The following is a 57,671-nucleotide window of genomic DNA, read 5'->3' on the forward strand; positions in this document are numbered from 1 at the left end:
AACCTCGTTAATGGCAATTTGGAGGTCTCCAACAAAGTTGAACCCACACTCAACAGATTAAAAGAATATCCAAGATTTGAACATTTTGAAAAATATAAAGAGGATGGAGGCTACCTCAATACTTATTTATCAGAATGGGAAAGCTTAAAATCAAAACCTCTTATTGTCAATTTGATCAAAAAAACACATGTAAGAGAAATAAGTTCGGGACAATTTTTAAAAGAAAGTGTCTTATTATCAGATAATATCCCGGGTTTTACATCAGATTTTCATCAAGGTTGGCTAATTTCGGGAGAAAGTCTGAACATAGAATGCATTTTGAAAATGTACTCTAAGTCTTCATCAACAATTGAAATGAAGTTTCTGATCAATGAAAGATTCAGGATGCTTCATCCTCAAAAAATTGAGCTAATCCTTAATGGAAAAGTGATGGAAACTTTTTCAGAAAAGGATTTGATTCAATCAGGGAATACAATGTTATTGAAGAAAAAACTAAAAGTAAATAACAAACAAAAACTAGAGGTTAGAATTTATAAAAACTCGGCATCTAACAGAGCTTTAATCGCCTGTGATGAGGTACTTTTATACTAACCTTTAATTAACCCATTATATTAAATTAATTATTTGCCTCGTGAAATATCCAGAGTCTACTAAATTAGAAGCAGTTGTTTCTATAGTTTCCGGTGAATTATACCTGGAAGAAGCAATGTCAAAGTATAATATAAAAGATAAAAGAACAGTGATCATGTGGATGAAAAAATTACTTCCACAAGCACGTAGTTCTATTTCTTCGTTAAAATCATAGTTATATATTTAACTTAAGTTCCATTATTACCTTTTTGCAACCTCTTTGGTCATCGACCGATTATACTGCCAGACTATTCACCTAACCCCCTTATAATTCATATTAACCGCCTTTAACTTAATAAAAACTTAACCCCACATTAATTTTAAAAATATCAAATTTACTATAGTTTTTACCCCCTATGAATTATAAACTAAAATCTGATATTGAGATATGGCAAGCCTGCAAGCAGGATGATGTGAATGCGTATAATGAATTGTTTGATAGATACGCCAAGATTCTTTATCGGCAGGCTGTATCCTATGTGAAAAGTGAAACCGCAGCTGAAACCCTGGTCATGAGTCTTTTGTTGCAAATTTGGGAAAACAGAAATAACTCAGATCTTGGTATAGGTAAAAATGTTAGAGCTTACCTGATGCTGTCAATGAGAAATCAAATAATTGATTATATCCAAAATCATATTTCCGGTTTTAAAGTAATAGACTTCAGCGAAGAAAATATCAAGATTGAATCAAATAGAACTGATTATAGGGTTAATGAGGTAGGAATGGAAAATTTTTATAAGTGGTTGTATAGTTAGTTTTTAAATGGAAACTCAAAAAAGACATCTTTTAAAGCGGTTTTTAGATGGACAATGTTCCAGTTTGGAGGAACTTCAGGTCGATAGATTGCTTGGAACAGAAGAAGGAAGATCTTTTTTCAGAGGATATATGTTAGAGCTTGATTTGGAAGCAGGCTTATACAAGATGAAAGGCATTAACGAAAAAGATCTTGACAGTAGAGTACTTCAGTGGAAATCAAAACTCAATGAAGCTATAAATCCCAAAAAAGACCAAATCGTCAGAACCCAATTAATTGGTTTCCTGAAAAAAATAAGGCGTTGGACCCAATCCCTTCTGAGGAAATTCGCTGCAAGGTAGTGGACTTAATTTTATTTTTTTGCTGAATTCTTAAGCAATTTTGGTAAATTAACTTCGTAACCTAAAACAGCCATTATAAATGAAAAGAAAAGAATTCTTGAAGAGTGCTGCAGTTCTAGCGGGCTCATCCATATTATTTCGTGCGGAAGCATTTGCAAATCAAAATTCACCATTGAAAATTGGCTTGATTGGTGCCAACGGAATGGGTTGGTCAAATCTGAATGCTATTTTGAAATTAGATAATGTGACCTGTACAGCACTTTGTGATGTTGATGAAAATGTACTCAACAAAAGAACTGCTGAACTGGAACAAAAAAATATCAAAACGAAAAAATATATAGATTACAAGGATCTTCTAAAAGATAAAAATGTCGATGCGGTTATCATAGGGACGCCAGATCATTGGCATTGTATGATAATGGTTGATGCTGTCAAGGCCGGAAAGCACGTATATGTAGAGAAGCCGTTGGGTAATTCCATCAAAGAATGTGAGATTATGTTGGCGGCAGACAAAAAATATAACAAAGTTGTACAGGTTGGACAATGGCAACGCAGTCAACAGCATTTTAGAGATGCAATGGACTTTGTACACAGTGGGAAATTAGGAAAAATCAGATCAGTTAAAGCTTGGGCGTACCAAGGATGGATGAAAAGCATTCCTGTAAAACCAGATTCAGCAGCTCCGGCAGGTGTTCATTACGATAAATGGTTGGGACCTGCAACAACAAGACCATTTAACCCCAATCGTTTCCATTTTGATTTCAGATGGTTCTGGGATTATGCTGGCGGATTAATGACTGACTGGGGCGTCCATATGTTAGATTTCGCGCTGATAGGTATGAAGGTGTCTGACCCGGTTTCTATTATGGCAACAGGAGGAAAATTCGCTTATCCCGAGGATGCTGCCGAAACTCCAGATTCATTGACAACTGTTTTTGCATTTGATGATTTTTATCTCCAATGGGAACAAGCTACTGGAATTGATCTAGGACCTTATGGCAAAGATCACGGTGTGTCATTCATCGGAAATAATGGAACGTTGGTAGTCAATAGAGGTGGATGGGAAGTAATACCTGAAAAGGGAAGGATGGAAGCAGTAGCACATCAACCCTCAAAAGACGATGGCTTATTCAAACATATGGAAAACTTTGTGTCTGCTATCAGAACCAATGACAAAAGTAAATTAAATGCCCCAGTTGAAGCTGGAGCACATATCGCTATCCTCTCGCAAATGGGGAACATTGCATACCGAACTGGAAAGAAAATTTATTGGGACAAGAATAAAAAGCAATTTACAGATGAAGAAGCTAATACTTATCTGGCCGCCAAATACAATAATGGTTATAAATTGCCAACCGTTTAATCAAGAAAATAAGAAGCCCCAAAAATCATTTGGGGCTTCTTATTTTTATTCTTCTCTTAATTTTTCTATTGGATTAAAACGCGTTGTTCTGACTAAAATCAGAAACATCAAAACACTTAATAGGAAAGTCAATAATATAACCGGACCTAGAAATGTAAATACGGAGAGGTCTACTCTAAACTCATAATTCTCTAGCCATATTTTCATTAACAAATAACTTATTGGAACAGCGATTATAATTGAACAGATAAAAATTATATAGTATTCTTTGGAGAATAAAACCAAAAGATCATAAAGGGAAGCTCCCAATATTTTCCTCATTCCTACCTCCTTGTTGCGAGATTTTATTGCCAAAGAAACTAAGCCAGAAATCCCCAGACAAACAATCAACAATGAAATAAAAGTTGCTGAAATTGAAGCCTTCTGTAACTTGAGTTCCGTTTCATACATCTTCCTGATGCTATCGTCGATGAATTGATATTGAAATGGTGAATCAGGCATCAACTCTTTCCAACGTTTCTCCAATTTATCAACTGAATTAGCAATAGAACCAGCTTCTAGTCGGATATTAAAGTATCTAAAGATAGTATTATGGGAAACATTCGTCCAGATAATAGGAGTATTGGCTGAATGCATAGAATTAGCTATAAAATTTTCTGTAACTCCAGTAACTATCGCCGGTTCATCGTTGTCTAGAAATATATTTTTCCCAATTATTTCATCTGCAGATTTGAAACCTAAACTCTGAACTGCCTGTTTATTCAAAACTATTTCTTTCACCCTATTGCTGTCTACAATATTAGTGCTGAAAAACTTGCCAGCTACCATTGGAATTTCATAAGTTATTCCATATTGCGAATCTGAAGTAATCATTTGCGATGCAATTGGATTTTGATTGCCACTGGTTGAAGAAATAGTAGTTCTTCCTACAATATTATTAGGAGTTTCATAAGAAAGACTAATATTTTTGATCTCATTAAGCTCTGACAATTCCTTCTGAATGGTCTGCATTTTTTGAACACCTTCAACAGACCAATCTCTAGGTACTTGCACGGTTAGTAAATAGTCTTTTTTGTATCCCATATCTCCATTGATAAATAAATTGATCTGCTTGGAGATAATAAGAGTAGAAGTTAAGATGATGATAGCAACGCTAAACTGTATAAATAAAAGTACTTTCCTAACCTCATTTTTCTTGTTGACTCTGTTCAGTTGTAACTTTACTGAATTTAGAATTCCATTTTTTGATAATATCAGTGCAGGATAAATTCCAGATAGTATACCAATCAACAAAGTCAAAATAAATAGGGCACCATAGAAATATATAGGCAATTCATTTAAATTAGGTAGGTTCCGCATGAAAATATTGTCAAATACTGGTTTGACCAACATATAAACCGGAGGACAAAATAAAATGACTACAAACACCAATACGATATATTCAATCAATAACTGTTTGGCAATTTGTGAAGACTGTGCACCCATGATTTTCCGGACTCCAATTTCTTTGAGTCGACTTATATTCTGACCAATACTGAAATTTATAAAATTGATAATTGCCATCAAGAGGATAAATCCCGATATATAAATCAATATCTTGATCATTTTCTTAACAGCAGCATTATTGTCATCCAGATAATAGGAAGATAAAGGATTGATTTGCGGACCATAGTTTTTTGAAAACTCAGGATCCATATTTTTATTTACCAGATCTTTAATGGGATTAATTAATTGATCAGGTTTTACACCTTCTCTTAATTCCAAAAACCCAGCAATATAGATATTCTCCCAACTATCGATGTTTCTTCCGAAATATTTTTCAGAAGCAATGGGTAAAAATATATCACTTTGCATAGCAGGAGTAAGTTCAAGAACTGAATTCTGCAACTGAGGCTTGATGACCCCAGTAACAACAAAATCATGTCTATCGCCCCTGAAATTGCTGATCTTAATATTTTTTCCCAGTACATGTGTATTCCCAAAATACTTAAGGGCAGCCTTTTCAGTTAATACCACACTGAAAGGATCTTCTAGAGCAGTTTTAGGATTTCCTTCATAAAGATCAAATCCAAACATAGATAATAGGGTAGGGTCTCCTAAGGATACACCTTCCTCAAAATTATCTGAACCATTTGAAATAATGCATGTAAGGCCATCTAGACGGTAATAATTGGCTACTAATTGTGGATATTCTTCATGCAAAGCTTTTGGCAAGGCCCCAATAGTGGTCAATGGTATACCAATGCCATCTGTTTTATAGGTGCTTTGTAGGATGAATTGCTGGTCCTTATTTCTTAATTCTGTGTTTACTTGATAGGCATCCCAAATGAAAGCTCCTACCAACATAATAAACGTCACTCCACAGATCAACCCAATGAGGTTAATGGTGTTCTGAAGCTTTCTCTTAGAAATGTTTCTCCATGCAATTTTGAAATAATGCCAGTTCATTGAATGTTTAGTAAATGTATCTAATAATTTGAATAAAAATTAGCATGCAATTTATTAGCCGAATACTCAATATCTTGATATTTAACAAGATATGATATTTTGAATTCTCGGTTTGTCCATTAACGAACATTTGTTGTCCGAAAATGGACATAAAGAAGCCGGCTACTGCCGGCTTTTTTATTCTTTTTTTTACAACTTTTTATTTTCAACATCCCACCATAATCTGGTTCCACCATTATCAGGGCCACCTAACATCTTAACAGCTTCATTGACTGCTGTGCTATTGCTGTTATATTCTCTTTCTGGGTATGGCATTCTCCTGATTCCAGGAACCGTTGGAATCGTATTATTACTGTAATTCACTACCACAGGGAATACCAATGGATAACCTGACCTACGATATTCTGCCCAAGCTTCATCACCATCAGGAAACATAGAAATCCATTTTTGTGTAATTATCCTTTCCAGTTTACGATCCTTGCTGTCAGCCTCATTCCACTGGATAGTAATCGTGCTCAATAATGGCGATCCTTCCTTAATATCATTTTGACCTGCTTTTACAGCTTTGGGATCAATATAAGGTTTCGGTTTTCTAGTAGAATTGCTCTTGTAAGCACTTGACTGAGCCCCTAAACCGTACATCTCAAAAGAACGGTCGATTCCATTCTCATAATTTGTTTTTGCATCACCGGCATTGGTCCAACCCCGAAGTGCAGCCTCCGCTTTTAAGAACCAAGCTTCTGATGAAACCATTAACTGCATCTTATTTGGTAATGGAAGTAATTTGGAATAATTGTCATACCTGCTCTTGGCATCAATCTCAATTCCTGAACGTATACCTTTAAATTGTCCTTGCACTGCTTCATCTGTTGCTTTAGCAAACAGTTTTCCAAGCCGTGGATCTTCATATCCACCTAAGATAGATTCAATATTAGCATGCATTCTTGTATCGCTCCATGTCGTGGTTATGATGTTCAAAGGATGGTCTGTGCTTAATTTAATAAAACAATTATCACCCACTGTTTCCATTAAACCTCCATTTGCAGGATTTAAAGCTTTTTCTCCCTCTGCTTTTGCCAAAGTGGGATCTTTATAAACAATTCGCAATGCTAATCTTAATCGCAAGGTATTGGCAAATTTCAACCATTGATCATAATTGTTCGATGCATATGCCAGATCAGATTTTTTCATTGCAGCAGAAACTTCCTTGCCCTTTAAAGATTTGAATACAGTTGTTGCACTGTCAAGGTCTTTAAAGAAATTTTTATAAGCATCTTCTTGAGAATCATACAGAATTTGATCATTCTCATCTGGAGCATTGTATTTACTATAGATAATTGGACCTACCTTATCAGAGGTTCTGTGCATGGCCGAAACTTTCAGAACTTTGGCAAAGGCAAAAATATCCTGCATTTTTTCATCAGATCTAGTCAGTGTTTCAACTCTATATAATGGGTTCATCGCGCGGATATAACGATCCACCCATAATGAAGAATACCACCCCGGAACTAAGGCATACGTTAGGTTGTTCGCATTTCCAACAAAAGGTGCTTCCGCTGCCAAATATCCACCATATGCATCACTAGTCAAGTTTATAGATGCTTGGTATTCACCAACATTTTCAGGAAGAATAGCGCGTTGTGCCTGTGCCAAAAATGAGGCAACTAGAGCAAAATCTCCCATTGCCTCTTCGTCAGTTACTCCTGCTGGATTCGTATTTAATTCTGTGAAATCTTTTGTACAACTTGTGGTCAAGAAAAATGCACTTAACAAGATTCCCGACAAGGTATAATAGGTTTTAAATTTTTTCATCTTCATTCTCAATTAAAAGGATACTTTTAGGTTTAAGCCATAACTTCGGGTTGCTGGTAAAGCAAAACTATCATAACCTTGCGCACCAACTCCGGTTGTCGTATTCAACTCCGGGTCATAGGGAGCATCATTTCGGAAGAAAAATAGATTTCTTCCCGTTAATGAAATAGATGCACTCTTAACACCTTTCCATTGGATTGGCAGCCCATAGGTTAATGAAATTTCTCGCATACGGATATTGGTCGCATCATAAACCTGACCTTCGATTATACCATCCCGATTACCTACAGCACTGTAATATGCCTGTGCAGGAATCTTCCCTTCCCAAGGTGTTCCATCCATCTTTACAGCTGGTATATCCAATCCGCCAGCATCTCTCGCAGCAGCACTTTCTTCACTAACTCCAAAAGAATTTAAATATCCGTCCGTCACACTGATAACCTGTCCACCAAACCTTGCATCAATAGTAAAACTTAAACCGAATTTTCCGTAGTTAAACGTATTATTCCACCCGATAATGGATTTCGGATTGTTATTACCAACATAGCCTTCAGGTCCAATCTGAGGCCTACCCGTATCATCTACCACCATTACACCATTCTCATCACGTAAAAATGTCCTCGCCCAAAAATCCCCAAACGATCCATTTAATCTCAACACATTAAAGTTTCCACCAATAGAATATCGCTCGCCTAATTTTGGCGCCAATTCTAAAATCTTATTTCTGTTAGCAGTGAAATTCACCGAAGTATTCCAACTGAAATTTTCTTTCTTTATGGCGTCAATCCCTAATGCTGCCTCGATACCTTTATTCTCAACATTTCCAGCATTTAAGAAAACCGTGGTGAAAACTTGTCCAACAGGGGCTTGATACGAGAAATATTGATCCTTGGTATTAGTTTTATACAATGCCAGGTCAAAATTAATCCGGTCATTCCAAAACCTACCTTCATAGCCCACTTCAAAACTTCTACTGATCTCTGGTCGTAGTGGCAAACCTTGGTAAGGGCCCGAAACATTAGCATTCAATATACCGGTAGCCAAAGTATTCGTTGGGATGGTACTATAGATCCCGACATCATTTCCAACTTCTGCCATAGTCAACCTCAACTTACTGTATGTAATAAATGCAGGCATCTTTACCATATCTGATAGCACCGCTGATAGTCCTGCTGACCAATAGAAATATCCCTTTTTCATCTCGGGGGTATTAGCCAAAGTCGATGACCAGTCATTACGAGCAGTCAAGTCCAAGAAGATTTTGTCCTTAAATCCTAAGTTTGCAGATGCAAACAAGGATTGCAATTGCCTTCTGCTAATCGATTCATTCAGTACATTTATCGGAGCCTCTCTATAGATATTGCTCATTAAAAATTTATTGGCAACAGCCAATTTCAATTGGTCAAGATTCCATCCATTGGATTTGGTGTCATTAATGGATGTTCCCGCTGTAAAATTTAAATCCCAATCCTCAGCAAAGGTTTTATTACCGATCAATAATAAGTCGCCATATAAGGCTGTACTTTCGGTCTCATCTCGGATGAATCGTCCGTTATCCTGTAAAACGCCTTCGATAACTTCTCCTGATAAAACACCTTGAGTTCCGGCGTAAACATGCCGCTCAAATTTATCCCAACGCTTGTTCAAAGTTCCCCTAGCACTAACAGATAGCCAATCATTAATCGTGTATTTTAATTGCCCCTGTGCAATGATATTGTCTCGAAGCTGAAACGTAGGATTACGGTTTAAAACCCAAAACGGATTTTGGGAATGATGAGTTCCAGTTAACCCAGCATCTGCATTGATATTCCACCAATCCTGAAGGTAAAGATTTCGACTAGTGGATAAATATTCAAAATTCTTGTATTTGTCAAAATCCAGACCTCTCGGAAAAAGATATAATCCGGCAATAGGGCTGAAATATAAGCCTGAAGTTGGACGATTATGAATATCCTGCCTAGAATACATCATGCTCCCATCGAAACTTAGTTTGTTGTCAAAAAAATTAGTAGAATTCCTGAAAGTTGCTGAATGTTGATTGAATGAATTAGTAGGCAAAATCCCTTTATTGCTGGTATTGCCATAAGAGAAATAGTTTTGCATTTTTTCTGTACCACCGCTCAAAGAAACCGTATTGATTAATGTGGTACCTGTATTATAAAAATCCTTGACAGGATCATTGAATGACCCTTTCTCGCCCCAGCTTTCCTCACTTCCTTCTGTTGTTTGAGCATATCTGTATTGTAGCTTCGGTAAATAGAAAGCCTGATCTGCTGTGATGCTTGAAGAAACATCAATTTTGAGGTTTCCTTCAGCTCCTTTTTTTGTCGTAATCATAATAGCTCCATTTGCTCCTTGGCTGCCATAAAGGGCTGAAGCAGATGCTCCTTTCAATACATTGATACTTAAAATATCGTCTGCATTTAAGGTGCTTAAGATATCTCCTCGATCAGGCGCACCGCCAAATGCTCCTTCAGATCCACTACCACCTGTGTTTGTAATAGGGAGTCCATCGATTACATAAAGTGGCTGATTGTTGCGGTTTGATTTAAACCCGCGAAGGATAATGTTGACTGATCCTCCAATTCCGGATGAACTACGGTTGATTTGCATCCCTGAAACTTTACCAGTCAGGTTATTCATCGGATTGGCATCCTTTACCTTCGTCAATTCCTCGCCTTTCACGGTTTGTGTAGAATAAGAGAGACTTTTTGCCTTTCGCTGAACACCCATAGCCGTCACCACAACATCATCAATTTTATTGGCTTGTGCCGCTGCCAAACTGATGGTTATTGATGTGTCAGCAGGAGTGATACTCTGATTGACTTGGTTATAACCCATAATACTGACATTGACTCCTATGGTACCTGCAGGAACTTCTATCGTAAAATTTCCGGAATCGTCAGTCGCTGTAGCTTTATTGTTTGGAATCAGTTTTACTGTCGCTCCAGCAATGGGAGCCTTTGATTGTTCATCAACAACGGTACCTTTCAATATCCGCTCTTGAGCATAAATTAATTGAATGGCTGTGAGCCATAGCATTAGGAAGGTTAGTGTTTTCCGCATAATGTTAGTTCAAAATAATAATCCATTAGTTATTGTAACGGTAATGATACAATTGATAAGAAAACGAACTTATTTTGATTATATTTTATATTAAATCCTGATTTGAGGTCATTTTGTGATTAGATAGATTTTGATAAAGCGTGTATTTTATTGATTAATAAATCTTTATATAACTGTTTTTTTATGCGTTTTTATTTTAAAAAAATGTGATAAACATTAGCTTTAAGAAAAAATCCTCATCTTAAAACTTTGAATTATAACAGTTGTTTTAAGCTATAAAACCCTTAATATGTTAACAGCAGTATGCCCAAAACTCCCAATGCGAGTTAAGACCATCACTAGAGAATTTTATGTCAATCAATTAGGTTTTCAAGAAGACGGATTTGAAACCTATGAAAGCTATATGATCTTAAAAAAGGATAATCTAGAACTTCATTTCTTTATCTTTTTGGATTTGGTCCCTGAAGAAAATTATGGTCAAGTATATTTCCGAACAGATAACATAGACTTACTTTATCAAAATCTGATCAATGATGGCGTTACAATACATCCTAACGGAAGCTTAGCTGTCAAGCCATGGGGAATGAAAGAGTTTTCTATATTAGATCCAGACAACAATTTGATCACTTTCGGACAATACGGTAATTAATATTAATTATTTACCATTTGGTAATTGAGAAATCTTTGTTGTTCAGGTACTTTGTGATGTACAAATTATCAAAGGCTATGAACAACAAAGAAGTATTACTAACTGGAATCACTGGATTTTTAGGTTCTCATACAGCAATTGAGCTATTGAACAGAGGGTATAAAGTTACAGGTACACTCAGGGATTTAAATAGAATAGATTCAATACGATCCATAATCTCAAATCATACCGATAACATCGATAATCTTAGTTTTTTTCAAGCTGAGCTATTAGATAAAGAGGTTTGGAAAAAAGCTACTGCTAATAAGGATTATGTAATCCATGCCGCATCTCCATTTCCTAGGGAATTGCCAAAAGATGAAAATGAATTAATTATTCCTGCCAAAGAAGGTACATTAAATGTTTTGACTGCTGCTAAGTCAAATAAGGTCAAAAGGGTGGTCATTGTTTCATCCATATCAACAGTAGTTTATGGTAAAAAGAAAGATGAGCTGGAGAACGTTTTTACCGAGGAAACTTGGACGGATACGGCGAATAGAGTAGATACAAAACCCTATATAAGGAGTAAAACCATAGCGGAAAAAGCTGCCTGGGATTTTATTAAGAAGGATAGTGATGGCATGGAGATGGTGAGCGTATTGCCCGGAGCAATGCTCGGTCCAGTATTAGAAGAAGATTTTGGTACTTCGGCGAATATCGTGATCAAAGCTTTAGATGGAAAGATGCCGGCAATGCCTAAAATTGCATTTGAAATAGTGGATGTCCGTTCTGTTGCTCAATTGCTGGTAGATGTCATGGAAAAACCTCAAGCAGCCGGAAATAGATTTATGGCCTCTGCTGGTCATATGACAATGAAGCAGTTAGCAAATGTTCTTAAGTCCAATTTCCCAGATAAAAAAATCAGTACCTCAGAATTACCTAATTTTATGTCGAGATTTATAGCTCTATTTGAACCCTCCTTGAAACCAATCTTGTTGGATTTAGGAATTACAAGAAAAATAGATGCTACTAAGGCAAAGCGAGTATTGGGCTGGAAACCAATCTCAAAGGAAGATGCAATATTGGCTTGTGCCAAAAGTGTTTTGAAAATTGGAATCGTCAAATAAATGGAAAAACTAAAATCAATTCTAAGATTTGGGGCTATCTTATCAGAATCAGATATCGAAGAGATAGCCTCAAATTTTAAAGCTAAAAGTCTAAATGCAACCGAGCATGTTTTAGAAGTTGGTCAGATTGCTCATGAAATCGCTTTTATAGAATCTGGAATTGTCAGAATCTATAAACCTGATGATGACGGCAATGAAGTCACAAAATACTTCTTTAAGGAAAATCAATTTTTCGTTGATCTCGAAAGCTATTACTCAGGAACGGCAGCAAGTGAAGCATTCCAAGCAGTTGTAGATTCTCAACTCTATACTATCCATAAATTGAAAATCGACAAGCTCTGTGAAAATATTCCAAACTTCTTTATTTTTTTGAAGTCCATTACTGAGGCCACACTTTTAAATAAAATTAAAGACAATGATTTTCTCAACTTTGGTAGCTCTAAAACCAAATATCTGGAATTTATAAAGCGTTACCCGAAGTTAGCTTTGCAAGTCCCACAACAATACATTGCTTCTTATCTAAAGGTAACGCCACAGTCTTTGAGCCGAATCCGAAGAGAATTGACTAAATAATGTTTGAAATCTATTTCTTAATCACTGACCAAATTATATTTGCAGCGTCATCTGTCACCAACATATAGTTCTTGGTAAAGGCTACAGAAACAGGTCTTCCATACACCTCATTATTTTCTTTATTTGCTATAAAGCCTGTCAGAAAATCTGTTGGTTCACCAGAAGGTTTCCCACTGGAGAAAGGAACAAAAATAACCTTATATCCTGAGAATTCTGATCTGTTCCAGGAACCATGTTGCCCTACAAATGCACCTTCAGGGAAACCCGGAGCCTTATTGAAAGCCAATCCTAAAGAAGCAGTATGAGATCCAACAGCGTAATCAGGTCGGATGGCATCTGGAATATTATTAGGGATGCTGTCTTTCCACCGGGGATCAACATTGTTCCCCCAATAATAGTATGGCCAACCATAAAATCCACCTAATTTCACTTCTGTGATATAATCTGGAACAATTTCATCGCCCAATTCATCGCGTTCATTTACAGCAGTCCATAAGATTCCGGTTTGAGGATTTAAGTCCATGCCCACAGGATTACGAAGACCTGAAGCATAAATTCGCTCGCCAGAACCATCAGGATTGACCTCTAAAATCACCGCACGGCGTTCCTCATATTCCATCCCGTTTTCACCAACATTACTCCCTGACCCTACTGAAATAAAAATTTTATCACCCGCCTTATTGCTGATCAAGTTTCTAGTCCAGTGGTTATTATATCCGCCAGCAGGAAGTGTCAGGATTTGCTCCCCCTGTGGTGAAACCAAAGTGCCATCTTCGGGATTGTATCCATAACGAATAAGACCATCTGTATTCGCTACATAAAAGAATTTACCTAAAACTAGCATCCCAAACGGTTGCTTTAAATCCTTCAAGATTACCTGTTGGCTATCATGTTTGCCATCATTGTCGGTATCTTTAAATAAAATAATTTCATTAGGACTTTTATCCCTGAACGCGTTTCTGCTATCAATTTTTTCTGCATCTTCACCTTCTTTTTCTGTTCTAGCCTGAGCCACAAATATATCTCCATTGGGAGCTACATAAACATGCCTAGGGCTGTTTAAACTGTCAGCAAATCTCACTACTTCAAATCCATCGGGAGCAGTAGGTGCCTGGTCAGGACCCCAACCCAAGATTTTAGAAAATTTATTCTTTGGTTCCGTGCTGAATGGCTCAGCTAAACGTTCCAAACTCCCATATTCACCGTAATGACTGGAATCAGTTGAAGTCGTATCGCTAGAATTATTCTGTTTGTTCGATGAGTTACAAGAAATAAAAGTCATCGATAAGATAGTAAAAGAGGTAAAGAGTAAGTGATTTCTTTTCATAATTCTATTTTTTAATAGAACCATTAACCAGTTAAATGGTTTAGATAAATTGTAAACTATAAAGTCAAGGAAATACGATATAGTTAATTTGTTACAAATAATACTTCACAAATACAGCTCATAAACTTCATTCGACTAATTGAAAAACAATAAATATCTACTGTTTGGGTAGTGATTAAATAAATTTTATATTTATATAAGTAAACCTGGAAAACCAAATTCAATTCTTATGAAAACTCCCTTCTACCTCCATTGCTTTGCCTTACTTTTTTTGTATTTGCCTTTAAATTTATTTTCTCAATCCAAGCCGAATATTGTAGTTGTTCTGGTGGATGATATGGGATATTCGGATTTAGGTTGTTACGGTGGTGAAATACCAACTCCTAATATTGATCAACTCGCAAAAGATGGATTAAGATTTACTAATTTTTATAATGCTGCTAGATGTTGTCCATCCCGTGCTGCTTTACTTACGGGTGTATACCCTCACCAAGCAGGTATAGGTCATATGATGGAAGACAAAGGCGAAGAGCACCCAGCTTATAGAGGGCATCTGAATAAACAGACTGTCACCATTGCTGAGCTGTTGAAGTCAGCTGGTTATTTTACTATCATGACCGGGAAATGGCATGTTGGCCAACCAAAAGGTGTAACACCTGCTAACAGAGGCTTTGACAGATCATTGAATGCTCCTGCGGGAGGATTCTATTATGGTGACCATCAGAACGCACGATTATTTCTAAACGGACAAAGAATTCAAAATGATTCCCCAATACTTCCCAAGAATTGGTACTCCACGGATTTATGGACAGCGTTTGGACTTAAGTTCATTGACCAAGCTGTTGAGGAGAAAAAACCCTTCTTACTATATCTAGCACACAATGCTCCGCATTTTCCTTTGCAGGCACCATTGGAAGAAATTGAAAAATTCAGAGGTAAATACAGAGATGGCTGGGAAAAGTTCAGGGAAAGAAGATATCAAAAACAAATTGGATTAGGGTTAATTGATCCTTCATGGAAATTGCCGCCATTTAATCCCAATGTTCCTAAATGGGATAGTCTTTCTGAACAAGAAAAGGATAAATACGACCATTTGATGGCAATATATGCCGCGGTGGTTTCTCGCCTGGATAAAAGCATTGGTGATTTAGTCAAAGGCCTTAAAGAAAAAGGAGTCTATGATAATACGGTTATCCTTTTTGTGTCTGATAATGGAGGCAACCCTGAACCAAGTGCAGAAGGCAGATACCAAGGTGAAAATCCAGGAGATTCTAAATCTAGTATTTTCTTGGGACAAGGATGGGCAGAGGTAGGTTGTACTCCGTTTTGGTCGTATAAACATCATACCCATGAAGGCGGAATTTCTACAGCGGGAATCGTGTCATGGCCGAATGGAATAAAACCCGACAAGAAGGGAACTTTTATTAAGGAAACCGCACATATTACAGATATACTCGCTACCGTCGCCGACTTTGCCGGAGCATCATATCCAGAGACTTACAATGAAAATAAAATTACGCCAACTGTAGGTGTCAGCTTAAAACCATTAATCGAAGGTAAAAAACTAAACCGAACAAAACCTGTTTATTGGGAGCACGAAGGAAACAAGGCCATTCTACTCGATGAATGGAAATTGGTTGCTGAGAACGAAGAAAATTGGCAATTATATAACTTGAAAAATGACCGTACTGAACTGAAAAATGTAATTGAAGATAATCCTAAAATAGCCAATAAATTAAAAGACCTTTACCAAGATTGGTATAATAAAATAAATGCTGAACCTTGGGATGGAAACCCAGTTTGGTTTTATGACTATGAAAAAGCAAAGGAGGAAAATGCTCGGAACTAAAAAATCAAAATTGTTTTCAGGATGGTTGATCATCCAAGTATTGACAATGCAATTCGTAATTGCTCAACAACATGCCAATTCGGAAAAGCCAAATATCCTCATTATTATGGCAGATGATTTAGACAGTCACCAGCTGAGTTGTTATGGCGGAGAGAATATTCAGACAACACATATTGATGGTTTGGCAAAAGAAGGATTGAAATTCAACAATATGATTGCTTCTGAAGCGATGTGTGTGCCAACAAGAGCTTCACTTTTTACCGGTTTATATCCTGCTAGGCATGGAGCTTATCAAAACCATAAACCTGTTAAACCTAATTTGAAAAGCGTAGCACATTACCTCAAAGATGCTGGATATAGAGTCGGACTTACAGGGAAAAACCATGTTACTAAACCTACCAGCATTTTTCCTTTTCAAATTATTCCGGGATTCGAAGAAGATTGTGTAGCTTCTCATGATGAATATTCTCTGGATAGCATTTCCAAATTTGTGGACAACAAAGCGGACCCTTTTTGTTTATTTGTGATGAGCATCAATCCGCATATTCCTTGGAATGTTGGAGATCCGACTGAATTCAATGCCAATGAACTCAAACTCCCTGCTCATTGGGTAGATACCAAACAAACTAGAGAAGACTTCAGGAATTATTTGGCAGAAATCAGAAGATTGGACAACCAAGTAGGCGATGTAATGAAGATGCTCAAAGAGAAAAATCTATTAGAAAATACCATTGTTATTTTCTTAGGAGAACAGGGACCGCAATTCCCGGGCGGTAAATGGACGCTTTATGATAATGGTCAGAAAAGTTCTATGATTATTCGATGGCCAAAAGAAATTAAAGGAAATTCTCAAACAGATGCCATCGTACAATATGAAGATATAATACCCACGTTGATCGAAATTGCAGGAGGAAAAAAAGTGGACTCATTGGATGGGAAAAGCTTCCATCAGGTATTGCATAACCATAAAAAACAACATCGGGATTTTGCCTTCGGAATTCATAATAATATCCCAGAAGGACCTGCTTATCCAATTCGAAGCATTAGAGACAAGAAATATAAATTAATCCTGAATCTTACTCCTGAAAATGATTATTACATCAAGTATATGATGAATCTGAACGACAAAAATCTTGCTTACACAACTTGGATGGAGAAAGCCAAAACGGATAAAAATGCCAAATTTTTGACGGATAGAATATACAGGCATCCTGCCGTGGAATTATATGATATTCAGTCTGATCCTGATGAATTGACTAACTTGGCTGAGAAACCAAAATACAAAGCTAAAGTAAGTGAGATGAAATCAACTTTGGAAGAATGGATGCTTCAGCAAGGAGATACCGGAATAAGTATGGATGTGCCAATTAAAAAATAAATTAATCCTTCAAAAAACATGAATACTAATTTATATATAAAATTAATTTTATCGTTATTGTTTTCTTTTGCCTTGTCATTTGTTTCTGCTCAAGATTCTAAGAAACCCAACATTATCCTGATTCTATCAGATGATTTAGGAATCGGTGACTTGAGTGCCTATTTTAATAAATATGAAACACCAAATCTAGATAAGATAGGTCAAGAAGGTATTAGATTTACAAATTATTACAGCGCTTCTCCAATTTGTTCACCTTCCAGAGCCGGTCTGTTGACAGGTCAGCAGCCAGCCAAACTTCATTTTACGACATTCTTAAACACGCGAGCAGATAATAGGAAGAAAAATCAAGTAGATTATTTAGATCCAAATGTCCAAACGATGGCCAAAGTTTTAAAAAACAACGGTTATAAAACTGCACATTTTGGGAAATGGCATTTAGGTGGGGGAAGAGACGTTCAGGACGCACCGAATTTTGATAAATATGGGTTTGATGCTTGGTCGGGAACTTATGAAAGTCCAGACCCCGATCCTGCATTAACAGCTACTGATTGGATATGGTCTGATCAGGATAGCGTCAAACGTTGGAATAGAACTAAGTATTTTGTTGATAAAACCTTGAACTTTCTAAAGGAACACAAAGGTGAGCCTTGTTTTATCAATGTTTGGACGGATGATGTCCATACTCCATGGGTAGCTGGAGATGATGAAAACGGAAAATATCCCGGTAAACCCAATGAAGAAAAAAGCTTCCAAAATGTCTTGAAGGAATATGATAAACAAATCGGTCGTTTAATGGACGGACTGAAAGAACTCGGGGTCGATGATAATACTATTGTGATATTTATAAGCGATAACGGTCCATTACCAAACTTTAGACAAGATCGATCAGCTGGATATAGAGGTAGCAAATTATCCTTGTATGAAGGCGGAATCAGATTGCCATTATTAATCCGTTGGCCGGCAAAAATAAAACCTGGACAGGTAGATTCTACAACGATTGTATCTGCTTTGGACTTCTTGCCTAGTTTTGCAAAAATTACAGATTCTAAAATTCCACAAAGAAAGGTCTTGGATGGTCAGGACATCAGCAAAGCTTGGCTGGGCTCTGCGGTCAAAAGAAACAAACCTGTAATCTGGGAATATGGACGTAATGACACGACTGCCTTTAGCTTCCCAAAAAAGATCAATAAAAGCCCAGCACTAGCGGTTCGGGATGGCGACTGGAAGTTCATGATGAACAGCGACCAAACAGCATTGGAACTTTATAACTTAAAAACTGACCCTAAAGAACAAAACAATCTGATTAAAGATCAACCCACGCTGGTGAAAAAATATTCAAAAATCCTTAGTGACTGGTGGGCAAAACTCCCTGAGTTTCCAAAAGGATAAGGTCATTTATTTTGCTAATCTTGCAATTAGAGATGACATGCCTGTCGTTGCAAAGCGGGCGAATTTTGGGGAAATTTAGTTGTGGCTCGCCGCAACTAAATTTCCCCAAAATTCGCCCATTTTATAAAAAAAGAACTTGTCATTCTCGAGCTTTAGCTCGGGAAACTATTTAGTCGCTTTATATGCGTTGGATTGTTACGAAGGGGAGGTAGTGATTTTTATCAAATAGCAATTTATAGTTACACCCTTACAGGGTTGCATAGCGTCTTGTAATCCTTTCTATAATAGTTGCACCCTTACAGGGTTGCATACCTTGCTGTATGTATCCTTTCTATAATAATTACACCCCTACAAGCAATGTCATTAAGTTAAGAAAATAAAAAGGCCATTGGCATTTTTTCATTGGCAGGTGGGGACACCTGCCACGGCTAGAAAACCCCATCGGGGTTAAATGCAGGAGGCATGAAATATCTCTTAAATGCCGTCGGCATGCAATATCTATAGAAATGAAAATCGCCTCAAACACCAACGCCGTAGGTGTGGCATGTTTTAACAAACAAATGCACGTAAAGCGACAAAATAGTTTCTTGAGCTAAAGCTCAAGAATGACACGTTCTTTTATTTAAATGGGCGATTTTTGGGGAAATGGAGTTGCGGCGAGCCGCAACTCCATTTCCCCAAAAATCGCCCCCTTTCCAACGACATGCCTGTCAATCCTAATCGCAAGATTAGGAAACTATTTCTATGATTTAAAAACAATAGTGGTCGGTGCTTTCACCAACCACGGCGAACCACCCCAAACACCAACGCCGTAGGTGTGGCATGTTTGTTAAATTATTATGTCGTTATCCCAATTCTAATGTCTTATGTCTTATGTCTAATGTCTACTTTTCCGTTACAAGCCAATCCCTCACTAAACTTATTTTGTCTTAATAATCCTTTGTTTTTAAGTTTTTTGAAATTTAAAAAACTTAAATAAGTTTAAATTAATCTATTGGTTAATAATAGTCAAAGGAACATTTTTTGTTTAAAATTTCATTTTGTTAATAAAATTCTATCCATTATTTTCAGCCTTGAATTAATCAATACATAATAACTAAATGCCTGCTTATGAAAATAAAATAGAACTCATTTTGCCTAAAAAACACACCTAAAAAACACTTAAAACAGACTAAACCTTAACTCATGTCTATTAAATAGACAAATCTATTTACTATCAATTATTACGATTATGACTCAAAAAAATCGAGTTTTTTTTGGGGCAAAGTCCTGGTCATTGCTTGCGGTATGCTTATTGAGCACCTCCCCGGAAGTATTTGCAGAAAAAGGGAACTTTGCCTACGCTATTGTTGATGTTCAGCAACAAACAATTACAGGTTCTGTAAAAGATGATGCCGGCAATCCTATTGTAGGAGCAACAATATTAGTTAAGGGAACCACCAGAGCAACAAGTACCGATGCGAAAGGTGAATTTTCAATCAACGCCAATAATGGTGAAACAATTATTATTCGAAATTTAGGCTATCTTACGCAAGAAATCAATGTCTCAGGTGCCACAGTAAATGTCACGATGCTGGCAGACAATGCCAATATCGACGAAGTCGTTGTCGTGGGTTATGGTACTCAAAAGCGTGCAAACATTACCTCAGCAATTTCTACTGTAAACGGCGATGCCTTAAAGAATGTTTCGCCATCCAATCTTTCCAATGCTATTGCTGGTCGTGCCCCAGGTGTAAAAGTAACCGGTACTTCTGGCTTGGCAGGTGCAAGTTCTAAAATTAGATTCAGAGGAAGTTTTGCAGAACCTTTATTCGTTATCGATGGGGTAGTTCGCGACAAAGCAGCGTTCGATGCACTCGAAGCCAATGAGGTAGACCAAATGTCCTTCTTGAAAGATGCTGGTGCTGCTGCGGTTTATGGTACCCGTGCAGGTAATGGGGTTGTTATTGTGACAACCAAAAAAGGAACCGTAAAAACTCCAGAATTTAACTTCCAAAGCAATATCGCTGTCAGTAATCCAACCATGACTCCATTGGCAGATTTAACAACAGCAACCGATGAGCTTATTTACCAAAATAGAGTTGCCGAATTTCAAGGTCTCCCTCAACCGAATGGACAAGAGGAATTTGACTATTTTAAAGATAAAAGCTACAGCGTGAATGATGTAATCTGGAGAAATCCAGTGAGCCATCGACAATCTATCTCTGTTTCCGGAGGTAGTGAAAAAATCACGTACTATAACTTGTTAAGCTTTAGAAATGAAAATGGTTCTTATAAATCCGTTGATCATCAAAAGTTTAACCTAAGGTCTAATGTGTCTGCTAATATTACAGATGCATTCTCTGTTGACTTGAACATGTCGGCAAACCAACAAAATTCCAATAGATTCTACTGGCCATTCAGCACATCGGCAAACGATGATGATTTCGATGTTTCGGACTTCTATAGGGTTACTTTCAACTGGCCAAAAATGTATCCATTCTATTTAACGCAAGATGGAACCCCGAGCAATACGCCTACTGAATTCCCAGTTCAAACGCCTATGGGTAGCTGGCAAGCGTGGAACGTAATCGACCAAGTTATAGGCGACCGTTATATTGACCGTAAAGTTAGACAAGTAAATCCTATTTTGTCTCTGAACCTTAAGCTTGATAAATTAATCCCAGGGTTATCAACGAAATTTGTAGGAAGTTATATTGCTCAAGATTATATGAGAAAAAGGTACATGAGTTTCCAAAAGAACTATACTTTTACCTCATTGAATCCTGATGGTAATCCATTTATCCCAGCTCCTCCTTCTGAAGACCGTATTAATATTTTCACCTTCAGTCAGCAAAACCCTTTCATGGATTATTATACCATGCGCAGATGGGAATATCAAATGAACTTTTTCTTAAACTATGCGCAAACATTTGGAAAACATGATGTTGGTGCAACTTTAGTTTTTGAACAAGGTGAAAAAGGGAACACGGAAATCAATTCAATGGCTCAAAGCCCGATTACACCACTTGACCAAATGCACGTCTACCCAACAGATAGAAACTTTAGGTCTACGAATGCTTTCGAATGGATTGATGCCAGACAGTCTGTGATTGGTCGTTTTAACTATGCTTATGGAAGCAAGTATCTAGCGGAAGCATCATTCAGATACGACGGCGCCGCTTTATTCCCTGAACAACAACGCTTTGGTTTCTTCCCTTCCGTATCTGCAGCGTGGAGAATTTCAGAAGAGGAATTCTTCGCAGGTATCAAAGATAAAATGTCAGATCTAAAACTTCGTTTCGCCTACGGTGCTACAGGTAACTATCTTGACGTAAATGGTCTTGAAATCACTCCGTTTTCTTTCTCCGAAAAATACACAACAACTACGGGATCTATCTTTGGTGATCGTTATTACAATGGCTTAGCATATGGATCCACTCCTAATCCTAACATTACTTGGACGAGATCTGAGAGTTATAACCTTGGGTTAGACTACGGATTCTTTAACAACAAATTGAATGGATCGATTGAGGTCTTCAAACGTGCTGAATCAAAAATTTTAGGACCAAGAACTGTATTGTTACCAGATTCCTACGGTAGATCTTTAGCTCCAGAAAACTACGCAGCTAGAAGCTATAAAGGGGGTGAGATATCAGCGAATTGGAATGATCGAATTGGCGAAGTAGCTTATGGTATTTCAGGTAACCTAGGATACGCAGTTGACCAATGGGATATTTTTGATGAGCCAGCAGCGTATGCAGCGGGAGGTTTAGAGCATTTTAGATCCAGGATTGGTCAGCCAGCGAATATGTTGTTTGGATTTAATTCATTGGGAATTGTCCGCACTCAAGAGCAATTAGATGAATTGCTTGCTGCTGGTTTCAAAACCTATGGTAGAGATCCTTACTTAGGTATGATTCTATACGAAGATGTACGTGGTCAAGGCTATTCAGATACACCTGATGGCAAAGTAGACGCAAATGATGTGGTTCTTTTATCTACCAACAATTCTCCGAGATGGGATTATGGTTTGGGATTGAATGGATCATGGAAAGGAATTTCAATTAATGCTTTGTTCCAAGGGGTATTCAAATATGACCGTATGATATCCAACCAAGAGGGTGGAGGTATGCGTCAACATGGTGGTACATTTCGTCCTTATTACCCAATTTGGGCAGATGATGTATGGACACCAGAGAATCCAAATGCTCAATACCCTAGACCTGTCGGTTATAACTGGGCTGAATCTGGTACCGATCCGTCTTCATTCTGGATGCGTAGCGGTGCTTTCTTCAGGTTGAAAGATCTGAATGTGGCTTACCAATTGCCGACCAGCTTCACTGAAAAAATCAAGATGAACAGTATCAATCTTTTCTTCAATGGTACAAACCTATTTGTCTTTTCACCAATGACGGAGTTTCATGACCCTGAACAGTTGAACTATGACTCTTACCCATTAATGAAGACGTTTACATTTGGATTGGACATTAAATTTTAACCGGAATTAATCATGAAAAAGATATTTATTATAGCATTGGGACTTGCAACAATTTTTAATTCTTGTAAAAATACATTGGATATTGAAGATTTAAGATCCCTTGACGAAGAAAAAGTATGGCAGGATCCAAATTTGGTGAATGCTTATATGGCAAATTTATATACGATATTTGGAAACTGGAATTCTGGTTTAGATCAAAACAGTGAACAACTAGTAGGAATTCCGTTTCAGTTGAATACCATTTCACCAACAGGAGGGGGATACAAACCTTGGGATTATGTCAGTATCAGAAAAATTAATACCGCAATTCAAAAGGTTCAGGAAAGCACTGGATTAGCTGAAGATGTCAAAAATAGAACATTGGGTGAGTCTTATTTCTTGAGAGCATTTGTATATTTCAATATGGTGAAACACTATGGTGGTATTCCTTATATTACCGTTCCTCAAAATGCTGAAACTGACGACCTAAATACACCTAGGAATTCAACAAAAGAAACTTTTGAACTATTGGTGAAAGATTTGGATGAAGCCATAAAATTGTTGCCAGAAACCATTGAAAAATCATCTTCCAATTATGGAAGAATAGATGGTAATTTTGCTGCAGCTTTTAAAGCTAAAGTATTGTTGTATAAGGCTTCTCCTCAGTTCAATCCATCAAACCCGTATAACAATTCGTATTGGCAAGAAGCTCATGCAGCAAATAAATTGGCCTACGATCAATTAAAGAAAAATAATTATGCACTTACTGCTGATTATTCCAATATTACTTTAATTGAAAAAGGACCTGAAGTAGTATTTGCTGTTATTAACTCCTACCCAAACAAAGTAGGCAACTGGGACAATGGTGTTAGACCTGGTTTTGAGAGTCGTGGTCCTGCGAGTTCAGTACCAACATGGGATTTTGTAAAAGAATTCCCAATGAAAGATGGAAAAGTGTATTCAGATGCAACCGGAAAATACCATAAATCGGATGAAGAATTTTTGCAATCTTATTGGTTGAACAGAGATCCTCGATTTGACAAGTCCATTGTATGGAACGGAAAAATATATGAAGTTTCGGGTAAAGCAGGAAAGCGCCAGTACACGTCTTTGGGAATTGCTGACGCCTTGGATAACTTTGGTGTCAATCCAGCTGCTGGAATCAACTCGACTAACCAAGATCGTTACAGCGGTTTCTTTATCCTTAAAAACAGCAAACTTTCCCTGAAACAAACAGAAGTTGAAACTCAATACGATGTTGATTTCGTCTTGATGCGCTTAGCGGAGGTAATGTTGAATTATGCCGAAACTGCTAATGAAACCGGTGATTTTGCCACGGCTCTAGATATGCTTGTACAACTTAGGAAACGTGCCGGTATCGAAGCAGGGACTGATGGTAGGTATGGTATCACAGCAACATCCCGCGATCAAATGCGGGAAGCAATCCTTGCTGAGAGAAACATTGAACTATGCTTTGAAGGTCATCGCTTTTGGGATCTTAGAAGAAGCCTAAAGTTGAATGTTTTAGATAAATCAACAAAGCATGGTGTGGAAGCGATAGCAATCAATGCCAACGGAACCGAAATGGATATCAAACAAGCAGCGGAATTAGCAAAAACATACCAATTAAAAGAAGCTAACTTCAAGTACACGGTCCTTCAAGTTCCTAAAAATGGTGTGAAAGTTATGGAAGTTCCAAACACTTATTACTTCTTCCCAATTGGTCAATCTATTATTGACAGAAATCCAAAAATTCTGCAAAATAAAGATTGGGGTGGTGAATTCAACCCAACAATGGAATAGTATATAATCCTATTTTACAGAAAGCTCCCAATTGGGAGCTTTTTTTTGTCAATTTTTTCAACTTCCTGTATCAATCCCTGCCATTCTGAAACCGCTCTTGTTATACTCTCTTTCGTCTCTTGTTCGCACCTCCTTCGGACCTTGTTCGGAGCTTGTTCGGAAAACATCCGAACGAGGTCCGAACAAGGTCCGAACGAAAGAGGACGGAGAGTGGAACAAGGTACCTATCAGACCTAAGTCAATCGACAATAGAAAGATGAATATTAAATGGAAAATAATATTTAAGTCTTGGTGTGTTAGTTAATAATTTATACGAAGTGTCTTGAAAATGCTTAATCCATTCATTTCTAGTGAATTTATTTTGCACTTGGATTAATTCTTAGTAGATTTAGTCATGCCCATAGAATTAAAACACCTTTGGCAATTTTATAAGCCTATACTGTTCATTAATCTAGTGTTGTCAATTGCGCTAAGTATGGGTTATTTTGAATATTATCCATTTGTGTTTATGACTGTCGGCTATCTCTGTTCTGCTGGCATTGTCCGTTTTTTCGAGGGAAATACTAATTTTCTTTTTTACAATCTTGGTTTAAGCAGAAAGGATCTGTTGGTCTATACTTTTCTTGCCAATCTAGTTATATCGATAATTTTAATCTTGATTGTGCATTATGGAATTAAAAGATAAAGAGTTATTTGTGGACTCTGTTCAATTCAGTTATACCAGCGACAAACAATTGCTGACTGGAGGGTATTTGGTACTAAAAGTCGGAGATGTAATAGGACTTTTGGGACGTAATGGAACTGGGAAAACAACATTGATGAAAATAATTTTTGGAGCCCTTAAAGCTCAAAATGCTTATATCCGTGTGAATGGCAAAAAAGTAAGGACCGCATTCTCAACCCGTGAGGTATGCTATTTGCCCCAAGACAGTTTTCTTCCTACTGCTTTTACCGTTAAAAAATCCATTGAATTTATGCTTTCTAACAAAGAAAGAATAAGGAAAGTGGAAGAAGATGAAATCATCAAAACTATTCTTAATACCAAAATAGCTGATATTTCTGGCGGTGAACTACGTTATCTCGAAATTATACTACTGATCGAGCAAGAGGCAACTTTTATCTTATTGGATGAGCCCTTTTCTGGACTATCACCTCTGTTGAAAGAGAAAATTCAGGAGGTAATTGTCTCCAAATCAAAAGAAAAAGGATTTCTGATTTCTGACCATGATTATATGAATGTTTTGGATATTTCAAATCAATTGATGTTGTTGGAAAATGGAGGGTGCCGGAAAATTAACAGAAGAGAAGAGTTGGAACAGTTCTATGTCCCTATTGGTACTTTTGATAATGACAGAAACGATTGATATCACTGTTTTCCCATCTAAAAACACCCTTGTAATCAGGGAATGCCCCTTCAATTTTAGTATATTTGCTAACCGTAACCATAAAAGATAAATTACATGTCTACAATATTGATAAAGAATGCCCAGGTTGTTAATGAAGGAACAATTCAGGTGCAGGATCTTTTTATTAAAAATGGTCGTATCGAGAAGATCTCCACATCTTTGGATATGGACGCTGACCAAGTAATCAACGCAGAGGGCCTGCATCTATTTCCAGGATTAATTGATGATCAAGTTCATTTCCGTGAGCCTGGTTTAACCCACAAAGCAAATATTTTCACCGAAAGCAGGGCTGCTGTAGCCGGAGGTACCACCTCTTTTATGGAAATGCCCAATACCGTTCCCAATACGCTCACTCAAAAATTATTGCAGGACAAATATGATATAGCTCAAGATAGTTCATTGGCAAACTACTCCTTTTTTATGGGGGCTGCAAACGACAACTTGGATGAGGTTTTAAAAACAAATCCTCGTGATGTCTGTGGGATCAAGGTTTTTATGGGGTCATCAACTGGAAATATGCTTGTTGATAACGAGGCTGCCTTAGAAGCTATTTTTAGCCAAGCGCCAACATTGATAGCTACTCATTGCGAAGATGAACTGACCATTCAAGAGAATCTTGCTATTTATAAGGAAAAATATGGCGATGAGGTCACCATTGAAATGCATCCATTGATTAGATCAGCAGAAGCATGTTATCTGTCGTCGTCTAAAGCAGTGGAGTTGGCAAAAAAGAATAATACCAGATTACATATTTTACATATTTCAACTGCTAAAGAGACAGGTTTATTTGAGAATGATGTTCCATTGGAACAAAAGAGAATTACAGCAGAGGCATGTATTCATCATCTTTGGTTCTCAGATGCAGATTATAAAACTAAAGGGAATTTCATAAAATGGAATCCAGCAGTTAAGACTGCGAACGACCGAGATGCAATCCTTAAGGCAGTGTTGGATGGTCACATCGATGTGATAGCAACAGACCATGCTCCGCATACCTTAGAAGAAAAGTCCCAACCTTACCTTCAAGCTCCATCAGGGGGACCGTTGGTTCAACATGCGTTACAAGCTCTATTGGATATGGTAAAACAAGGTAAATTGACCTTAGAGCAGATGGTTCAAAAGACTGCGCATAATACTGCCACATTATTTCAAATAGAGCAAAGAGGTTTTATTCGTGAAGGTTATTGGGCAGATTTGGTATTAGTTGATTTGAATAAACCCTATACAGTGACCAAGGAGAATATACTATCCAAATGTGGATGGTCTCCTTTTGAAAATCATACATTTACATCTACTATTGAACATACCCTAGTTTCTGGATTATTGGCATATACCAATGGTCAGATTCAGGAGGTAGGTTCAGGACATCGTTTACTTTTCAATCGTTAACAATGAATAAACGTTCATTTATTAAATCTTTGGGAGTAGGATTGGCTGCTATCCCTATGTTTGGAAAATCTGAAGCATTGGCTATGGCCAATCAAATCCAACCCCTATTAAAAGGGAATGTCTTGAAAGCTGGTGATACCATTGGTATCATTGCTCCGGCAAGTGCAGTAACTGGAGAAGACTCCATTACCTTGACGAAGGAAGTTTTGGAATACTTTGGATTTAAGGTTAAGGAAGGTAAATATATTCGCGAACGTTATGGAAATCTTGCTGGAACTGATGATCAACGATTGGAGGATTTGCATGCTATGTTTTCCGACAAATCCGTTGCTGGCATATTATGCGTCCGCGGAGGAGCTGGAGCATCTAGGTTATTGCAGCGCATCGATTATGATATGATTGCCAAAAATCCAAAAGCTTTGATCGGATACAGTGATATCACTGCTTTGATAATGGCATTTCAGGCTAAGATTGGCTTGGTAACTTTCCATGGGCCAGTAGGCACGAGTACTTGGAGCAATTATGTTGCGAAGACCTTTACGGATCAATTTATGGAAAATAAATTGGCAACCTATAGCAACCCAGATAAAAAAGGTGATGATATCGTGCAATATAAGGATAGAATTACGACCATCAATCCAGGTGTTGCTGAAGGGAAATTGTTGGGTGGTAACTTGACATTGATTTCAGGTCTTTGTGGTTCGCCATTCTTGCCGGATTTTACAGGCAGCATTTTGTTTTTGGAGGAAATCAACGAGTCCCCAGAAAAAGTAGACCGTATGTTCTGTCAACTCAAGAACGCCGGCATACTTTCCAAAATCAAAGGTTTTGTTTTTGGTAAATGTACAGATTGTTCACCTTCAGGTGGTTATGGTTCCTTGAATTTGGACCAGATTCTGAATGATTTTATTAAACCTTTGAACATTCCTTCTTACTCTGGTGCGGTTATTGGTCATATTAATAATCAATTTTTGTTGCCAGTAGGGGTAAAAGCGAAAATTGATGCCAATAAGGGTACAATAGAAATTTTAGAGAAAGCGTTGGTATAATATGAAGTTATTTGTCCTTTCCTTAGGTCTTCTGGCCGCAACAACTTGTAGTAATCCATTTTCAGGGTCTTCCTCTGCCGACATTCCAGGCTATAAACTGGACACTGCACAGATGAATAAAATTTATGCAACATACAAAGAACCTGCTTTAGTTTCTAGAAGGTTTAAACATAAAGACATTGATTCTTTATTGCAGCTGCATAAAAAAACTGATGTGTTCAAGATTACTCAAATTGGCAAATCCGTCGAAGGCCGTTCTATCAATGAGCTGGAATACGGAAATGGCGAAAAGAAGGTCATGCTATGGTCTCAGATGCATGGGGATGAACCCACTGCAACGATGGCCTTATTTGATCTGTTCAATTTTCTGGAAGGAAAGGATGATGGATTTGATAGCGTAAGGAATATCCTGAAGGACAATTTGAACATTCATTTTATTCCGATGTTAAATCCGGATGGCGCAGAGCGTTTTTTGAGGCGCAATGCTCAAAGTATTGATTTGAATCGAGATGCTCGAGCTAATCAGACGGTTGAAGGTGCTTTGTTGAAATCTAGGGCTAAAGAGATTAAGCCACGTTATGGTTTCAATCTGCATGATCAAAATATATATTATAATGTTCCTGGAACAAAGAATCCAGTTACGATTTCCTTATTGGCACCGGCTTATAATACAGAACGGGAGATCAATGATGTAAGGGAAGGCGCCATGCAGATCATTGTTGGAATGAACAATATCTTGCAGCAATATGTTCCTGATGCTGTCGCTAAATATGATGATACCTATACACCAAGAGGATTTGGAGATAATTTTCAGTCCTGGGGGGCAAGTACTGTTCTTATTGAATCTGGTGGATTAAAAGGAGATCCGGAGAAACAGCAGATTAGAAAATTGAATTTTATCATAATTCTAAATGCCTTAATGGAAATCGCTCAAGGAACGTATGAAAATTACGATGCCCAAGGATATGAAGATATTCCATTTAATGCGAGCAATATGCATGATGTTGTAATTCGTGGATTGGAATTTGGGTCTGATTCAATTCCTTTGAAAAGCGATATTGCATTGAGACGAGGGGAAGTGACGGATGGCAGAGATTTTTATGTGCGTGGCAGGGTAGAGGATATTGGTGATTTACCGGAATCGTTTGGCTATGATGAGGTACAAAGCGAAGGGCTGAAGTTTATCCAGGGAAAAATCGCAGAAAAACCTGTTCCAACCTTTGAATCGGTTACTCCTGAAATCGCCTATGATCTGTTGAAAAAAGGATATATGGGTGTTCAAGTACAAACTTTAAAACCTGAGCAAGCCAACATGTTCCATAATCTGCCTATCCAAGTATTTACCGGAACATCCTTTGCAACAACCCCAATGATAGACCTTGGCGGTACTGCAAACTTCTATATCGGCGACTCCAACGGCAACCTCAAATACGCCATCCTCAATGGCTATTTAATTGACCTCAGCAAACCGCTGAGCGAAGTAGGACTGTTGAAGAATAGGGTATTGTAGGATAGACATTAGACAATAGACAAAAGACATTAGAATTGATATAGTTGAGAATTTTAAAGTATTTATCTAAATATTAAACCCATTTAAAAAAAATTAGTTTTACTAATAAAGCCCTCATTTATGAGGGCTTTTGATTTTATAAGTAACACAAAATTCTAATTATACCGATTCCAATAGAATAGTTTCAACAGTCTAATGTATACATTCGAGTGTCTAATGTCTAGTGTCTAATGTCTAATGTCTTTTGCCTACTGTCTTGTCACGGCTTATCCCACCATAATTCTGTGCTTAATGGCACTTCAGCTGGTACATTGGATCCGTTTTCTGTGATTTCTTCTGCTGGGTATGCTACGCGGCGGATAAATTTATCGCCGAGTACAGCTCCGACTGGCAGTTTGAAGTCTTTGTATTTATAGTCAAATCTGCGGACATCGTTCCATGCTTCGGAGTTGAGATAAGTAACAACATATTTTTCGCGGAATATATCCAAAAGAGTAAGGTTTGCTTGTCCTTTTGAAACGGCCGTGATATATTTGGTAGCGTCTGCTGCAGGCACTCCTAATTTATCCATACTGGCTTTTATTCCGGCTTGGTACGCAGTATATGCCAAAGCCTTGTTATTGTCTCTGAATGCTGCTTCTGCCTCGATGAATTTTACTTCAGCATAGGTCAAGATCGTTAAAGGAGCTGCATCATTTGACAATGGAGAATTATAGCTGATATAGCACTCATCACGGACTGTGTTTGCAGCACCGGTGTTACCTTCGCCATTTCGGGTTCCTTTATAAACACCATGAACGGTTTTCTCGGTGATCTTAGATACCCTAGGATCTTCTATGCCGTAGGTCGTTCCATTTAATTGATCAATAAAGTTACTGGACAACCAGCCATCCAAAACATTTTGAAGGTTACTTCTCGAAATGGATGCCCAAGGATTCACCCCGTCAAATGTGGCCATACCAACATCTTCGGCATTAGATTCTAAGGATGCTTGAGCCGCGGCGATCACTTCTTTTGCATTGTATGTTGATTTTTTGCTCACTTTGTTGAGCGCTCTTGCTTTCAGTCCATTTGTAAAACGGATCCATTTATCGACATCTCCACCATTCAACAAATCGTCTTTTTCTGTCAATGTTTGGGAACCATCAGTTTTCTTAAAGTTTTCCAAAGCTTTGTTTAACAAAGCGATTTGTTCTTTATATAGATCTTCTTCACTATCATAAGGAACGGTTAAGATGGGTTCCTTTCCAAAAGCTTTGCTGTATGGTACCGATCCCCAAGTATCAGATACCAATGCTAATTGATACGCTGTAAGAGCCTGTGCAACCCCGAGATGGTGATAGGCTGCAGCCTCTTCAGATTTTACCATATAGTCATATAAATCGGCCAAGGCATAGAATAAGTTATTCCATGTGGTAGAGTTATTGGTTATTTGATAGGTATCGGTGTCAGATCCTGCTGAAGGACTGGCAAAATATTGAGCATAGTGATTATTAAAAGTTGCAATTCTATAATTGTTGAATGCAGCTTTGTGTGTTGCCGTTGTCAACAGCGCATTTAAAGGAGGGTTTTGAACCAAATTAGGGTTTTCAGTCAGATCAAAGTAGTCCTTACAGCTATTGAATGATAACAGCCCTAATGCTAAAATGGATATCTTTCCTATTTTGATGATTTTTTTCATGATCTTAAGAATTAAAAGCCAACATTTAAGCTGAATAAGAAACTCCGAACAGCAGGATAGGTCATCCCTGCGAAACCTTCGATATTGGATCCGCTTGCAGTGGTTGAGTTTTCAGGGTCATAACCTGAATATTTAGTCCATAGCAATAGGTTGTTACCTGTAACTGAAATTCTAGCATTCTTAATAAACTTGTTTTCTAACCATTGTTGAGGAAGCCCATAACCAATCGAAACGGATCTCAGTCTCAACCAAGAGGCATCTTCAACGAAGAATTGTGAGTTCCCGCGATAATAGTCTCTATAGTATCCATTGCCATAGTTTACACCATTTTTAGGATCTTTACCTTGACCTAACCAAACTTCTTTGGTGTTTTTATTTCCGTCAGCTGTTACACCATCGAAAACAGTATAGTCATTGCGGTTTTCGGTATAATCTGCTTCTCCGAATGCTGCCATAAAGTTTCCTAATTGGTTATAACGGTATTGTCCTACACGAGCATCAAACAAAACATTCAAAGAAAGGCTCTTGTAGTTGAAGGTGTTATTCCATCCTCCAATCCAACTAGGTTGAACATTTCCGAGTTTTTTTGGAACTGAGGTAGACTCCAATACCGGGAATCCATTTGCACCAATTAAAAGCGGACGGCTATCATCGTACTCTCTGGTTTTATCCAAGCCCTGTTCGATTTCTTCTGGCGTATAATAACGTTTGTAGGTTCTTCCATACAAAGTACCATAAGATTCTCCAGGTTTAATACGCATCGAAACTGTAGAACTAAGATATCCGAATTCTGAAGATACCACAATTTCATCGTCTAGGTCCTCACGAATTTCCAATACTTTGTTTCTGTTGAAAGAGAAGTTAATATCCGAGTTCCATGTAAAATTTTCCTTTTTAACAGGTACTGTATTCAGTGTTATTTCTAGACCTCGGTTTCTAATACTTCCGGCATTAATTGCGGCAGTAACATACCCTGTTGTTGATGTTACTGGAACTTTAATAATTTGGTCTTTACTTACCGAATTATAGAAATTCAGGTCAAAGCCTAATCTGCTGTTATAGAATTTCATTTCCAAACCAGCTTCAATAGTATTTGTAAATTCAGGTTTTAAATTTTCATCACCCAAAAGTGCAGGTCTTGTGAATCCAATATATCCCGTTGGTAAGGACGTATATGGTCCAAATCCTTTACTCGTAGAGTATGGAGCTGCATCTTTACCAATTCCAGCATACGAAAGTCTTAGTTTTGAGAAATTAATCACTTCAGGCAATTTTATATGGTCTGAAAAAACATAACTCAAGGATGCAGAATTATAAGTAAAGGCTCTATTTTTAGGATTTAGGGTTGAAGTTATATCTGTTCTGCTGGTTAAGGTCAAAAACAAATAATCCTTGTAAGTCATTTCCAGCTCTCCAAAAAAGCCCATCAGTCTATATTTTTCATTGTAAGATGATGACTTTAGAATATTTGCATTGCCAAGATCAAACCAATCATACACAGTCAAATCGCCTCCTTCAGTCGCGTTTCTCTTGGTTACTTGATCGTAAATATCTTGTCCTACCCTGACTTTACCTCCGAAATCTTCGTTGAATTGATGCTTAAAGGTTGCAATGAATGTACTGTTCAATGCTCTATAATTGTTGTTGTAGACATTATAGAAACCTCTACCATCAGCTCCTTCGACACCATTATCATATACGATACGTTCGTCAGTCAGTCCCTGGTAACCAATTGCAGTAGCTTCTCTGTCATCTCGGTAGGTGTCTACCCCAATGCGATACATTAAGTCTACCCATTTGGCAGGTGAATAAGTTAGATCAAATCCTCCGATTACACGCAGGACATCATCTTTGAATCTGTTTGTGTGAGCGATGTAAATGGGGTTGTCCGTTTCACCATAAGAATTCATGGTTCCATTTTCAAGAACATAATCTCTGATATTATGTCTTGGTGACCAATAAATCAATTGTTCAGCGTATCTATTGGCATTTCCACGATAACCACCAGAATTATTTACGGATATCGAAGAAGTACCTTTCAGTTTTTCATTGATAGTAAAATTTGTATTTAATCTGGCTTGCAGATTTTTAAAATCTGTAGCAGGTAAAACACCATTATGTTTCAGTTGGGAAATCGATGTTAAGAATGTGAATTTTTCGGAACCTCCAGAAAAGCTCAACGAGTTTCTGAATTGGTTACCAGTATCGAAAGCTTCTTCAAAAGGTTTATATAATTGAGCAGGGTGAGTTGGGTCTAATTTAATAGCCTCTTCAACTGTTGGTCCAAATGCTGGCCAGAAATCGTCTTTGTTATAGACCCCTTGCCATCCTTGTGAATACGTATCCTGCATTTTAGGGAATTTATTGACATTTTCAAATCCTACTGTTCCCTGATAATCTATTTTTATCGTTCCAGCTTTTCCACTCTTAGTGGTTATAACAACTACACCATTTGCGCCCCGCAAACCGTACAATGCTGTTGCGGCACCTCCTTTAAGGATATTGATGGTTTCAATGTCGTCGGGGTTGATATCGACGGCCCTGTTACTCATTCCTCGAACTTCAGCAGTACCGCCTTGTGTTGATGTTGAGTTATCCATCAGGATACCATCAATTACAAATAGAGGTTGGCTAGGACGAGTAGGATCGATGGAGTTAATACCGCGGATTTGGATATTAGCACCTTGTCCTGGGGCACCTCCAGTGGAACTAATGTTTGCACCAGCAATTTTACCTTGGAGGGCATTCACTAAGTTGGATTGTTTGTTGGCGTTTAGGGTTGCACTATTTACTCCTTGTGCACCATAACCTAGGGATTTTGGATTCCTTTCGATTCCCAGCGCGGTTACTACGACTTCGTCAATAGCATCATCGACTTGTTGTAATTGGACATTGAAATTTGTTTTGCCGGCGATCGGTACTTCCAATGGGGCGTAACCTACGGCCCTGATTTGCAAGGTTCCATCGCTAGGGGCATTTAGGTTGAACAATCCGTTCTCATTGCTGGCGGTACCTGTTTGCGTACCTTTTACAAAAATGGAAGCCCCAGCTATGGGTTCACCATTTGCGTTTGTAACCTTTCCAGCTATGGACAATTGTTGCGCGGAGAGCATCTGTATGGAGCATAACGATGCAACCGCAATTGATAAGCAAGTTGGTAGTTTCATCTTTAGCGTTATTGGTTATTTAGATAAACGAATATAACGGATTCATGTTAAAAACAATGAATTATTTGCAAAATAATGCAGGAAATTATAGAGTTCTTTTAGTTAAGAGGAGAAATGGTGGTTATTTTCTTAATTTCTTTGCGGTTTTTTGAGCGTTTTGGAAACGGTTCCAAAAATTTTAAATTTCTTGCTAAAAAAAACGGGAAAGATTTAGTCTTTCCCGTTTTTTATGTGTTTAAACTTATTAATATCCTGGGTTTTGTTGTTCTTCTAAGCCTGGATTGGCATCAAGTTCTAATCTTGGGATTGGCAATATAGTTTTATAGAATGTTCTGTTGATGGATTTTTCGCGGTGCGTCATCGATACACCAACATGTTCATCATTAAACGTGATCGTTTTGTTCGTTCTGATCATGTCCCAATAACGGAATCCTTCGCCATATAGCTCTTTACTTTTTTCGTCCAAAATCATTTGTTCTGTAACAGTAGCAGCAGTTGCCAAAGGTAATTTTGGAGATCTTTTACGGATTTCATTAAGATAAGTTGCAGCTTTCGTTTTGTCTGGAGAAGATTTCTTTAAAGCTGATTCAGCAGCATTCAAGTAAATTTCAGATAAGCGCGCAACTTTAATGTTTACAGCGGTATAAGTATCCTTACCATCACCGTCCATCTCTACGGAACCAACATATTTGTAACATGATGCCTGTCTTTCCAATTCATCATCTGTGAAAATGCCCCAGCGAACATCGGTTTCATCTTGTCCTAATCTTTCTAGGAAGTAATCTGATGCTGTAAAATTACCCAAAGCATTATTGACTTTGTTTTTTAGGTAATAGAAACCTAAAGAAGATGACCCCAAATCTCCCTGATCTTTGGCAATTGTTATTTCAAAAATTGATTCTTTTCCAAATTGATTTGCCCAAGAGGATACCCATTCTGAATTTGAATAAAGGGAGTAAACCTTAGAATCTATGATTTCTTCAGCCATTGCCAATGCTTTATCATAATTACCCATAGTCATATAAACCCTTGAAAGAATGGCTCTATTAAGGTAATAATTGATATATCCATTTGATTTTGTTTTTGAAAGCAATGGTGCTGCAGCTTCTAAGTCAGCAATGATTTGTGTGTAAACATCAGAAACTTTGCTTCTTAATGGCAGGGCAGAGGTTTCCAAAAGTTCTGTAACAACAGGTACGCCATGTGCATTTGGATCTTCTGTATATGTTTTTCCATATAGCTTGACCAAGTCAAAATGTAGCAAGGCACGGAATGTCAATGCTTGACCTTCATAATTATTGAAGTCTAGTTCAGTTCCAGCAGCTTGCAATCCATCAATACTTTTTATGATGTTATTCGCTTGCATGATAGCGTTGTATCCATCTGTCCAGAAGTCTGCATAATTATTGTTGTTTACAGAATGGTTGAATACATAAAGTGCGTCTAATCCACGTCCTTGCGATACGATGGTTAGATCACCACCTTTAGTGTCTCCATAAAGTAACATGTTTCTGCCATATAGGCTTGATTGCGCGACTTTCCTTGTCAAACCATTGATCATAACCTTAGCATCGGCTAAAGTTTGGATGGTCACACTTGAGTCTGTTGAATTCGTTGGCTTTACGTCTAAGAAGTCCTTGCATGAGAACATTGTTAAACTGGCTAAAGCTATTATATAAAGTGATTTCTTTTTCATAATGACATTAATTGATAGGTTATAAACTAACTTCTAAACCGAACGTATAAGTTTTGCCGAATGGGTTTTCCCACCCACGAGTTCCATATTGGTTAACCTCGGGATCTGCCCATTTGAATTTAGAAGCTGTTAATAAATTAGTACCATTAAAGAATATTCTTGCGTTGCTCAATCCTATTTTATTGCTAACCGTAGCTGGCAATCTGTATGAAACATTTACATTTTTCAAGCGAATGTAAGAGGCATCATATAGATGACGGGTTGAACGTGTGATACCATCTTCAGGGTCATTACCACTTACGAAAGGATATAATGAGTTTGGATTGTCAGGTGTCCATACATTTTGAATGGCATAGTAGGAGCGTATTCTTTCCCAATAGTAACCGTCTTCAGCCACATCTCTAGAACCGGAATCGAATATTTTACCGCCTAATTTGTAAGTGAAATTGAATCCTACTGATATTCCTTTGTATTCAAAATCGGTATTAATACCACCATAAGCTTTAGGGATTGGAGACCCTGCAATGATTTGTTTTGCATCAGCTACTTTGTTCGTTGCGCCACGGCCATTGTGTAAAAATTCACCTTCAGTTCCATCATTTGTATACCAAATAGGCTTACCATTACTTGGATCAACACCAGCCCATTCTGCCAAATAATATGAAAATACGTCTTCACCTTCTTTGTAAATAAACTGAACACGGCTATCTCCACCAGTTGGATCCCACCATGTCAAATCTTTACCTCCATATAATTTTGTAACCTTAGACTTTTGGAAAGATGCATTTACATTGGCAGACCATCTGAAATTATCCTTTCTGATAATGTCTCCACCCAATGAAACCTCCAAGCCTTTGTTATTGATTTCACCTACGTTCATCAATGTTGAATTGAAACCAGTAACCAATGAGATGTTTACATCTTGTAATAGGTCTCTGGAATCTCTGTTGAAATATTCAACGGAACCGAATAATCTATTGTTGAACAATCCAAATTCTACTCCTGCATTGAAGGAATAGTTTTTCTCCCATTTTAGGTTTTGATCGGCAATGGTAGTTAAATTACCACCTGGTTGATCCATGTAATTGAATCCATAGGTAGCAAGTGATCTCCAGCCATAGTCATTAATGGGCAAAGTACCATTTGTACCATAAGATGCTTTAATTTTCAACAGGTTTATTTCCTCAATATCAGAAATAAAACCTTCGTTCATTAGGTTCCATGCAGCAGATAGTGACCAAAAGTTGCCCCAGCGTGTGTCTGGTCCAAATCTCGAGTTACCATCCCTTCTTAAAGATCCAGATAAGAAATATGTGTTTTTAAAGTTATACTCTGCTCTAGAGAAAACGGACATCATATTGTTTCCCCACAAAAATGCACTAGCATCCTTGATACCTGCTGTTGCTACAGTATGTAACGAACTAGAAGGCAGGTTGGAACCGCTTGCATATTGGTAGTTGGTTTCATTTTTTTCAGCCTCAAAACCTACGAGTAAATCAAGATTATGGTCGTCAGCAAAGGTCTTGTTATAATTTAATGTTGTCGAAGAGATGATCTTTTTGATATTGGTGTCGTATTCAAATACAGTTCCATTGGCCGTTGCTCCATATGTCGTATGGTAATGAAGTGGGCTATAATATAAATGATCTTTTACCACTGCGTTATCATAAGAGAAAATGGTTTTACCTGTTAATCCAGGCAAAAACTTAACAGTTAATGAAGGTGCAGCAACAATTCTCAAGGTTTTTGAATTATTTTCCCATTGTTTATCATAGAATAGAGGGTTGTAACCTAAGGAGCTATAGCGCAACTTATATTCTTCACCAGTCTTATAGTCTGTTGGCCAATAGAATGGAAACAAAAGATTGTTTGCCAAGTACATATAATTGGTACCTGTATTACGGGTATCATTATAACCTTCTTTATTGTTGTGGCTCAAATTGAAATTTGTGGCAAATTCTACCTTATCTGTCAATTGATGAGAAAAATTTAGTCTTCCACCGATTCTTTCGAATTCATTGGTATATGCACGGCCTTTGTCCGTGGTGTATGATAAGGAAGAATAGTATTTTGTTTTATCCGTAGCTCCACTTGCAGAGAGGTCATTAGTTTGATATTGTCCGGTTCTGAAAAGGGCATCATTCCAGTCGAAATACTTACCGTCACGATTTTCTACACCATCCGTTTTACCTTTGATGATGATTTTATCATACAAACCGATTCCCTCGCTTGAGAATTCATAGCCATGAATACCAAATCTGGTATTCATCCTGTTCAAAGCATAGGTATTTGCCTCCTCTTCGGTGTATCCATTTGAGGTTCTGTAGTCGTGGAAAATCTGATAGAAATATTGGATTTGTTCCTGAACATTCCCTGGTTTGTAATTATCTGTTGCCCAGGTTGGGGTGATTCCAAGAGATGTCCTAAAGTCAATTTTTGGTTTTCCACTTTTACCGGATTTAGTAGTGATGATAACTACACCATTTGCAGCCCTTGATCCATAAAGGGAAGCTGCTGCAGCATCTTTTAGAACAGATACAGACTCGATGTCACTAGGGTTAATAGTTGACATAATGTTGTTGGTTGTACCTGACAATATACCGGTCATTTGGCCTGTGTTTCCAGATGAAACGGGAACACCATCAACTACATAGAGTGGTTCATTAGATGCATTCATTGATCCAATACCTCTGACACTGATGGATGAGGTTGCGCCTGCTTGACCGGAAGTCGATGTGATTTGAACTCCAGGCATCCTTCCTGATAGTGCATTTTCAAAGGAAGTGTTTGGGATATCCTTTAAATCCTTGTCATAATTTACCGCAGAAGCAGAACCTGTAAATGAGCTTTTTTTGGCCGTTCCATAAGCTACGACCATTACCTCGTCGATAGCTTGGTCATCTTGTTGTAGGCTGATGTTTAAGGTCTTTCTTCCATTTAATGGGACTTCTTGTTTGTTATATCCGATATAGGATATCACTAAGGTTGCGTTGTGGTCTGCATTGATGGTGAACAAACCATTTTCGTTTGTGCTCGTGCTGATTGATGTTCCTTTAACCGATACGGTTACTCCGGCGATTGGAGCTCCGTCTGGCCCAGAAACTTTTCCAGCTACAGCGATTTGTTGTGCATTAACGACCTGCATAGACGTACAGGCCATCACGCACAAGGTTGTGAGTAGATGATGTTTCATAATTATGGTTATTGTTTTTCTAGGTAATCTTTTACTATTTATTTTTTGAGGATCCCGATACCAGGTCTCTCTGGAAGTATACACTTTCCTTCTATTACTTGCATTCCGTCGTAGATGTCGTTTCCAATCAATAATGCTCCATCTAAGTCTGCCCAATCAACCAATGGTGCCAATTGTGCTGCAGCACTGATTGCGCAAGATGTTTCTGTCATACAGCCCAACATTACCTTCATGTCCAACGCTTTGGCTAGTTCTGCCATTTTTTTGGCTTCCCGCATGCCTGTACATTTCATTAATTTGATGTTTATCCCGGTATATACCCCTTTCAGACCAGGGACATCAACTAAACGTTGGCAACCTTCATCGGCAATTGTAGGAATTGGAGAATGTTCAGTCAACCAAGCATTTTCGTCTATCATTTCTTTTGGCATCGGTTGTTCAAGAAAAACAACATTCTTTTCCTTTAACCAATGCGACATTTCTAAGGCTTCTTCTTTGTTTTTCCATCCTTGGTTTACATCTGCACAAAGCGGTACATCAGTAACAGAACGGATGGTATCAATAATCATTTTGTCGGTATCCAAACCTAGTTTCACTTTCAAGATCTTGAATTGTCCTGCTTCAGCGACTTTTTTTCGAATCATCTCCTCGGTGTCAATTCCGATGGTGTATGATGTCGGTGGAATCAGGTCAGGATTTAGCCCCCATATTTTATAGAAAGGCTGTCCCATCAATTTTCCAAGAACATCATGCAAGGCGATGTCTACAGAAGCCTTTGCTGCGGTGTTTTTACTGTCTACTTGATCGATGTATTGCAGGATCTCATCAGTCTGAAAAGGTGAATCAAATCCTGAAAGGTCTATTTTATTCAAGAAATTGATTACAGATTCTTGAGATTCTCCAAGGTAGGGTGGCATGCTTGCTTCACCATATCCAATGACCCCATCGTATTCCAATTCTGTCAGAACAACAGGTGTTGTAGATCTACTGAAAGATGCTACGGTAAATACATGACGTAATTCTAAAGTATATGGCTTATAGCGTAGGGTAAATTTTCCCATTTTTTTGCTGTGCCATTCGTTGCTGTTCATCATTATTATTGTTTGTAATAAGGGTTTTCTTGGATTTTTTGAACCTGTTGGTCTTGAATTCCGATGTATCTCTTGGCAGCTACAACGGTTCTAGTTTGAAAGTCATCATAATTGTTGGCATTCTTTAACATCGAATTGATGCGAACAGTTCCAGCTGAATGGATAAATTCTCCATTTCCAATATATAAGGCTACATGTGTAACCCGTGCATTTGGGTTGCTATTCTTGCCAGAAGCAAAAAACAACAAATCTGCGGGTTTTAGGTTCTTTAAAGCTTTGTTTGGATCGAAATGACCTTCTTTATCTAAGATATCAATTGCTTGACCTGCTAGTACTTGTTGTGAGGCATCCCGAGGAATAATGTATCCATTCATGTAGTAAGCGGTTTTAGTAAAACCACTACAATCAACACCTTTGACTGAAGTACCGCCCCATAGATAGGGAAGTCCCATCATGGTCTTTGCACTGTTAATAACATTTTCAGGAGTAAGTTCCCTAGATTTTATCCAGTTTTCAAAGGTTAAAGCTTCCTCTTTTGGGATGAATGCAATACGATTGTCTGGGTATGATACTTTATAATAATTTCCTTCTTCGGAAACCAAACCTAAAATATCACCATAAACCAAATCAGAAACGCGCAAGCTTTTTGGGTCGGCTTGGGATAGTGATTTTCCGAATTCTGCAGTATAGATGATTTTCGGCATTTTTCTCCACTTTTCGAGGCTATTTTTGTCCATTGCGGCAACTGAAGAAGCCGGGACATAAGAAATATAACCTTCGGGAGTTCTGGCTCTGAATTCGCCATCTACCTTTTGAAGGAGATCTATTTCAGTGCCTAATAATGCTTGTGTAGCCATTTCAGAAGCATTTCCTGGTTTAGTCCTAAAGTTTGCAACAGATAGATTGACTACTCCATGTATTTTCTCGCCAACTGATGAGTCTGGGAGTGCATTAATTTTGATAGTTGCTGGAAGATTTGCAGTCTTTGTTTTTATAAAAGAACTTGCTTCAGGAATCGTCGATTCAACCGTGTAAGTGTTGTTTGTCGGATTAGCCGAAACAAGGGCTACTATTTTTGTTCGTTTATCAGGAGCGAATTGCTGTTTGGCATCTTGAACGATTTGATCAACTTTTTTATAGATCGTAGAGTCTGTTTGTGCGTTGGAAATATTACCTAAACAGAGAAATGTGCAGAATAGAGAAGCTATACGTATCATTATTCTAGTCTTTAATAATTGTAATATATGGTAAAACCGCATAAATATGCGAAAATTTGGATGTAATGAAGCATATTAATACGTTTTTTCCAAATAATTAACTGTTAATAACGCATAATTTACAATTGTTTAAAGCTTGTTCTTTGTAAATGCAATTCCTAATATTGTAATTACTATGCATTCAAGAAGAAAATTTATAAAACAAGGTATACTAGGTGCTGCCAGTATTGGAACTGTAGCAAGCGCTCTCTCGTGTCAAGGTGAGGAGAAACCTTCGAAGGCTGTCCGTAAACCGATTGTTATATCGACATGGGATTTTGGTGTTGCCGCCAACCTAGCGGCTTGGGAAATATTAAAAAATAATGGCCGTGCGCTCGATGCTGTTGAGCAAGGTGTTAAAGTTCCGGAAGCTGACCTGAAGAACACGACAGTTGGTAAAGGTGGATATCCCGACCGGGATGGACATGTGACCTTGGACGCATGTATCATGGATGAGTTGGGAAATTGTGGTTCTGTAGCTGCCATGGAGGATATTGCACATCCAATTTCTGTTGCCCGACTGGTTATGGAAAAGACCCCTCACGTGATGTTGGTGGGTGATGGAGCACGTCAGTTTGCCTTGGAAAATGGATTTACTGCCGAAAAGCTTTTGACAGCAGAATCTGAAGAAGCATGGAAGGAATGGCTTAAAGAAAAGAAATATAAGCCAGTGATGAATATTGAGAACAAATCTTTTGCCACAGAGAAACTTCCAGGCAATAAATATAACCATGATACTATCGGTATGTTGGCGCTGGATGCTGATGGAAACTTGTCAGGCGCCTGTACAACCAGTGGAATGGCTTTTAAAATGCATGGCCGTGTAGGAGATAGCCCTATAATCGGAGCTGGACTGTATGTAGACAATGAAGTTGGTGGCGCGACATCCACAGGAGTTGGAGAAGAGGTCATTCGAAATGTAGGAAGTTTCTTAGTAGTTGAATTGATGCGACAAGGGTATTCGCCTGAGGAAGCCTGTAAGGAAGCTGTTATGCGAATCGTGAAAAAGAAACCTGAAATTGCTAAAGATATTCAGGTTGGATTTTTAGCCCTGAATAAAAATGGAGAATATGGATCTTATGCACTTCAAGATGGTTTTACATTTGCAATATGCGATTCAGATAAACAAGATTCAATAGAAAAAGGGAAATTCCACTATAAACCAAAGGAAGGATAAGGAAATAATTCTGACCTGCTAAAAAAGGCAAAAACGCGAATACCGTTTTTGCCTTTTTTTATTTATGCCGTTTTATGAGCCTAGAGGCATGATTTTATGTTAAAATTTAATAAATAATTAAAATTAACTCTTTTTAGTAATAATAGTTTAATAATTCATTAATTTAATTTTGTAATAACCTTTATAAATTTGCTTGTAACGATAATACCAAACAAAGCAAGCTTATTATGGCTTGTAAGTTAATTTAAAAGAAACAAAAAATTATTTACAAAAGAATTAATACATTAATGATTAAAAGAGTACTCCTGTTCGTTAGTTTCCTAACCCTATTCTATTCTTGTCGAAAAGACATCGAATTGCCATTTACAGAAAAAAAACAGTCTGTTTTATTTTCAAGTCAAATCTCAGGACAAGTTCAAACCCGTGTATCGGGTAACCAATGGGATCAAAATGATTCTATATCAATTTTTATGTTTGAGGGGAATACGCTCAATGCCAACAGTGTACTAGCTGAGGGTTTCAATAAACAATTTATAACTAATAGTTCTGGAAATTTTTCTCCGAAGAACTCCAATAATGAAATTCGATTTCCAAAAGGGAAATCTGTGAATTTCAAATCATTCTATCCATTTCAAAGTGGTGATACATTTAACCGCAGGTTAGATATCTCCGACCAACAAGATCAATCCCATATTGATTATTTGGTTGGGGGAAGTGCAAGTAACTCCTCTGTACAAGAAGGTCCTGTCAAGTTGACAATGGAAAGGATCATGTCCAAGATTCAGTTTTCTGTTAAAGGGAAAGGTATTCAAGGAGTAACAGCGAAATTTCATGAATTAGAAACAGAAGGAGTTTTCAACTTGGAGGATGGAAGTCTTAAGCAAACCAAATCATTCAAGGAGGTTGAAGGAAAAGTTATCAAATCTGGAGAAGAGACCATTATTGAATGGATCGTTTTTCCGGGTAAGCTTAGCAAACAATCAAAAATTGTTTTCAGGAATAATAATGGGGATACTTATACTTGGGATATTGCAAAGCAGGACATTGACTATGCTGCCGGCAACAGATACCAATATTCCATTATCCTTGGGGATGAGGGGGAGGTGATCACCAAACCGAATATTTCCTACATGGAACTGCCCATCATTGCAAATTCTGCTGACTTGGAGTATAATTTCAAGATGACGCCTGACCGTTCCAAGCGTAATTTTGCGATGCTTTATGACAAAAAGAACCGATTGGCACTTTGGGTAGCGTATCCATTGAGCCGTGATTATTTAGGTAATCAGAAAAGATCCAATGCCTGGGCATTTGACCCTGCCTTTCCTAACCAATTTCAACCACATCTTTCAAAGGGATTTGGTCGTGGTTTTGACCGCGGTCATCAAATTCCAAGTGCTGACCGAACAAGAAACAGGGCAGAAAACGCAACAACATTTTATTTTACGAACATGACAGCTCAGGCCTCTTCAATGAACCAAGGTGTTTGGGCGAAACTGGAAATTAAAGTCCGTAACTGGGCCAAAAGTGCGGGTGTAGATACCATGTATGTGGTAACCGGAGCAGCAATCCAAACCAAAACGGATTCGCGTATAGATTATGTTAATGACAATTCTGGCAAGCAGGTAGCCAAGCCGAAATATTATTACAAAGCCTTGGCGATGAAGCGCGGTAAGGAATACTATACCATTGGGTTCAAGATCAACAACGAACCAATGAATACTCAAGCCGACCCGAACAGCTATAGGACCACAGTCAGCGACCTAGAAAAGGAAACTGGCCATACCTTCTTTCCTGGTCTTTCGGAGGACAAAAAGCAGACGATCAACAATTCTGTCTGGCGATAACCATGGATTTTATCAATTAAATATATAAAATGAAAACAAAACAATTCTTAAGCGCAACATTAGCTATCGTTGCCCTTATGGCATCTTGTAAAAAAGATGATTACCGAAAACTACCTTCAACAGAAGGTGTTCAGTTCACTTCAAAAATTGAAGGGAATGCAGCAACAAAAGCTTCAGGAACTACTTGGGGAGCGAATGATGAGATTGGCGTATTCATGAAGCAAGGAAGCGGATTGGGCAACGCATTGGCAGCCAACAAAAAGTATGTTACTCCTGGAAATGGAAACTTTACAGCAACTGGTGCTGATGTGATCAACTATCCTGATCAAGGAAAAGTTGACTTTATTGCCTACTATCCATATGCTTCGGCTGTAAGCGGAACTACATTACCGATCAATGTGAGCAACCAAACAGCTCAAGAGAAAATTGACGTAATGTATTCTAACAATGCTACAGGATTGGACAAAACTTCAGGTAGTCCAGCATTGACATTCCAACATAAATTGTCAAAAATAGAAATCAATGTTACTGGAGGAACTGGAGTTAATCTTTCAGGATTAAAAACTGTTTTTAATGCAGTTAATACCACTGCTTCTATGGATCTATCTACGGGTGTAATTTCTAAAGGATCTAATTCAGCAAACGTAAATGCTAAAATCATCTCAGTTGATGGTAAAAACACAGTAGAAGCAATCTTGATTCCAGGAGATTACGCTGGAAAAGAAGTTGTTTTCACTGCCGGAAATGAAAACTTTAAATGGACTTTGCCCGCTAACCTTGCTTATGAAACAGGTAAGAAATACTCTTATAATGTGTCATTGGAATCGGGTGAGACTAAACAAGTAGTGGTTGAAGGTAATGCAACAATCACTGACTGTACTTCGATTATTGGTGGATCATTCAAAGCAGGAAAAGATGGTGGAACAGTAACTACTACACCTGAACCAACAACAAATGCAAAAGAACAAACTTTTTATCAAGAAGGATTTGGTGATATCAAAAAAGGTGTAACTACTAAATTCAGATTCGAAACTTATACTGGATTTGATGATAAAACAGTTAAATATTCAGATTTATACAAAGCGGGATATGTGGATATCAGAAGAACTAGCTCAATGGAGTCACACGCATGGTTTCCAGGCAGCAGAACAACAGGATTTAAAATTGAAGGAATTAATGCAGACGGTTTCAAAGACATCGTATTAACCTATGATTTGGCTGCAAATGCTGCTAATGCATCAGTTAATGTTGTTAAAATTAGAGTAAATGGCACCGAATTATCTACATCTGGAAATTTAGGATCGGCAAATACTTTTGTTGAACAAAAAATCACTGGTCTTCCTACAGCTCAAACTTACACAGTTGAATTTTATGCTGAATCAGCTTCTAATAAAGCTGGCTACCGCGTTGACAACATCAAATTAGTAGGAAAAAAATAATTTTTCATTAATAAGATAGGGGGCCGTTGCGGTCCCCATCTTTTCTCATATACTCTTCTTATCCAGAAGTAACTATGCAAAGAATTTTACCAATTATCATATTATTGACCTGTTTCAGTTTTCTGGGATATTCTCAAGAAGGAATCCAACTGAAAGGGAGGGTAATACATGAACGCACCAAAGTCCCCTTGGTGGGGATCACAATTTTCCTGGAGCAGAACAAAATGACCACGAGTACAAATGAAGAAGGTGAATTTGTATTTGTGAACCTCAAACCTGGTAATGAGAAACTGACCATCCAATCTGCAGGATTCAGAAGCTTTGAGCTTAACCTAGAATTATTAGATTCTGGGTCAAGGACATTAGATGATATCGAACTTCTGGCGGAGAACCAGGTCGATGTACAGACTGTTCTGGGGGTCATCGACGATGGTATCATCTCCTCGGAAGGGGACATGAGCACGCAGGACATCCAGGCATCTGTTATCCTTTCCAATGACCTGTACCTCAACAAGGTCGGGTTCAAACTGTCGCCATACCGATTCAGGGTAAGGGGCTACGACAACTTTTACGAACACACCTATATCAACGGTGTTCTGGCCAACGACCAATACCGCCGCGTGTTCAACTATGCCTCTATCGGGGCCTTGAACGACCTGACCAGGAACGGTGACGTCGTTAACTATAATCAAGTAGGCACTTATACGCTCGGGACCATCGGCGGTTCCGAGAACATCAATATGCGGGCGAGCTCCTATGCAAAGGGGGGCAAGCTCACCCTGTCCTATACGAACAGGAATTATTATGCGCGCTCGATGTTCAGCTACTCCACGGGTCTGAACGAGCGTGGCTGGGCCTTCACGGGAGCGGTCGGTGGCCGTTATTCCGACAAGGGAGCAATCCCGGGCACATCGTACAAAAATCTTTCATATGCACTCTCCGCAGAGAAGCAATGGCAGGATGGAGATCATTCCCTGTCGCTCTTGACCTTTGGTTCGCCCGTGGTCCGTGGGCAGCAGGGTTCCTCTTTTCAGGAAGTGTATGATTTGGTTGGAAACAATCTTTACAACCCAAATTGGGGTTACCACAACGGGAAGGTAAGAAACTCCCGGATAGTAAAGGCTTTCGATCCCACAGCAGTGGTTTCGCACCGCTGGAAGATCGATGAAAAAACCAGTCTGACCTCTGGCGGGATGTTCCATTATGGACGCTATAGCAACAGCGCACTGAACTGGTACAATGCCATGGACCCTAGACCGGACTACTACAGATATTTGCCGTCAAACTATGGAAAGTTTACACCTAAAATAGATATTTCAACGGTTGAGGAATACACTGGTCTTTGGAAATCTCGCGATCCAAGAGTTACCCAATTGAACTGGGACGAAATGTACAGGCAGAACATGAATCCAGAAAATGTACGCAAGAATGCTGGAGCAGCACTTTACATGCTAGAGCGTCGCCATTCGGATGTGCTGGAAGGTACTTTGAGCACTACTTTTCATAAACTATATGATAACAACTCCATTCTCACAGGAGGAATTGAAGCTCGTTCGAGCAGGTCCTACCAGTACAAGACGGTAGATGACCTGATGGGCTCGAGCCACGTGATGGACCTGGACAAGTTCGCCGAGCGCGAGAACCCGGGCAACGAGAGCATCAAGCAGAACGACCTGAAATATCCGAACCGCAAGGTGTACGAGGGTGATATCTTCGGCTATGATTTCGACATCGACATCGAGAGCGTGAATGCCTGGATAGCGAACAGCTACCAGACTCGGAACCTTGACATCTACTACGGCACGAAGATCGGCTATACGGACTTCCAGAGGAAGGGGAACATGATGAACGGCCGTTTTCCGGACCACTCCTATGGGAAGGGACCGAAGTACGGTTTCGTCGATTTCACGGTGAAGGCCGGGGCGACGTATAAGTTCGACGGGAGGCATTTCCTGTCGGCGAACATGGCCTACATCACCGAACCGCCGTTGCCCGACCGCGCCTATGTGATGTCCAGGGTGACGGACCGTGTGGTGAAGGGCCTGTCGAGCGGGAAGGTGTTCCATTCGGACCTGAACTACGTGTTCTCGATGCCGAAGCTTGCGGGCAGGATCTCTGTCTTCCAGACGAATTTCTATGACCAGCTGGAGCGGATGAACTACTACCACGACTCCCAGCGGACCTTTGTTTTCCACAACCTGAGCGGTGTCGACCGCCGGCACAGGGGGGTGGAGGCGAGCCTGACCTACAGCCTGGACCAGAACTGGAACTTCGATTTCATAGGGAGCTTTGGGGAATACTATTACAGCAACAACCCGATGGGGACGATGAACTCCGAGAACGGGCTGCTGGTGAACGTTGAGGAAACGGTGTACATGAAGAACCTCCATGTTTCGGGGACACCACAGGCAGCGGGGATCGTAGCTGCGAGATACTTTTATGACTACTGGTTCTTTGAGCTGAGCGGTAACCTGGTGGGCAGAAATTACATGTCTGCAGCCCCACTAAGACGTACATCTTCAGTTTACTCAACAGTAAATCCCTATAAAGAGAGTTATGAGTCGTATCAACAGTTGACTACTCAAGAACGTCTAGAGAGTAATTTAACAATTGATGCTTCTGTTGGTAAGCTCCTATATCTCAAAAACAGGAGGGCATTGAACTTCAATCTCTCGGTCATGAACCTTTTGAACAACAGAGGTATCGGAACTGGGGGTTTCGAACAGGGACGTCTTGACCTGACCTACCCGGATCGCTTCAGTTCAAGGTACTTCTATATGCAGGGACTGAACATTTTTTTCAACACAAGTTATAGGTTTTAAAATTAATACAACATGAAAAATATAGGCTACATATTATTGTTCTTCGTCAGCATGTGCTTTATGTCCTGCGAGCGTGAATATATGCCACCACCGCTGACAGAGCCACAATATAAAGGCAAAGCTGCAAACATCACCATCAAACAACTGAAAGATCGTTTTTCAAAAATTTCTGACCCAGTTCTGATAGAGGAAGAATTAATCTTCAAAGGCATTGTGACTGGTAACGATGAGTCTGGAAACATCTACAAACAGATCTATATACAGGATGAAACTGCTGCCATCAATATCGGGGTAGAACAGAATGCTGTTTATGGTACATATCAAGTCGGACAGGAGGTTTTCGTCAATCTAAAGGATCTCTATATCCTGAGATATGGGGGAGAATTGCAGATTGGACTGAGCACCACAAATGCGAATAGAATTTCTTGGGAGATTTTTAAAAAGAAAGTTCAGGTAAACTCATGGCCAAATCCAAAGAATGCTGTTCCGCAGGTTGTTGATTTAAGCAAACTAACTGATGACATGGCGCATCAACTTGTAGAGTTAAAAGATGTCCGTTTTGCCAATGGTGGAAAGAAAAACTATGCTTCTAAGGATGCTACATCAAACGAAGATATCAGTGATAAAGATGGTAAAAGAATAATAGTTCGAACCAGTCAATATGCAAGTTTTTCGCAAGACCTTCTTCCTGTTGGAAAAGGAGGCTTGGTAGGTATCCTGGGCAGGTTCAATGGAACATGGCAGTTGATATTGAGAACAAAAAATGATGTCAAAACATTTGACGGTCAAGAGCCTGAAAAGGTAAAGCCCGTGGCTGGTAGTTTTTTTAAAGAAACTTTTGGAAAGGGGGTTTACCAATCTGGAAACCGTCCCAAAATCAATGATTTTAAGGATTTCGACATGAAAGCCCCGATTAAATATTCCGAAGAAAATGGCGTTGCTGATATCCGTAGCGTGCGGGGGGCAAATGGTGCTCACATTTGGTTACCAGCTAATAGAGAAGCTAATGTTAAAATCACTGGAATAAATACTATCGATAAAGGTGAGGTGACACTAAATTACCAACTCACTGCAAACTTATTTGATTCTAATGCTAAAGCTAACCTCAACCAAATTCAGGTTAAGGTCAATGGTAAATCAATGCCAGTTGCTAGCAAAGAGATTTCGAATGCAGCTGGTGACAATAACAAGTGGTATACCATCAGTATTCCAAACATTGAACAATCCAACAATGTGACCGTCGAATTTATTTCCACAGCTGAATCCAACAAAATAGGTTTCCGTCTGGACAATATTGAATTGGTAGGATCAGCTGCAGGAAAGGATGTAATTGTCCTAAAAGGAGAAAGTAAGAAATGATTCAAGTGAAGTTTCTGAAAACAGGTTTTACTGCACTATGTCTTCAGTTTATTTGTTTGATCGGATTTGGTCAACAGAAAAGTTATTCAGTTTATCCGATAGCTTTCTATAATGTAGAGAACCTTTTTGATACCGAACGGGATACCACAGTCTTGGATGGAGAGTTTACTCCATCAGGTGGGATGAACTGGACCCCTGACAAATACAGGAAGAAACAGGAAAAGATAGCACATGTTCTGAGTCTGATTGGAAGAAAGCACAGTCCAGCAGGACCTGCGCTGATCGGTCTGAGCGAGATCGAGAACAGAAAGGTTCTGGAAGACTTGGTAAACCAACCTTCCCTGGCAGAAAGCAATTACCAGATCGTGCACTATGACTCTCCCGACCGCAGGGGGATCGACGTTGCCCTTCTGTACAATCCAGCGCTGTTCAGGTATGTGGATTCTCAGGTGCTGGGCTATAAAATTCCCAGCAGACTGGACTATGTGACCAGGGACGTGCTGTTGGTGAAAGGGGTGATCGCCAATGAGATGGTCCATGTTTTCGTGAACCATTGGCCATCGAGGTTCGGGGGCAAGTCTTCCGAGCTCCGCGAATTTGCGGCCAGCATTGTCAAGTCTGCCGTTGATTCCATCTATCACAAGAACCCGAACTCCAAGATCATCATCATGGGCGACCTGAACGACGATCCTGTCGATATCAGCGTCCGGGAAACATTGGGTGCCAAGAGCAGGAGGGAGAATGTAGTCCAAGGAGAACTCTACAACACCATGTACAAACATTATTCGAAAGGCATCGGCTCCTTGGGCTACCAGGCAAAATGGAGCCTGTTCGATCAGATCATAGTTTCCGAACCCTTGCTTGGCGAGGACCGAAAAACACTGAAGTTCTGGAAATCGGAGATCTACAATCCCGAATACCTGATCACCAAGGATGGCAGGTACAAGGGCTATCCTCTGAGGACTTTTTCAGGGAATTTGTTCCAAAATGGATATTCAGATCACTTCCCGGTATTGATTTATCTGTTGAAGGAAGTTGATTAATAGAGAGATAAATACGCTGTAGAATTTTTTTAATACATAATAAATAATAATGAAAACAAATCAAATCTTAAGTGCAGCTTTAGCTATTGTTGCTCTTGCCTCATCTTGTAAAAAAGATGACCACAGAATTCTTCCATCAAAAGAGGGTATTCAGTTCACCTCCCAGATTGTAGGAAATGTAGCAACGAAAGCGTCAGGAAGTGCTTGGGGAAAAAATGACGAAATCGGAGTGTTCATGAAACAAGGTGCTGGATTGGAAAAAGTGTTGGCATCCAACAAAATGTACACGACACCTGGTGATGGAAACTTTTCGGCGACTGGTGCTAATATCATCAATTTTCTTGATGAAGGAAAAGTTGATTTTATCGCCTACTATCCGTTTGTGTCGGCTTTAGAAAGCAATAACTTGCCAATAAACATTGCTGATCAGAGTAGTCAAGAAAAAATTGATGTAATGTACTCCAATAATGCTGTTGGGTTGGACAAAGCATCAGAAAAACCATCATTGGTATTTGAGCACAAATTGGCAAAAATCGAATTCAACGTATCAGCAGGTGAAGGTGTTGATAACCTATCCGATTTAAAAGTTGAATTCCGTGCTGTAAACACTAAAAGCGGAATGGATCTAGCTACAGGAGCCATTTCTGAGGGGGAAAATTCTGCAAATGTAAATGCCAAAATTAATTCAGTTGATAGTAAAAAAAGCTTTGTTGAAACCATTTTAATCCCTGGTGATTATGCTGGCAAGGAAATCATATTCAGTGCAGGTGGTGAAAGCTTTGAATGGAAAGTACCTGCTGACATTAAATATGAAACTGGTAAGAGATATACTTATAATGTTAATTTAATGACATTACCTACGCCAAAAGTTGCTGTTACTGGAACTGCTGTAATTACTGACTGGAATGCTGTTTCAGGTGGTACTATTGATTTGAAAAACTTCAGAAATGTAAAAAAGAGTCCAGAACCTACTGGAATTGAACAAACGCTCTTTCAAGAAAAATTTGGTGAAATTTCCGCCAATGATTCTAAAGTAAGATTTAAGATCGGAAAATATGACCGATATGAAAATAAATCTGTAAAATACTCAGATTTATATGCTGATAAGACTTCAGATATCAGAAGAACCAAAAAATTGCCTGCGCATGTATGGTTTCCTACAAAAGGTAAGAAAGGATTTAAAATCGATGGATTAAAGGCTGAAGGATTCAAAGATATCGTATTGACTTTTGACTTGGCAGGAGATGCAGACGGAATGCCGGCTAACGGGATTAAAGTTAAAGTAAATGGCAAAGTTCAAACTCTTTCAGGAGTCTTAGGCGCCAAAAATAAATTTTCAGAACAAAAAATATCTGGTATTTCTGCTGAAAATAATTTGTCAATTGAATTTGAAGCTGAAAATAATGAACAGGGATATCGCTTAAACAACATCAAAATAGTTGGAAAGAAATAATCTTTTGAAGATTATAATCTTTCAAAAGATTTTAATTCAAAGGCTGGTTGAATAGGAGAAAATGATTCAAATCGATGGGTATAGATAGCAGGTTTACGACTTCGTTTGACAGAACTTTCGTGGTTCTTATAAGTATGATATTTTTATTGATTTCTTGTAAGAAAGAAAAGGAAGAAATTATTGTATCTCCAAAATCTGTTCTAGTTTACATGTCGGGGAACAACAACTTGGCTGCTGAGGCGATGGACAACATCAATCAGATGGAGTCCGGCTTTGGGGACTTCGATGGCAAGCTGATCGTTTATGCCCGTGTCTTCGGTCAGGCGCCCAAGATCTACGAGATCGTGCATGACCGGAGCCCCCGGATCGTCAGCAAGGTGCTGAAGAGCTATCCGGAGCACAACGCCTCGGATCCCGAGGTCATGAAAATGGTGTTCCGTGACATGCAGGACCTATCTAGGTCGGAGAGTTATGGCGCGATCCTGTGGTCGCATGCCACCAACTGGCACCCGGGCACGGAAAAGAAGATGACCAAGCTGAAGTCCTTCGGTGAAGACGGCGGGAAGACGATGGACATCATGGACCTGAAGCGGGTTTTGCCGCGGAACCTGGACTACCTGATATTCGATGCCTGCTCGATGGGCTCGGTGGAGGTGCTGTACGAGCTGCGGGACATCGTCCCGCTTGTCCTGGCATCGCCGACCGAGGTGATCAGCGTGGGCATGCCCTATGACCGTATCGTGGAGTATCTGTTGATGCGGGACAGCCGCAAGGGGCTGAAACGGGCAGCCCAGCTGTACTACGAGTTCTACAGCAGGCAGCAGGGCCAGATGCAGTCGGCAACATTCTCGCTGGTCGACATGGGAGAGATGGACAACCTGGCCAAAGCCATGCGGGAGGTCATCGAAAAGCATCCGGGAACCGTGGTGCACAGGGAGAGCGTACAGCGCCTGGACCTGGATGTGAATGCAGTGAACACAGTACCTGCATTCGACCTCCTGGATTTCTGCGCGAAGAACTACCCCAGACAGGACTATGAGATGGTCAGGCAGCAGGTGAACAGGACAGTGATCTACAAGGTGAACACCAGCCATTTCCTGGGAACACCGATCAATGCTTTCTCGGGGCTGTCCTGCTATATCCCCTCAAGATCTGAATCTCGGTTTTTCAAGTATTATCAATCCTTGAACTGGAGCAGGGTGTCGTCCTACTTCAGATTGTTCCAAGCTTATTCATAATTTTTTATAATTACTATTTTCGTTTGAAGGGGGTCATTTTGAATGGCTCCTTTTTTTTGGAAACAAAAAAGAGGTTATCCTAAAAACAATCTTTTATTAAAGATAAATTTCCAACATCATTAAAAAAATAAGTAAACTTCCATATCTTTAATATTTACCAATTTAGGAAAAGCATCTACCAAATGAATTCAGTTTTTCAGATTAGTGACCCTAGTTTGGAGTCTCAATGGCGAGCAATAATTTTGTTCGGGAAAAATTCTGCCACCTATAAATTTGCTTTTGCAAAGTCATTATTATCTCTAATAGATAATAACCAAAGCTCATTGAGATTGGAGGAAATTGCTGTACCTTTTTCTAAAAACATCATTACTCATTTAAAGCAAAATGATAAACAAGGAAGTTCAAATACAAGCACTTTTTTAAATGAATGCAGAAAATATATTAAGGGACAAATAAGTGAAGATCAATTGATCCAAGCAACTATTCGATATGGGTTTGTGAATGTTGTTGATGCTTTTCAAAATGTAAATGGGAGCACTATTCATAACCCATTCTATCAAAAAGATTATTCAATTCATAAAAAGATAGTATTGACCGATAATATTTTTCGCCTACAAGAGTCTGTTCAGTTCATAAATTTAAATCAAGAAGTTGATGCGAGGTGGAGATTAGTTGAAACTGCTTGGAACCTTCAATTAAATCCAAGTCTACTAGAAGTAAAGCATGATAGTTTGAAACAGGAACTTTTCGTTGAAAACAAAGCTATGCGTAGAATTAATATAACTTCTATTCGAGAAGCTTTGAATGGATATCAAAAAGGAAAATGTTTTTATTCATTTCAGGATATTTTTGTCAATAAAGGGAATGAAAAAATATGTGCAGTTGATCATTTTCTTCCTCACATTAATAAAATGACACATTTAAATGAACAAGTAAATATTAATGGAGTATGGAATTTAGTTTTAACAGATTCAAAGATTAATTTATCAAAAAGTTCTCGTGTACCCAACCGACGTTTCTTGGAAAGATTATATAATAGAAATGAATTTTATATTGAAAGTAAACATCCTCTTGCCGAAACTATTATTAATCAAACTGGAAAAACTAAATTAGAAAGGCGTAGGTTTTTAGAAAAACAATTCTATATTGCACTACAAAATTCCATTCACGAATGGGAACCTGAAATTGAATTGCCTGGAAATTTTTAAAATGACAATAAAAAACTTTTATGAATTAGGACAAGAAAAGATTATCGGTGAAACTGAATTTTTCATTTTGATTTATGATGGATTTCCAGTTTCTCCTGGCCATATCCTTATTGTATCTAAAGAAATAAGAAAGGATTATTTTGATCTTACTCTGGATGAAAAGAAAGATCTTGATAATGCAATATTATCTGCAAAGAGAATAATTGAAAAGAGCTTTGCACCCAATGGGTATAATATTGGAATGAACTGTGGTGAAAGTGCTGGGCAGACTGTATTTCATTTTCATTGCCATTTAATTCCAAGATATAATGGTGATATGAAGGACCCAAGAGGAGGAGTTCGTCACTGTATTGAGGGTAAAGGAGCATATTAAAAAAAGCCAGGTCCTATCAACCTGGCTTTTACATTTATGTTCAATGTTTTATTTATCATCCTCAGGGTCACTCTCTCCAAACAATCCCAACTGACCATTATTGTCAATCTGGATATCATCTGGATTGGTGATTTCAAAAGGAATATCATCGACTGGTTTTGATTCAGGCTCTTTTTTGTCTTGAGCCTTTGGTTTTTCTGCCTTAACCTCAGGTTTTGCAGATTCTTTCTCAGATGGACCAGCATCTGGCGATTCTGTAGTTTCCGGAAGGTCATTTTCGACAGATGAACTAGATTCAGCTGACACTGGAGTATCTGCCAAAGGAGTAGTTGATAAGTCTTTCTCCTCAGAAAGAAGTTTGATCTTCTGCACGGTATGGAAGGACAATCTATTTCCTTGAGCTTTCATCCCTTTCACATCAACGATTTCAGTCAGTTCCTGTTCAAGATGTTCGTGAGTTTGAGACTTCCCTTTCAAGATATCCAATGAAACTACTGGTGAGTCATTATTGGTCAGTAAAATCAATTTACTGTCATCACCTATAAAACGAACACGTTTGCCTACGGGGTTATCGTCGAAATTAAAGCGTTTTACATAATAAGTACCTGTCTTCGCATCCTGGTGAATGGCTGTATACACTTGTTCAGGAGTATATTTTTCCATCCGGATCATCTTTTCATCAAAGTGATTGTTCAGGTCAAAATTCGAAAGCTCATAAGAACCATCTTTCAACACGATCAAGATTTTGTCATCGCCATCGAATTCACCCAGGAATTTACCTCTATTATCAGCGTTCAAACGTTTCAAGGTCTCATCATACCAGATTTTTCTTCCCGCTAGGGTTGAAACGCCAGCACTTTTGAAAGAAACTTTTTTCACAGGATACTTGCTGACGATATTTCCTTGCGAAGCACGGCCTTTGATTGCAATTTCCGCAAAGTCCATATCAAAATTCAGCTTACGTAATTTAGAGTGTGGCTTAAGCTGGATATTCACAACTTCAGCTTCTCCGTTTGGATTCGCAGTGAAGTAAAGGAATTTAGAACCTTTGCTGCCTTTTCCAATGTCATAATCCTTATCTCGTGTCACACCTGTTACAGAGAAACGCTTGATATAACTTGTGCCGGTTGAACCGTCTTTATAGATGGCATTGTAAACTGTTCGGTCATCGCCTTTCTTGAAGACAGCAACATGGATAATATCCTTGCCAACAAATATTTTGTCCTGGATTTTAACCACGGAGTACTTACCATCACCACGGAATACAATGATATCATCAATATCCGAACAGTCACCAACCAACTCATCTTTACGCATATTTGTTCCG

Annotated in this window: 37 protein-coding genes (2 of these 37 running past the window's edge); 26 read left to right on the forward strand and 11 right to left on the reverse strand. The window is 38.6% G+C overall.

The genetic code is table 11. The features are described from left to right. From CRT24_RS17430 to CRT24_RS17445, 4 genes are all read left to right on the forward strand, one after another. Window positions 1-591 carry the 3' portion of a DUF4838 domain-containing protein gene (locus CRT24_RS17430; protein WP_218962659.1) on the forward strand. 1,497 nt of this gene lie to the left of the window's left edge, so 591 of the gene's 2,088 nt are visible here — the last part of the coding sequence; the start codon falls outside the window, past its left edge; it ends in the stop codon at window positions 589-591. A gap of 395 nt (window positions 592-986) precedes the next feature. After that, window positions 987-1,385, forward strand: a complete 399-nt coding sequence (locus CRT24_RS17435; protein ID WP_099372384.1) for an RNA polymerase sigma factor — start codon at window positions 987-989, stop codon at window positions 1,383-1,385. Window positions 1,386-1,392: 7 nt separating this feature from the next. Continuing rightward, entirely contained in the window at window positions 1,393-1,725 is a 333-nt protein-coding gene (locus tag CRT24_RS17440) for a hypothetical protein (RefSeq protein ID WP_099372385.1), read from the forward strand. A gap of 79 nt (window positions 1,726-1,804) precedes the next feature. Beyond that, window positions 1,805-3,088 carry a Gfo/Idh/MocA family protein gene (locus CRT24_RS17445; RefSeq protein WP_099372386.1) on the forward strand — a complete coding sequence of 428 codons (1,284 nt, stop codon included), beginning with the start codon at window positions 1,805-1,807 and terminating at the stop codon, window positions 3,086-3,088. Window positions 3,089-3,133: 45 nt separating this feature from the next. Here the strand turns inward: CRT24_RS17445 and CRT24_RS17450 are convergent, their stop codons facing one another. From CRT24_RS17450 to CRT24_RS17460, 3 genes are all read right to left on the reverse strand, one after another. After that, window positions 3,134-5,536, reverse strand: coding sequence for an ABC transporter permease (locus CRT24_RS17450; protein WP_099372387.1), 2,403 nt, complete (start codon window positions 5,534-5,536; stop codon window positions 3,134-3,136). Between the two features lie 189 nt (window positions 5,537-5,725). Continuing rightward, a complete protein-coding gene (locus CRT24_RS17455; RefSeq protein ID WP_257214082.1) occupies window positions 5,726-7,348 on the reverse strand; it encodes a SusD/RagB family nutrient-binding outer membrane lipoprotein in 1,623 nt (540 codons plus the stop codon). Window positions 7,349-7,360: 12 nt separating this feature from the next. Further along, window positions 7,361-10,414 (reverse strand): SusC/RagA family TonB-linked outer membrane protein, encoded by a 3,054-nt coding sequence (locus CRT24_RS17460; protein ID WP_099372389.1) that lies wholly within the window; start codon window positions 10,412-10,414, stop codon window positions 7,361-7,363. A 289-nt stretch (window positions 10,415-10,703) separates the two neighbouring features. On the opposite strand from CRT24_RS17460, the gene CRT24_RS17465 reads away from it, so the two are divergent. The 3 genes from CRT24_RS17465 to CRT24_RS17475 all read left to right on the forward strand — a co-directional run bounded on the left by CRT24_RS17465 (window position 10,704) and on the right by CRT24_RS17475 (window position 12,742). Beyond that, a complete protein-coding gene (locus tag CRT24_RS17465) occupies window positions 10,704-11,063 on the forward strand; it encodes a VOC family protein (RefSeq protein ID WP_099372390.1) in 360 nt (119 codons plus the stop codon). A 77-nt stretch (window positions 11,064-11,140) separates the two neighbouring features. Beyond that, window positions 11,141-12,169, forward strand: coding sequence for an aldehyde reductase (locus tag CRT24_RS17470; protein ID WP_099372478.1), 1,029 nt, complete (start codon window positions 11,141-11,143; stop codon window positions 12,167-12,169). Continuing rightward, window positions 12,170-12,742, forward strand: a complete 573-nt coding sequence (locus CRT24_RS17475) for a Crp/Fnr family transcriptional regulator (RefSeq protein ID WP_099372391.1) — start codon at window positions 12,170-12,172, stop codon at window positions 12,740-12,742. It abuts the gene before it with no gap. 10 nt (window positions 12,743-12,752) lie between these two features. Here CRT24_RS17475 and CRT24_RS17480 read toward each other — a convergent pair whose 3' ends face one another. Continuing rightward, window positions 12,753-14,069 carry a sorbosone dehydrogenase family protein gene (locus CRT24_RS17480; protein ID WP_099372479.1) on the reverse strand — a complete coding sequence of 439 codons (1,317 nt, stop codon included), beginning with the start codon at window positions 14,067-14,069 and terminating at the stop codon, window positions 12,753-12,755. A 229-nt stretch (window positions 14,070-14,298) separates the two neighbouring features. On the opposite strand from CRT24_RS17480, the gene CRT24_RS17485 reads away from it, so the two are divergent. The 9 genes from CRT24_RS17485 (at window position 14,299) to CRT24_RS17530 (ending at window position 30,301) form a co-directional block, all read left to right on the forward strand. After that, on the forward strand, window positions 14,299-15,918 hold the full coding sequence (locus CRT24_RS17485; protein ID WP_099372392.1) for an arylsulfatase: 1,620 nt from the start codon (window positions 14,299-14,301) through the stop codon (window positions 15,916-15,918). Beyond that, window positions 15,884-17,296, forward strand: coding sequence for a sulfatase (locus CRT24_RS17490; protein WP_099372393.1), 1,413 nt, complete (start codon window positions 15,884-15,886; stop codon window positions 17,294-17,296). Before CRT24_RS17485 ends, CRT24_RS17490 begins: the two co-directional genes overlap by 35 nt. Before the next feature lie 18 nt (window positions 17,297-17,314). Further along, window positions 17,315-18,685, forward strand: coding sequence for a sulfatase (locus CRT24_RS17495; RefSeq protein WP_099372394.1), 1,371 nt, complete (start codon window positions 17,315-17,317; stop codon window positions 18,683-18,685). A 1,231-nt stretch (window positions 18,686-19,916) separates the two neighbouring features. Further along, window positions 19,917-23,165 carry a TonB-dependent receptor gene (locus CRT24_RS17500; protein ID WP_180269166.1) on the forward strand — a complete coding sequence of 1,083 codons (3,249 nt, stop codon included), beginning with the start codon at window positions 19,917-19,919 and terminating at the stop codon, window positions 23,163-23,165. A 12-nt stretch (window positions 23,166-23,177) separates the two neighbouring features. After that, entirely contained in the window at window positions 23,178-24,947 is a 1,770-nt protein-coding gene (locus tag CRT24_RS17505) for a RagB/SusD family nutrient uptake outer membrane protein (RefSeq protein ID WP_099372395.1), read from the forward strand. Window positions 24,948-25,615: 668 nt separating this feature from the next. Next, the gene (locus CRT24_RS17515; protein WP_099372397.1) at window positions 25,616-26,311 is read left to right on the forward strand and encodes an ATP-binding cassette domain-containing protein; all 696 of its coding nucleotides are present in this window, start codon (window positions 25,616-25,618) and stop codon (window positions 26,309-26,311) included. 96 nt (window positions 26,312-26,407) lie between these two features. Continuing rightward, a complete protein-coding gene (locus CRT24_RS17520) occupies window positions 26,408-27,742 on the forward strand; it encodes a dihydroorotase (protein ID WP_099372398.1) in 1,335 nt (444 codons plus the stop codon). 2 nt (window positions 27,743-27,744) lie between these two features. Beyond that, a complete protein-coding gene (locus CRT24_RS17525) occupies window positions 27,745-28,791 on the forward strand; it encodes an LD-carboxypeptidase (RefSeq protein ID WP_099372399.1) in 1,047 nt (348 codons plus the stop codon). A 1-nt stretch (window position 28,792) separates the two neighbouring features. Continuing rightward, window positions 28,793-30,301 (forward strand): M14 family zinc carboxypeptidase, encoded by a 1,509-nt coding sequence (locus CRT24_RS17530; protein WP_099372400.1) that lies wholly within the window; start codon window positions 28,793-28,795, stop codon window positions 30,299-30,301. A 259-nt stretch (window positions 30,302-30,560) separates the two neighbouring features. Here the strand turns inward: CRT24_RS17530 and CRT24_RS17535 are convergent, their stop codons facing one another. The 6 genes from CRT24_RS17535 to CRT24_RS17560 all read right to left on the reverse strand — a co-directional run bounded on the left by CRT24_RS17535 (window position 30,561) and on the right by CRT24_RS17560 (window position 42,346). After that, window positions 30,561-31,982, reverse strand: coding sequence for a SusD/RagB family nutrient-binding outer membrane lipoprotein (locus CRT24_RS17535; RefSeq protein WP_099372401.1), 1,422 nt, complete (start codon window positions 31,980-31,982; stop codon window positions 30,561-30,563). Window positions 31,983-31,993: 11 nt separating this feature from the next. Further along, on the reverse strand, window positions 31,994-35,149 hold the full coding sequence (locus tag CRT24_RS17540; RefSeq protein WP_099372402.1) for a SusC/RagA family TonB-linked outer membrane protein: 3,156 nt from the start codon (window positions 35,147-35,149) through the stop codon (window positions 31,994-31,996). A 244-nt stretch (window positions 35,150-35,393) separates the two neighbouring features. Then, window positions 35,394-36,845 (reverse strand): RagB/SusD family nutrient uptake outer membrane protein, encoded by a 1,452-nt coding sequence (locus CRT24_RS17545; RefSeq protein ID WP_099372403.1) that lies wholly within the window; start codon window positions 36,843-36,845, stop codon window positions 35,394-35,396. Window positions 36,846-36,864: 19 nt separating this feature from the next. Then, window positions 36,865-40,038, reverse strand: a complete 3,174-nt coding sequence (locus tag CRT24_RS17550) for a TonB-dependent receptor (protein ID WP_099372404.1) — start codon at window positions 40,036-40,038, stop codon at window positions 36,865-36,867. Window positions 40,039-40,076: 38 nt separating this feature from the next. Then, complete coding sequence (locus CRT24_RS17555; protein ID WP_099372405.1) at window positions 40,077-41,132, reverse strand: dipeptide epimerase; 1,056 nt, start codon at window positions 41,130-41,132, stop codon at window positions 40,077-40,079. Between the two features lie 2 nt (window positions 41,133-41,134). Further along, on the reverse strand, window positions 41,135-42,346 hold the full coding sequence (locus tag CRT24_RS17560; protein ID WP_099372406.1) for a C40 family peptidase: 1,212 nt from the start codon (window positions 42,344-42,346) through the stop codon (window positions 41,135-41,137). Window positions 42,347-42,521: 175 nt separating this feature from the next. Between CRT24_RS17560 and CRT24_RS17565 the strand changes: the two genes are divergently transcribed. From CRT24_RS17565 to CRT24_RS17610, 10 genes are all read left to right on the forward strand, one after another. Further along, complete coding sequence (locus CRT24_RS17565) at window positions 42,522-43,562, forward strand: N(4)-(beta-N-acetylglucosaminyl)-L-asparaginase (protein ID WP_099372407.1); 1,041 nt, start codon at window positions 42,522-42,524, stop codon at window positions 43,560-43,562. A 287-nt stretch (window positions 43,563-43,849) separates the two neighbouring features. Then, the gene (locus tag CRT24_RS17570; RefSeq protein WP_099372408.1) at window positions 43,850-45,409 is read left to right on the forward strand and encodes a DNA/RNA non-specific endonuclease; all 1,560 of its coding nucleotides are present in this window, start codon (window positions 43,850-43,852) and stop codon (window positions 45,407-45,409) included. 29 nt (window positions 45,410-45,438) lie between these two features. After that, complete coding sequence (locus CRT24_RS17575) at window positions 45,439-46,848, forward strand: fimbrillin family protein (protein ID WP_099372409.1); 1,410 nt, start codon at window positions 45,439-45,441, stop codon at window positions 46,846-46,848. A gap of 74 nt (window positions 46,849-46,922) precedes the next feature. Next, complete coding sequence (locus tag CRT24_RS17580; RefSeq protein WP_099372410.1) at window positions 46,923-49,670, forward strand: carboxypeptidase-like regulatory domain-containing protein; 2,748 nt, start codon at window positions 46,923-46,925, stop codon at window positions 49,668-49,670. Between the two features lie 12 nt (window positions 49,671-49,682). Further along, window positions 49,683-51,029, forward strand: coding sequence for a DUF5689 domain-containing protein (locus CRT24_RS17585; protein WP_099372411.1), 1,347 nt, complete (start codon window positions 49,683-49,685; stop codon window positions 51,027-51,029). Continuing rightward, on the forward strand, window positions 51,026-52,072 hold the full coding sequence (locus tag CRT24_RS17590) for an endonuclease (RefSeq protein ID WP_099372412.1): 1,047 nt from the start codon (window positions 51,026-51,028) through the stop codon (window positions 52,070-52,072). The genes CRT24_RS17585 and CRT24_RS17590 overlap by 4 nt, the downstream gene beginning before the upstream one ends. Window positions 52,073-52,121: 49 nt before the next feature. Continuing rightward, on the forward strand, window positions 52,122-53,525 hold the full coding sequence (locus tag CRT24_RS17595) for a fimbrillin family protein (RefSeq protein WP_099372413.1): 1,404 nt from the start codon (window positions 52,122-52,124) through the stop codon (window positions 53,523-53,525). Between the two features lie 134 nt (window positions 53,526-53,659). Beyond that, complete coding sequence (locus CRT24_RS17600) at window positions 53,660-54,763, forward strand: clostripain-related cysteine peptidase (RefSeq protein ID WP_099372414.1); 1,104 nt, start codon at window positions 53,660-53,662, stop codon at window positions 54,761-54,763. A 182-nt stretch (window positions 54,764-54,945) separates the two neighbouring features. Further along, window positions 54,946-55,971: an HNH endonuclease domain-containing protein gene (locus CRT24_RS17605; protein ID WP_099372415.1), complete on the forward strand. Its 1,026-nt coding sequence runs from the start codon at window positions 54,946-54,948 to the stop codon at window positions 55,969-55,971. A 1-nt stretch (window position 55,972) separates the two neighbouring features. Beyond that, window positions 55,973-56,344, forward strand: coding sequence for an HIT family protein (locus CRT24_RS17610; RefSeq protein WP_218962660.1), 372 nt, complete (start codon window positions 55,973-55,975; stop codon window positions 56,342-56,344). A 48-nt stretch (window positions 56,345-56,392) separates the two neighbouring features. Here the strand turns inward: CRT24_RS17610 and CRT24_RS17615 are convergent, their stop codons facing one another. Continuing rightward, a protein-coding gene (locus CRT24_RS17615; RefSeq protein WP_099372482.1) for a DNA gyrase/topoisomerase IV subunit A crosses the window boundary here: on the reverse strand, window positions 56,393-57,671 show its 3' portion. 1,526 nt of this gene lie beyond the right edge of the window; only the last 1,279 of its 2,805 coding nucleotides appear in the window; the start codon falls outside the window, past its right edge; its stop codon occupies window positions 56,393-56,395.

This window comes from Sphingobacterium sp. 1.A.5 (assembly GCF_002734235.1).
Classification (GTDB): domain Bacteria; phylum Bacteroidota; class Bacteroidia; order Sphingobacteriales; family Sphingobacteriaceae; genus Sphingobacterium; species Sphingobacterium daejeonense.

Bases quoted from the DNA above. Each gene is read 5' to 3' on its own strand.
- CRT24_RS17540 (WP_099372402.1), bottom strand. From the start codon at position 35,149: ATGAAACTACCAACTTGCTTATCAATTGCGGTTGCATCGTTATGCTCC.
- CRT24_RS17530 (WP_099372400.1), top strand. From the start codon at position 28,793: ATGAAGTTATTTGTCCTTTCCTTAGGTCTTCTGGCCGCAACAACTTGT.
- CRT24_RS17465 (WP_099372390.1), top strand. From the start codon at position 10,704: ATGTTAACAGCAGTATGCCCAAAACTCCCAATGCGAGTTAAGACCATC.
- CRT24_RS17525 (WP_099372399.1), top strand. From the start codon at position 27,745: ATGAATAAACGTTCATTTATTAAATCTTTGGGAGTAGGATTGGCTGCT.
- CRT24_RS17500 (WP_180269166.1), top strand. From the start codon at position 19,917: ATGACTCAAAAAAATCGAGTTTTTTTTGGGGCAAAGTCCTGGTCATTG.
- CRT24_RS17450 (WP_099372387.1), bottom strand. From the start codon at position 5,536: ATGAACTGGCATTATTTCAAAATTGCATGGAGAAACATTTCTAAGAGA.
- CRT24_RS17545 (WP_099372403.1), bottom strand. From the start codon at position 36,845: ATGAAAAAGAAATCACTTTATATAATAGCTTTAGCCAGTTTAACAATG.
- CRT24_RS17600 (WP_099372414.1), top strand. From the start codon at position 53,660: ATGATATTTTTATTGATTTCTTGTAAGAAAGAAAAGGAAGAAATTATT.
- CRT24_RS17480 (WP_099372479.1), bottom strand. From the start codon at position 14,069: ATGAAAAGAAATCACTTACTCTTTACCTCTTTTACTATCTTATCGATG.
- CRT24_RS17485 (WP_099372392.1), top strand. From the start codon at position 14,299: ATGAAAACTCCCTTCTACCTCCATTGCTTTGCCTTACTTTTTTTGTAT.
- CRT24_RS17575 (WP_099372409.1), top strand. From the start codon at position 45,439: ATGAAAACAAAACAATTCTTAAGCGCAACATTAGCTATCGTTGCCCTT.
- CRT24_RS17560 (WP_099372406.1), bottom strand. From the start codon at position 42,346: ATGATACGTATAGCTTCTCTATTCTGCACATTTCTCTGTTTAGGTAAT.
- CRT24_RS17550 (WP_099372404.1), bottom strand. From the start codon at position 40,038: ATGAAACATCATCTACTCACAACCTTGTGCGTGATGGCCTGTACGTCT.
- CRT24_RS17515 (WP_099372397.1), top strand. From the start codon at position 25,616: ATGGAATTAAAAGATAAAGAGTTATTTGTGGACTCTGTTCAATTCAGT.
- CRT24_RS17455 (WP_257214082.1), bottom strand. From the start codon at position 7,348: ATGAAAAAATTTAAAACCTATTATACCTTGTCGGGAATCTTGTTAAGT.
- CRT24_RS17435 (WP_099372384.1), top strand. From the start codon at position 987: ATGAATTATAAACTAAAATCTGATATTGAGATATGGCAAGCCTGCAAG.
- CRT24_RS17445 (WP_099372386.1), top strand. From the start codon at position 1,805: ATGAAAAGAAAAGAATTCTTGAAGAGTGCTGCAGTTCTAGCGGGCTCA.
- CRT24_RS17535 (WP_099372401.1), bottom strand. From the start codon at position 31,982: ATGAAAAAAATCATCAAAATAGGAAAGATATCCATTTTAGCATTAGGG.
- CRT24_RS17605 (WP_099372415.1), top strand. From the start codon at position 54,946: ATGAATTCAGTTTTTCAGATTAGTGACCCTAGTTTGGAGTCTCAATGG.
- CRT24_RS17580 (WP_099372410.1), top strand. From the start codon at position 46,923: ATGCAAAGAATTTTACCAATTATCATATTATTGACCTGTTTCAGTTTT.
- CRT24_RS17520 (WP_099372398.1), top strand. From the start codon at position 26,408: ATGTCTACAATATTGATAAAGAATGCCCAGGTTGTTAATGAAGGAACA.
- CRT24_RS17585 (WP_099372411.1), top strand. From the start codon at position 49,683: ATGAAAAATATAGGCTACATATTATTGTTCTTCGTCAGCATGTGCTTT.
- CRT24_RS17555 (WP_099372405.1), bottom strand. From the start codon at position 41,132: ATGATGAACAGCAACGAATGGCACAGCAAAAAAATGGGAAAATTTACC.
- CRT24_RS17565 (WP_099372407.1), top strand. From the start codon at position 42,522: ATGCATTCAAGAAGAAAATTTATAAAACAAGGTATACTAGGTGCTGCC.
- CRT24_RS17610 (WP_218962660.1), top strand. From the start codon at position 55,973: ATGACAATAAAAAACTTTTATGAATTAGGACAAGAAAAGATTATCGGT.
- CRT24_RS17490 (WP_099372393.1), top strand. From the start codon at position 15,884: ATGAAAAAGCAAAGGAGGAAAATGCTCGGAACTAAAAAATCAAAATTG.
- CRT24_RS17460 (WP_099372389.1), bottom strand. From the start codon at position 10,414: ATGCGGAAAACACTAACCTTCCTAATGCTATGGCTCACAGCCATTCAA.
- CRT24_RS17595 (WP_099372413.1), top strand. From the start codon at position 52,122: ATGAAAACAAATCAAATCTTAAGTGCAGCTTTAGCTATTGTTGCTCTT.
- CRT24_RS17590 (WP_099372412.1), top strand. From the start codon at position 51,026: ATGATTCAAGTGAAGTTTCTGAAAACAGGTTTTACTGCACTATGTCTT.
- CRT24_RS17570 (WP_099372408.1), top strand. From the start codon at position 43,850: ATGATTAAAAGAGTACTCCTGTTCGTTAGTTTCCTAACCCTATTCTAT.
- CRT24_RS17440 (WP_099372385.1), top strand. From the start codon at position 1,393: ATGGAAACTCAAAAAAGACATCTTTTAAAGCGGTTTTTAGATGGACAA.
- CRT24_RS17470 (WP_099372478.1), top strand. From the start codon at position 11,141: ATGAACAACAAAGAAGTATTACTAACTGGAATCACTGGATTTTTAGGT.
- CRT24_RS17495 (WP_099372394.1), top strand. From the start codon at position 17,315: ATGAATACTAATTTATATATAAAATTAATTTTATCGTTATTGTTTTCT.
- CRT24_RS17505 (WP_099372395.1), top strand. From the start codon at position 23,178: ATGAAAAAGATATTTATTATAGCATTGGGACTTGCAACAATTTTTAAT.
- CRT24_RS17475 (WP_099372391.1), top strand. From the start codon at position 12,170: ATGGAAAAACTAAAATCAATTCTAAGATTTGGGGCTATCTTATCAGAA.